Origin of the sequence: Aeromonas sp. FDAARGOS 1415 (assembly GCF_019048365.1) — a bacterium.
In the GTDB taxonomy this organism is placed as follows: domain Bacteria; phylum Pseudomonadota; class Gammaproteobacteria; order Enterobacterales; family Aeromonadaceae; genus Aeromonas; species Aeromonas taiwanensis.
The window spans coordinates 2,310,978-2,368,648 of the sequence record NZ_CP077363.1 but is presented as its reverse complement, the minus strand read 5'-3'; the positions used below and the strand labels follow the sequence as shown (position 1 = coordinate 2,368,648).

At 63.8% G+C, this 57,671-nt stretch carries 49 protein-coding genes (2 of these 49 cut by a window edge); 26 read left to right on the top strand and 23 right to left on the bottom strand.

What is annotated here, in order from left to right; translation table 11 throughout:
- The 13 genes from I6L45_RS11290 to glyA all read right to left on the bottom strand — a co-directional run.
- Positions 1–236, bottom strand: the 5' portion of a protein-coding gene (locus tag I6L45_RS11290) for an ABC transporter permease (RefSeq protein WP_043762252.1). It extends 706 nt beyond the left edge of the window; the window shows 236 of its 942 coding nt (coding positions 1–236); it begins with the start codon at positions 234–236; the stop codon falls past the left edge of the window.
- Positions 237–240: 4 nt separating this feature from the next.
- Positions 241–1,215, bottom strand: a complete 975-nt coding sequence (locus I6L45_RS11285; RefSeq protein ID WP_043762253.1) for an ABC transporter permease — start codon at positions 1,213–1,215, stop codon at positions 241–243.
- Between the two features lie 227 nt (positions 1,216–1,442).
- Positions 1,443–2,999: an ABC transporter substrate-binding protein gene (locus I6L45_RS11280; protein WP_043762254.1), complete on the bottom strand. Its 1,557-nt coding sequence runs from the start codon at positions 2,997–2,999 to the stop codon at positions 1,443–1,445.
- Between the two features lie 58 nt (positions 3,000–3,057).
- Positions 3,058–4,782, bottom strand: a complete 1,725-nt coding sequence (locus I6L45_RS11275) for an ABC transporter ATP-binding protein (protein WP_043762255.1) — start codon at positions 4,780–4,782, stop codon at positions 3,058–3,060.
- Between the two features lie 725 nt (positions 4,783–5,507).
- Entirely contained in the window at positions 5,508–5,996 is a 489-nt protein-coding gene (locus tag I6L45_RS11270) for a phosphatidylglycerophosphatase A (protein ID WP_216982107.1), read from the bottom strand.
- Entirely contained in the window at positions 5,993–6,952 is a 960-nt protein-coding gene (gene thiL / locus I6L45_RS11265; RefSeq protein WP_043762258.1) for a thiamine-phosphate kinase, read from the bottom strand. The genes I6L45_RS11270 and thiL overlap by 4 nt, the downstream gene beginning before the upstream one ends.
- 57 nt (positions 6,953–7,009) lie before the next feature.
- Positions 7,010–7,423: a transcription antitermination factor NusB gene (gene nusB / locus I6L45_RS11260; protein WP_010675390.1), complete on the bottom strand. Its 414-nt coding sequence runs from the start codon at positions 7,421–7,423 to the stop codon at positions 7,010–7,012.
- A 14-nt stretch (positions 7,424–7,437) separates the two neighbouring features.
- Positions 7,438–7,908 (bottom strand): 6,7-dimethyl-8-ribityllumazine synthase, encoded by a 471-nt coding sequence (gene ribE, locus I6L45_RS11255; RefSeq protein ID WP_010675391.1) that lies wholly within the window; start codon positions 7,906–7,908, stop codon positions 7,438–7,440.
- A gap of 143 nt (positions 7,909–8,051) precedes the next feature.
- Positions 8,052–9,161 carry a bifunctional 3,4-dihydroxy-2-butanone-4-phosphate synthase/GTP cyclohydrolase II gene (gene ribBA / locus I6L45_RS11250; protein ID WP_043762260.1) on the bottom strand — a complete coding sequence of 370 codons (1,110 nt, stop codon included), beginning with the start codon at positions 9,159–9,161 and terminating at the stop codon, positions 8,052–8,054.
- A 135-nt stretch (positions 9,162–9,296) separates the two neighbouring features.
- Complete coding sequence (locus I6L45_RS11245) at positions 9,297–9,950, bottom strand: riboflavin synthase (RefSeq protein WP_216982106.1); 654 nt, start codon at positions 9,948–9,950, stop codon at positions 9,297–9,299.
- A gap of 100 nt (positions 9,951–10,050) precedes the next feature.
- Positions 10,051–11,160, bottom strand: coding sequence for a bifunctional diaminohydroxyphosphoribosylaminopyrimidine deaminase/5-amino-6-(5-phosphoribosylamino)uracil reductase RibD (gene ribD, locus I6L45_RS11240; protein WP_216982105.1), 1,110 nt, complete (start codon positions 11,158–11,160; stop codon positions 10,051–10,053).
- 57 nt (positions 11,161–11,217) lie between these two features.
- A complete protein-coding gene (gene nrdR / locus I6L45_RS11235; protein ID WP_005298086.1) occupies positions 11,218–11,667 on the bottom strand; it encodes a transcriptional regulator NrdR in 450 nt (149 codons plus the stop codon).
- 154 nt (positions 11,668–11,821) lie between these two features.
- Positions 11,822–13,075: a serine hydroxymethyltransferase gene (gene glyA, locus I6L45_RS11230; protein ID WP_216982104.1), complete on the bottom strand. Its 1,254-nt coding sequence runs from the start codon at positions 13,073–13,075 to the stop codon at positions 11,822–11,824.
- A gap of 339 nt (positions 13,076–13,414) precedes the next feature.
- Here glyA and I6L45_RS11225 point away from each other — a divergent pair, with 339 nt between their 5' ends.
- A complete protein-coding gene (locus I6L45_RS11225; RefSeq protein ID WP_210549144.1) occupies positions 13,415–13,702 on the top strand; it encodes a hypothetical protein in 288 nt (95 codons plus the stop codon).
- 28 nt (positions 13,703–13,730) lie between these two features.
- Here the strand turns inward: I6L45_RS11225 and torS are convergent, their stop codons facing one another.
- Entirely contained in the window at positions 13,731–16,550 is a 2,820-nt protein-coding gene (torS, locus tag I6L45_RS11220) for a TMAO reductase system sensor histidine kinase/response regulator TorS (protein ID WP_216982103.1), read from the bottom strand.
- A 70-nt stretch (positions 16,551–16,620) separates the two neighbouring features.
- On the opposite strand from torS, the gene torT reads away from it, so the two are divergent.
- The gene (gene torT / locus I6L45_RS11215; RefSeq protein ID WP_216982102.1) at positions 16,621–17,673 is read left to right on the top strand and encodes a TMAO reductase system periplasmic protein TorT; all 1,053 of its coding nucleotides are present in this window, start codon (positions 16,621–16,623) and stop codon (positions 17,671–17,673) included.
- Positions 17,674–17,695: 22 nt separating this feature from the next.
- Positions 17,696–18,100 (top strand): GFA family protein, encoded by a 405-nt coding sequence (locus I6L45_RS11210; RefSeq protein WP_216982101.1) that lies wholly within the window; start codon positions 17,696–17,698, stop codon positions 18,098–18,100.
- A gap of 20 nt (positions 18,101–18,120) precedes the next feature.
- On the opposite strand, the gene torR is transcribed toward I6L45_RS11210, so the two are convergent.
- On the bottom strand, positions 18,121–18,834 hold the full coding sequence (gene torR, locus I6L45_RS11205) for a two-component system response regulator TorR (RefSeq protein WP_017783749.1): 714 nt from the start codon (positions 18,832–18,834) through the stop codon (positions 18,121–18,123).
- A 155-nt stretch (positions 18,835–18,989) separates the two neighbouring features.
- Here torR and torC point away from each other — a divergent pair, with 155 nt between their 5' ends.
- From torC to I6L45_RS11145, 12 genes are all read left to right on the top strand, one after another.
- On the top strand, positions 18,990–20,156 hold the full coding sequence (torC, locus tag I6L45_RS11200; RefSeq protein ID WP_160838480.1) for a pentaheme c-type cytochrome TorC: 1,167 nt from the start codon (positions 18,990–18,992) through the stop codon (positions 20,154–20,156).
- 27 nt (positions 20,157–20,183) lie between these two features.
- Positions 20,184–22,676: a trimethylamine-N-oxide reductase TorA gene (gene torA / locus I6L45_RS11195; protein ID WP_216982100.1), complete on the top strand. Its 2,493-nt coding sequence runs from the start codon at positions 20,184–20,186 to the stop codon at positions 22,674–22,676.
- 101 nt (positions 22,677–22,777) lie between these two features.
- Complete coding sequence (torD, locus tag I6L45_RS11190) at positions 22,778–23,446, top strand: molecular chaperone TorD (RefSeq protein ID WP_216982099.1); 669 nt, start codon at positions 22,778–22,780, stop codon at positions 23,444–23,446.
- 4 nt (positions 23,447–23,450) lie between these two features.
- Entirely contained in the window at positions 23,451–23,819 is a 369-nt protein-coding gene (locus tag I6L45_RS11185) for a hypothetical protein (RefSeq protein ID WP_216982098.1), read from the top strand.
- A gap of 106 nt (positions 23,820–23,925) precedes the next feature.
- On the top strand, positions 23,926–25,713 hold the full coding sequence (locus tag I6L45_RS11180; RefSeq protein ID WP_216982097.1) for a bifunctional diguanylate cyclase/phosphodiesterase: 1,788 nt from the start codon (positions 23,926–23,928) through the stop codon (positions 25,711–25,713).
- A gap of 168 nt (positions 25,714–25,881) precedes the next feature.
- A complete protein-coding gene (acs, locus tag I6L45_RS11175) occupies positions 25,882–27,828 on the top strand; it encodes an acetate--CoA ligase (protein ID WP_216982096.1) in 1,947 nt (648 codons plus the stop codon).
- A 284-nt stretch (positions 27,829–28,112) separates the two neighbouring features.
- Positions 28,113–28,562, top strand: coding sequence for a type II 3-dehydroquinate dehydratase (gene aroQ / locus I6L45_RS11170; protein ID WP_216982095.1), 450 nt, complete (start codon positions 28,113–28,115; stop codon positions 28,560–28,562).
- Positions 28,563–28,598: 36 nt separating this feature from the next.
- Entirely contained in the window at positions 28,599–29,060 is a 462-nt protein-coding gene (accB, locus tag I6L45_RS11165; protein ID WP_043762281.1) for an acetyl-CoA carboxylase biotin carboxyl carrier protein, read from the top strand.
- A 15-nt stretch (positions 29,061–29,075) separates the two neighbouring features.
- On the top strand, positions 29,076–30,416 hold the full coding sequence (accC, locus tag I6L45_RS11160; RefSeq protein WP_043762282.1) for an acetyl-CoA carboxylase biotin carboxylase subunit: 1,341 nt from the start codon (positions 29,076–29,078) through the stop codon (positions 30,414–30,416).
- Between the two features lie 117 nt (positions 30,417–30,533).
- Positions 30,534–30,797, top strand: a complete 264-nt coding sequence (locus I6L45_RS11155; protein ID WP_043762296.1) for a YhdT family protein — start codon at positions 30,534–30,536, stop codon at positions 30,795–30,797.
- Positions 30,787–32,244, top strand: coding sequence for a sodium/pantothenate symporter (panF, locus tag I6L45_RS11150; protein WP_216982094.1), 1,458 nt, complete (start codon positions 30,787–30,789; stop codon positions 32,242–32,244). Before I6L45_RS11155 ends, panF begins: the two co-directional genes overlap by 11 nt.
- 87 nt (positions 32,245–32,331) lie before the next feature.
- The gene (locus I6L45_RS11145; RefSeq protein ID WP_134696846.1) at positions 32,332–33,756 is read left to right on the top strand and encodes a PTS transporter subunit EIIC; all 1,425 of its coding nucleotides are present in this window, start codon (positions 32,332–32,334) and stop codon (positions 33,754–33,756) included.
- On the opposite strand, the gene I6L45_RS11140 is transcribed toward I6L45_RS11145, so the two are convergent.
- Complete coding sequence (locus tag I6L45_RS11140) at positions 33,757–34,629, bottom strand: LysR family transcriptional regulator (RefSeq protein ID WP_043762285.1); 873 nt, start codon at positions 34,627–34,629, stop codon at positions 33,757–33,759.
- 99 nt (positions 34,630–34,728) lie between these two features.
- Between I6L45_RS11140 and I6L45_RS11135 the strand changes: the two genes are divergently transcribed.
- From I6L45_RS11135 to I6L45_RS11105, 7 genes are all read left to right on the top strand, one after another.
- Complete coding sequence (locus tag I6L45_RS11135) at positions 34,729–35,745, top strand: zinc-binding alcohol dehydrogenase family protein (RefSeq protein ID WP_216982093.1); 1,017 nt, start codon at positions 34,729–34,731, stop codon at positions 35,743–35,745.
- A gap of 528 nt (positions 35,746–36,273) precedes the next feature.
- Positions 36,274–37,152, top strand: a complete 879-nt coding sequence (gene prmA / locus I6L45_RS11130; RefSeq protein WP_216982092.1) for a 50S ribosomal protein L11 methyltransferase — start codon at positions 36,274–36,276, stop codon at positions 37,150–37,152.
- Positions 37,153–37,484: 332 nt separating this feature from the next.
- The gene (gene eat / locus I6L45_RS11125; protein ID WP_216982091.1) at positions 37,485–38,870 is read left to right on the top strand and encodes an ethanolamine permease; all 1,386 of its coding nucleotides are present in this window, start codon (positions 37,485–37,487) and stop codon (positions 38,868–38,870) included.
- A gap of 83 nt (positions 38,871–38,953) precedes the next feature.
- A complete protein-coding gene (locus I6L45_RS11120) occupies positions 38,954–40,345 on the top strand; it encodes an ethanolamine ammonia-lyase subunit EutB (protein ID WP_216982090.1) in 1,392 nt (463 codons plus the stop codon).
- On the top strand, positions 40,346–41,161 hold the full coding sequence (eutC, locus tag I6L45_RS11115; RefSeq protein WP_216982089.1) for an ethanolamine ammonia-lyase subunit EutC: 816 nt from the start codon (positions 40,346–40,348) through the stop codon (positions 41,159–41,161).
- Between the two features lie 155 nt (positions 41,162–41,316).
- Positions 41,317–42,294 (top strand): D-2-hydroxyacid dehydrogenase family protein, encoded by a 978-nt coding sequence (locus I6L45_RS11110; RefSeq protein ID WP_216982088.1) that lies wholly within the window; start codon positions 41,317–41,319, stop codon positions 42,292–42,294.
- 58 nt (positions 42,295–42,352) lie between these two features.
- Complete coding sequence (locus I6L45_RS11105) at positions 42,353–42,907, top strand: sugar O-acetyltransferase (RefSeq protein ID WP_216982087.1); 555 nt, start codon at positions 42,353–42,355, stop codon at positions 42,905–42,907.
- A gap of 630 nt (positions 42,908–43,537) precedes the next feature.
- Here the strand turns inward: I6L45_RS11105 and I6L45_RS11100 are convergent.
- The 3 genes from I6L45_RS11100 to I6L45_RS11090 form a co-directional block, all read right to left on the bottom strand.
- Positions 43,538–44,086: an NAD(P)H nitroreductase gene (locus tag I6L45_RS11100; RefSeq protein WP_134696838.1), complete on the bottom strand. Its 549-nt coding sequence runs from the start codon at positions 44,084–44,086 to the stop codon at positions 43,538–43,540.
- 50 nt (positions 44,087–44,136) lie between these two features.
- Positions 44,137–46,383, bottom strand: a complete 2,247-nt coding sequence (locus I6L45_RS20095) for an autotransporter outer membrane beta-barrel domain-containing protein (RefSeq protein ID WP_254204317.1) — start codon at positions 46,381–46,383, stop codon at positions 44,137–44,139.
- A gap of 252 nt (positions 46,384–46,635) precedes the next feature.
- Positions 46,636–48,663, bottom strand: coding sequence for an NADPH-dependent 2,4-dienoyl-CoA reductase (locus tag I6L45_RS11090; RefSeq protein ID WP_134696123.1), 2,028 nt, complete (start codon positions 48,661–48,663; stop codon positions 46,636–46,638).
- Between the two features lie 318 nt (positions 48,664–48,981).
- On the opposite strand from I6L45_RS11090, the gene sppA reads away from it, so the two are divergent.
- Positions 48,982–50,826, top strand: coding sequence for a signal peptide peptidase SppA (sppA, locus tag I6L45_RS11085; RefSeq protein WP_216982086.1), 1,845 nt, complete (start codon positions 48,982–48,984; stop codon positions 50,824–50,826).
- Positions 50,827–50,888: 62 nt separating this feature from the next.
- Here the strand turns inward: sppA and I6L45_RS11080 are convergent, their stop codons facing one another.
- A complete protein-coding gene (locus I6L45_RS11080; RefSeq protein ID WP_216982085.1) occupies positions 50,889–51,446 on the bottom strand; it encodes an NUDIX domain-containing protein in 558 nt (185 codons plus the stop codon).
- Positions 51,443–52,246 (bottom strand): DUF2989 domain-containing protein, encoded by an 804-nt coding sequence (locus I6L45_RS11075; RefSeq protein WP_216982084.1) that lies wholly within the window; start codon positions 52,244–52,246, stop codon positions 51,443–51,445. The genes I6L45_RS11080 and I6L45_RS11075 overlap by 4 nt, the downstream gene beginning before the upstream one ends.
- Before the next feature lie 211 nt (positions 52,247–52,457).
- On the opposite strand from I6L45_RS11075, the gene I6L45_RS11070 reads away from it, so the two are divergent.
- Together I6L45_RS11070 and I6L45_RS11065 are read left to right on the top strand one after the other, a co-directional pair.
- Positions 52,458–53,888 (top strand): glyceraldehyde-3-phosphate dehydrogenase, encoded by a 1,431-nt coding sequence (locus I6L45_RS11070; protein ID WP_210549099.1) that lies wholly within the window; start codon positions 52,458–52,460, stop codon positions 53,886–53,888.
- Between the two features lie 37 nt (positions 53,889–53,925).
- Complete coding sequence (locus I6L45_RS11065) at positions 53,926–54,219, top strand: YeaC family protein (RefSeq protein WP_043762311.1); 294 nt, start codon at positions 53,926–53,928, stop codon at positions 54,217–54,219.
- A 257-nt stretch (positions 54,220–54,476) separates the two neighbouring features.
- Here the strand turns inward: I6L45_RS11065 and ansA are convergent, their stop codons facing one another.
- Positions 54,477–55,484 carry an asparaginase gene (gene ansA, locus I6L45_RS11060; protein WP_043762313.1) on the bottom strand — a complete coding sequence of 336 codons (1,008 nt, stop codon included), beginning with the start codon at positions 55,482–55,484 and terminating at the stop codon, positions 54,477–54,479.
- Positions 55,485–55,974: 490 nt separating this feature from the next.
- Between ansA and gltS the strand changes: the two genes are divergently transcribed.
- Entirely contained in the window at positions 55,975–57,174 is a 1,200-nt protein-coding gene (gene gltS, locus I6L45_RS11055) for a sodium/glutamate symporter (protein ID WP_043808655.1), read from the top strand.
- Between the two features lie 229 nt (positions 57,175–57,403).
- Here gltS and I6L45_RS11050 read toward each other — a convergent pair whose 3' ends face one another.
- Positions 57,404–57,671 carry the end of a methyl-accepting chemotaxis protein gene (locus I6L45_RS11050; RefSeq protein WP_210549094.1) on the bottom strand. 1,604 nt of this gene lie beyond the right edge of the window, so the window shows 268 of its 1,872 coding nt (coding positions 1,605–1,872); its start codon lies off the right edge, out of view; it ends in the stop codon at positions 57,404–57,406.

Sequence of the window (57,671 nt, the reverse complement as noted above, 5' to 3'; positions counted from 1 at the left end):
CGCTCCTCGCCCCCTTCCAGCCAGGAGGGGGGCAGCTCCGCATCCATCAGATCGAAGCTGGTCTGGTCATAGACGTTGTGCGGCGCGAGCCAGGGTGCCAGCATCGCCGCCAGCACGAAGACCACGAAGACCGCAAAGCTGAACATGGCTACCTTGTCCCGCAGGAAGTAGTAGACGATGTCGGAGTTCTTGAAGCGTGCCCAGCGGCTCGGGCTCGCAGTTACTGCATTACTCATGTGCTTACCCCTTGGCGGTCAAGTTGACGGTCGGGTTGATCAACCCGTAGAGCAGGTCGACCAGGGTATTGGTCACCACGAAGATCAGGCCCACGAAGATGACGTAGGCGGTGATGAGGGGGGTATCGACCCGGTGGATCGCCTCGAGGAACAGGAAACCGGTCCCCGGCCACTGGAACACGCTCTCGGTCAGTATGGTGTAGGCCACCATGGTGCCGATCTGCACGCCGCCGACGGTGATGACCGGCAGCATGGTGTTCTTAAGGGCGTGCTGGTAGTAGACCTTGTTGTTGTCCAGCCCCTTGGCACGGGCAAACTTGACGTACTCGGAGGAGAGCTGCTCCAGCATCTCGGAGCGCACCAGCCGGATGAACAGCGGCAGCATGATGGAGGAGAGCGACACTGCCGGCAGGATCAGGTGCAGTATGCCGTCCCAGGTGAAGAAGCCGGACTCCCAGCCCAGCACGTTGGCGGTCTCGCCGCGGCCATAGGCCGGCAGCCAGCCCAGCTGGATGGAGAAGAGGTACATCAGCATGATGGCGGTCAGGAAGACCGGGATCGAGATGCCGATGCTGCTCACCGCCATGATGACCTTGGTGAGGATGCTGCGAGGCCTGATCGCCGAATAAACCCCCAGCGGAATGGAGACCACGACGATGATGAGCGCAGCAGCAAACACCAGCTCAAGAGTAGCCACCAGCTTGTCGAGGATCACCTCGAGGGCCGGTCGCTTGAAGAAATAGGAGGTGCCCAGATCCCCTTGCACTGCGTTTTGCAGGAAGCGGCTGTATTTCACCAAAAAGGGGTCGTTAAGGCCCATCTTGTCGCGCAGCTCCTGGCGCACGGACTCGGAGACGGATTGTCCCACCAGCTCGCGCAGCGGATCCCCCAGATTGTCCTGGATGGAGAAGGCGACCAGGCTGATGACGAACATCACTATCACGGCCTGATAGAACCGTTTCAGCAGGAATGTAAACATGCTTGTCCTTCTACGTGGCCTGTGTCTTGGCACAGGCTTCTGTTAATGGCGGGGCACCTGAGGCGCCCCGCCGGGTCCTTCCTTCATAACCTGTTCACGGTCTGTGACGAGGGGCCGTCAGCAAGGTGAAGAGCAGTACAGGAACCGGAGTGTGTAATGACACATGAGGATTCCGAGCAGCACATGAGCCTTGATCACGGCGTCGCAGCAAGAACGTGAGCAGGTTCTTACTTGTTGACCACCAGGTCACCCAGGTAAGGGAAGTTCATCACGTTGACCACCGGCTTGATGTCGACGTTCTTCTTGGCACCGTAGGCCAGGTCTTCCCAGTGCAGCGGCACATAGGCGGCGTCGTCGATCAGCATGGCTTCCACCTTCTGCAGGATGGCGGCGCGCTTGGCCGGATCGGTCTCGGTGTTCGCTTCCATCACCATCTTGTCAGCTTCCGCGTTGGCATAGCCGCCACAGTTGTACTGACCCATGCCGGTCTTGGCATCCTTGGTGAAGGTCAGGAACTCGAAGAAGTTCGCACTGTCTTCGGTGTCGGAGTGCCAGCCGATCAGCTGCATGTCAGCGGCGCACTTGTCAAACTCCGGCCAGTACTGGGCCACCGGCATGGTCTTCAGATCCACCTTGATGTTGATCTTGGACAGCATGGCGGAGACGGCCTGGGCGATCTTCACGTCGTTGACGTAGCGGGCAGCCGGGGAGATGAAGCTCATCTTGAAGCCCTTCTCGTAACCGGCTTCCTTCATCAGCTCCTTGGCCTTGGCCAGATCATACTGGGGCTTGAGCGCCTCGTTGTAGCCTGCGTAGCCCTTCGGGCTCAGCTGACCGGCCGGGGTACCGAAGCCCTTGTTGATCTTGTCGACGATACCCACCTGGTTGATGGCGTAGTTGATCGCCTGACGCACGCGCTTGTCTTTCAGCGCCGGGTTGGTGTTCTGGTTCAGCTCGATGATGATGGCACGGGTACCGGACAGGGTGACCAGCTGGGAATCCTTGCCGTTCTTCACGCGCTCCAGATCGTTCGGGGCAACCGGGTAGATCATGTCCACGTCGCCACCCAGCAGGGCAGCCACACGGGTGGCGTCTTCCTTGATCGGCACCACGGTCAGATTCTCGACGTTGCCCTTGGAGGCCTTGTCCCAGTAGTTGGCGTTGCGCACGTATTCCAGCTTCACGCCCTGCTCGCGGAACTTGACGCTGAACGGACCGGTACCGGAGACATTGGTGGAGGCGAAGGAGTCACCGTTCTTGACGATCTCGGCCTTGTCCTTGCCCGCTTCGGTCTTGCCGGTATAGAACTTGGAGTCCATCGGGAAGATGTAGGTCACGGTCTGCAGCACCAGCGGGAACGGCTTGGCGGTGACGAGATCCACGGTGAAATCATCCACCTTCTTGGCTTCGGCGATGGGGTCGAAGATCGCCTTGAAGTCCGGGGAAGCCTTCAGACGGTTGACGGTCCAGACCACGTCGTCGGCGGTGAAGTCGTTGCCGGAGTGGAACTTGACACCCTTGCGCAGGTGGAAGCGGACGGTCTTGTCGTCGATACGCTCATACTTCTCGGCCAGACGCGGCTCGAACTGCAGGTCCTGGGTGTAGCGCATCAGGGGGTCGAATACCAGGTGAGACATCTCCAGAGTCTGACCGGACAGCTGCTCCTGCGGGTCCAGCGAGGTGGCGTCGGAGGCGACGGCGACCTTGATGTCGGCAGCGGAAACGTTGAACGCGAGACCAGCGGCGAACAGCGCCATGGCGATCTTGGATAATCCTTTCTTCATGTCTTTCTCCATGCTTTTGGCTTTTTATTGACAGACAAACCGGCGAACCGGTGCTTTCCTAGCTTGCGATTTCCAGCCCCTCGCGGGACATTCCCTTAAATTCCGGCATGAGGGAGATCAGCTTGCGGCTGTACTCATGCTCGGCATTGGTAAACAGTTTCTCGGTCTCGGCCACCTCCACCAGGTTGCCGTGCTGCATCACCCCGATGCGATCGCACATCTGGCGGATGACCGGCAGATCGTGGCTGATGAACAGCATGGTGAGGCCAAGTTCCTGCTGCAAATCCTTGAGCAGGTTCAGGATCTGGGCCTGCACCGACACATCCAGCGCCGAGGTGGGCTCGTCGCAGATGAGGAAGCGCGGCCGGGTCGCCAGGGCGCGGGCGATGGAAATGCGCTGGCGCTGACCACCGGAGAACTCGTGGGGATACTTGACCCCTGCTCCGCTGCCCAGACCGACGTGGTCGAGGAGGTCCGCCACGATCTGCTCAATCTGCCGCTCGCTCTCGGCGAGGCGGTGGAAGCGGATCGGCTCGGCGATGATGTCACGTACCTTCATGCGCGGGTTCATGGACGAATAGGGGTTCTGGAACACCATCTGCATCTGGCGGCGCAGCGGGCGACGCTCGTGCTCTCCCTTCAGGGCAGTGAGATCGATCCCCTCGAACACTATCTTGCCGGCATCGGGCGGATAGAGGCCGGTGATGGCCCGGGCGATGGTGGACTTGCCGGAGCCGGACTCCCCCACCAGACCGAAGGTTTCCCCTTCGAAGATCTCGAAGCTGATGTTGTTGCAGGCGCGCACGTACTGGCGGCGGCTCGGGAAGAAGGAATCCTTGGTGACGAACTTCAGATCCACGTTCTCCACTCGCAGCAGGGCCCCTTCATAGCTGCGCTCGTCCTGGCTCTGACCGAGCCAGTGGGTCTTCAGATCGATGCTGGTATCCGCCGCGCCGGCATCCTCGATATAGGAGACCAGGGGGAAGCGCACCAGCTTGACATCGGAGCGGGGCACCGCCGAGATGAGGCTGCGAGTATAGGGATGGTTGGGGCGGCCCAGCACCTGTTCCGTGGTGCCGAACTCCACCAGATCGCCGCGATACATGACCGCCACCTTGTCGGTGACGTTGGAGACCACGCCCATGTCGTGGGTCACCAGCATGCAGCCTACCTGACGCTCCTTGCACAGGGTGCGGATGAGCTGGAGGATCTGATCCTGGATGGAAACGTCCAGCGCCGTGGTCGGCTCGTCGGCGATGATGAGCTCGGGATCGCCGGAGAGGGCGATGGCGATGACCACCCGCTGACGCATGCCGCCGGAGAACTGGTGCGGATACTGCTTGATGCGCAGTTCCGGGTTCGGGATCCCCACCGCCCCCATCAGCTCGAGGGCCTTGGCAAAGGCCGCCTCGCGGTCGAGATCGGTGTTGGCGAGTATGGTCTCCACCAGCTGCCGCTCCACGGTGAACAGCGGGTTGAGGGAGGTCATGGGATCCTGGAAGATGAAACCGATGCGTGAGCCGCGAATGGCCCGCATCTCGTTCTGACTCTTGCCGGAGATGAGTTCACCGTTGAGGTAGATGTCGCCGCGGGCGATGCGACCGGGCGGGCTCAACAGATCGATGACGGCGTTGCCGATGGTGGACTTGCCGGCGCCGGATTCACCGACAACGCCGACGATCTCGCCCTTTTCCACGGAAAAAGAGAGATCCTTGACCGCGGCCAGCACCCCGTAGCGGGAGGGGTACTCGATCCGCAAGTTTTTGACTTCAAGCAAGGACATGGTTACCTCTGCGGGGGACATCCGTCCCAAATAATTCGTCCGTAAATCAGCCGCAGATGCTGGTTGTGCCTTGGGTACTGCTCGAGAGCCTTTGTTGTGTCATAAACGCTCAATCCATGAGGCAGCCAAACCAGCGATCCGGGCGGGTTTTTTGCATTTTTTTGGAATAACCCGCGAGTAAGTTAGTCGGTTTGCCCGCAGGTGTAAATGATCCAGTTATACAATTTCGCAATACTTTGCCGAGTTCATGCCGGCTTTGCGGGCTAAATATGTCGCCAAAAGTCACATTACCAGAGATTAAGATGGCAATGCGAGACTTCTTTCCATTTATGTTTCAACAAAATGATAACAAGCCGCTATTTCCACTACAGGGAACAAACTAGCAAGCCTCGAATGAGTAGTGAATATTTATGTGAAATGTTTTTTTGACGAGAGCATATCTGGTGGAAGGAAAACTAAGCAGAGATAAATAGTGATAATCCAGGATCTTCAACCAGCGCCCGGCACAGGGTCACGGCGCCAGCCGGGGGAGATTGCATACAAAACGGTTCGGGGTCTGATGAGGTATTCAGGAGCCACCCTCCCGCCCAAGGGCCGACAGGCCATCAGGCCCGGGCAGAGACACCAGAGAGGCAACATCTGAGCGCGCCTGCCGCCCACTTGGGGGCGACAGGCGCGGTGACAGCAGAACAGGGCAGAGAGCTGGCGCCCCCTCACCCGCAGCGTTACCAGCGTGCCAGCAGCTGCATGCACAGCAGGGCAAACAGGCCGGCGATGAGATCGTCCAGCATGATGCCAAGGCCGCCGTGGATGCGGCGATCGAACCAGGAGATGGGCCAGGGTTTGAGCACGTCGAACAGCCGGAACAGCACGAAGCCGGCCAGGACCCACTCCCAGCCGGCCGGCGCCGCTATCATGGTGACGCCGAAGCCGATCACCTCGTCCCAGACGATGGCCCCGTGATCCGGCATGCCGAGGGCGTCGGTGGCGCTCTGGCAGATGCGTATCCCCGCCACGAAGCCCACCACCAGCAGGGCGATGAACCAGGGCGTAGGAAGGCCGCTCACCAGCAGGTAGAGCGGGATGGCCGCCAGGGTCCCCATGGTGCCAGGCGCCTTGGGGGAGAGGCCGGAGCCGAAGCCCACCGCCAGGAAATGGAGCGGGTTGCGGAGGTTCAGCCGTTTGAGCTCGGGCTTTATCTTGAGAAACGTCATGCGAAGTGGTCCCAGCCCTTGAGGTGGAGTTCGACCGGCTGCTCGTCCTGCAGGTAGTCGATGCCGGGCTCCCCTGCCAGGATGCGACCGATGCGGGTGAACCTGACGCCGCAGTTGGCGAGCGCCGTGTCCAGGGCGCCGTGATGCTCCTGCGGGACGGTGAAGCAGAGCTCGTAGTCGTCGCCACCGGCCAGGGCCAGCTGCCAGGCATCCATGGCGGGCACCGCATCCTGCAGCACCGGCGAGAGGGGCAGCAGATTGAGATCGATCTGTGCCCGCACGCCGGAGGCCTTGAGGATGTGACCAAGATCCGAGGCCAGACCGTCGGAGAGATCCAGGGCGCTGCTGGCCAGCCCGCGCAGGGCCTGGCCGGCCAGGATGCGGGGATGGGGATGGTCGAGCCTCGGCAGCACCGCCGCCAGCTGGTTCTCGTTGAGGGTCCGCTTGCCCAGAAGGTGGGAGAGCGCCAGGGCGGCATCCCCCAGGGTACCGGTCACATAGACGCCGTCCCCGGCCTTGGCGCCGCTGCGCATCAGGGCGCGGCCGGCCGGCACCGACCCCTTCACCGAAACGGTGATGGAGAGCGGCCCCCGGGTCATGTCCCCCCCCACCAGGGCCACGTTGTAATACTCCGCCAGCTCGAGGAACCCCTCGGCGAAGCCGGCGACCCAGGCCTCGTTGACGGCGGGCAGGGTCAGGGCCAGGGAGACCCAGCGCGGCTCGGCCCCCATGGCGGCGAGATCGGACAGGTTGACCGCCAGCGCCTTGTAGCCGAGATCCACCGGATCCATGTCGGGGAAGAAGTGCACGCCGCTCACCAGGGTGTCCGTGCTCACCGCCAACTGGGTGTCGGGGGGCAGGGTCAGCAGGGCACAGTCATCTCCAGGGCCCATCACCACGTCCTTGCGGGCGTGGGGGACCTTGAAGTACTTCTCAATCAGCTCGAATTCACCCATACAGTAAAAAGCCAGCAATAAGCTGGCTCCTCTCTTAAATGCTGACGGACAGCGGGATCAACGCTTGGGCAGCGTCTTGATCACCTTGTCCAGTACGCCGTTGACAAACTTGTGGCTGTCATCGGCGGCGAAGGCTTTGGCCAGCTCGATCGCTTCGTTGATCACCACACGGGGCGGCACATCTTCACGACGGGTCAGCTCGTAGGTCGCCAGACGCAGGATCGCCTTGTCCACCATGTCCACTTCTTCCAGCGGACGGGAGAGGAAAGGCGCGAACACCTTGTCCAGCTCGTTGCAGTGGACCGCAACCCCGAACAGCAGATCGCGGAAATAGTTCAGGTCCACACCCTTGGTGTCCTGATCGATCTTGAACTGCTCTTCGATGTCGCCCACATTGGCCTGGGTCATCTGCCACTGGTAGATGGCCTGGGTGGCGCAATGGCGGGCCTTACGGCGCTCGGACGGTTTCAATGCATTTCTCCTCGTTACACGTCCAGTTGTTTCAGGACGTTGATCATTTCGAGCGCGCTCAGTGCAGCCTCTGCACCCTTGTTACCCGCCTTGGTACCGGCGCGCTCGATGGCTTGTTCGATGTTTTCTGTGGTCAGCACGCCGAAGGCAACGGGAATGTCGTATTCCATCATTACCTGGGCCAGACCCTTGCCGTTCTCGCTCGCCACCAGTTCGAAGTGGTAGGTACCGCCACGGATGACGGTGCCGAGCGCGACGATGGCGTCGTATTGACCGCTCTTGGCCAGCTTCTTGGCCGCCAGGGGGATTTCAACGGCACCCGGTACGCGTACCAGGGTCAGATTGCTCTCCTGGACCTGACCTTGACGCTTCAGCACGTCCAGTGCACCGTTCACCAGGCTGTCATTGATGAAGCTGTTGAAACGGGCAACGACAATAGCAACACGCGCCTCGGGAGCGGCGATATTTCCTTCGATAATCTTCATTGGAAATCCTGTCTCTGTGCAATCAGTAGGGCCGTCAATGGGGCCGCGGCCAAAAGTGCGCACATTCTAGCACAACAGACCCGCGACAAAAAACCATGGCCGCTACGGGCGGCCATGATCGGGATGTCAGCCTGACGGGGCGCTTATTCGCCGACGTATTCCACGACCTCAAGGCCGAAGCCACCGAGGGCATGGTACTTCTTGGGGGAGCTCAGCAGACGCATCTTGCCCACACCCAGCGCCTTGAGGATCTGGGAGCCCACGCCGACCCGGCGCGAGGTGCCCTGCCACTTGGCCCCTTCCGGTGCCAGCCCCTTGTCCGCAGCCTCGAAGCCCTTGACCCTGGCCAGCAGCTCGGCGCCATGGGCTTCCGCCCCCAGGATCACCAGCACACCGCCCTCGTCGGCGATGCGGGCCATGGACTTGGGCAGCGGCCAGCTGCGGGCGCTGTGACGGTCGGTCAGCAGCAGATCGCTCAGCACGTCGTGCAGGTGCACCCGTACCAGGGTCGGCTGATCGGCCTTCACCTCGCCCTTCTTCAGGGCAAAATGGATCTGGTTGTCGATGGTGTCACGGAAGGTGACGAGGTCGAACTCGCCGTATTCGGTGGGCAGCTTGCACTCGGCCACCTTCTCCACCGTGGTCTCGTGCTGGTTGCGGTACTCGATAAGATCCGCGATGGTGCCGAGCTTGATGCCGTGCTGCTCGGCGAAAAGCTCGAGATCCGGGCGGCGCGCCATGGTGCCATCTTCGTTGAGGATCTCGACGATGACGGACGCAGGCTCATACCCGGCCAGCCGTGCCAGATCGCAGCCGGCTTCGGTGTGGCCTGCGCGAGTCAGCACACCGCCATCCTGGGCCATCAGCGGGAAGATGTGACCAGGCTGCACCAGATCGGCGGCCTTGGCATTGGGGGCAACGGCGGCCTGCACCGTGACGGCGCGATCGGCGGCGGAGATGCCGGTGGTCACCCCCTCGGCCGCCTCGATGGAGACGGTGAAGGCGGTAGAGAACTGGGCATTGTTGCGGTCGACCATCAGCGGCAGCGCCAGCTGCTTGCAGCGATCCCGGGTCAGGGTCAGGCAGATGAGCCCCCGGCCGTAGCGGGCCATGAAGTTGATATCTTCCGGGCGGACACAGGAGGCGGCCATGATCAGGTCCCCTTCGTTCTCCCTGTCTTCGTCGTCCATCAGGATCACCATCTTGCCAGCCTTGATATCGGCAATGATTTCCTGGGTTGTACTCAGCGCCATGGGCTACTCCATCAATGTGCGTGGGGAGCGAGCCTGAGGCTCGACTCGACCTGGGTTTATGTGGCTCTAGATGGGGGCACTGGGCCCGCTTTCAATCCGAGCAGGATCACAGAACCGCGTTTTTCTGCCGCGTCCTCACAGGAAACCGGACTGGGCCAGCTTCTCCAGGGTCAGGGTGGAGGTCGTGCTCTCCTGGCCCTTGCCCATCATCAGCCGCTCCAGATAGCGGGCTATCTGATCCACCTCGAGGTTGACGCGATACCCCGGCTTCCAACGGGCAATGGTGGTCTCCTGGGCGGTGTGGGGCACTATGGTCAGCCGGAACAAATCCCCCTGCACGGCGTTGACCGTGAGGCTGATGCCATCCACCGCGATGGACCCCTTCTCGGCAATGTAGCGGGAGAGTTCCGCCGGCGCCTCTATCCAGTATTCGATGGCGCGCCCGCTGGATGACTTGCTCTTCACCTCGCCGATGCCATCCACATGGCCGGAGACCAGGTGGCCGCCGAGGCGGGAGGTGGGCATCAGCGCCTTCTCCAGGTTGACCGGATCCCCCACCCTGGCGGCGGAAAATCCGGTGCGGGAGAGGGTTTCCAGGGAGACGTCGGCGGTGTAGCGCTGGTCACCCAGGGCGACCACGGTGAGACAGACGCCGTTGGTGGCGATGGAATCCCCCAGTTTGACGTCGCTAAAGTCCAGGGTGGGCGCGTGCACGGTGAGGGCCATGTCCTCCCCCTGGCGGCGCAGCTCGGCCAGGGTTCCCACCGCTTCGATAATTCCGGTAAACATGCAGATCACCTTGCTGATGAGGGGGACTCGCCCCCTTGAACGTTGAAAGATCGGGCCAGCTGGCGACGACGAGGCTCCCCGCCGGCCGGGCCCGGGCGCCTCACGCCACCTTGGCGCTGATGCGAATATCCTGCCCCACCAGCCGCACATCTTTGATGGTGAGCTTGGGTGCCTGGAACAGCCGGGTCAGCCCGGGCAGATGGAACAGGCCCCGTCCCTCGTCCCCCATCAGCTTGGGCGCCTGATAGAGCACCAGATCGTCCACCAGCCCCTTCTCCAGCAGGGCGCCGCACAGGCGGGGCCCCGCCTCCACCAGCACCGAATTGATGTTCTGTTTGGCCAGCAGCATGAACAGGCTGACCAGATCCAGCTTGCCGTCCAGGAGCGGCACTTCCAGCTGTTGCACCCAGGCAGGCCAGTCGCCAGCGGCCTTGTGGCGGGCCAGCAGTACAGGGCTCTCGCTCTGGAACAGGGGCAGGTCGGGGGTGAGCCGGTTTTGGGAATCGACGATGACCCGCAGCGGCTGGCGCAGGGCCTCCTTGGGATAGGCGGCCTTGACCGAGGGGGGCAGCTCGTCCCAGCGCACGGTCAGGGAGGCGTTGTCCGCCAGCACGGTCTCGGCGCTGGAAAGCACCGCATCGTGGCGGGCCCGCAGCCGCTGTACGTCGCGGCGCGCCTCCGGGGAGGTGATCCACTGGCTCTCGCCGCTCGCCATGGCGGTGCGGCCATCCAGGCTGGCGCCGAGCTTGACCGTCACCTGCGGGAAGGCGGTGCGCATCCGCTTGAAAAAGCCCGGGTTGAGGGCCTCGGCCTCGGCGGCCAGCAGGCCGAAGTCGGTCTTGATCCCCGCCTCGGAGAGCATGCGCAGCCCGCGGCCCCCCACCTGGGGATTGGGATCCACCATGGCGGCGACCACCCGGGTCACCCCGGCCTTGATCAACGCCTCGGCACAGGGGGGCGTGCGCCCGTGGTGGGAGCAGGGCTCCAGGGTCACATAGGCGGTGGCGCCGCGGGCCTCTTCGCCGGCTGCGTGCAGGGCATAGACCTCGGCATGGGGTTCGCCGGCACGCTGGTGCCAGCCCTCCCCCACCACCACGCCCGCCTTCACCAGCACGGCACCGACGCAAGGGTTGGGGGCCGTGGTGTAGCGGCCACGGCGGGCCAGTTCGAGGGCCCGGCTCATCCATTGGTAATCGTCTTGACTAAACATCTGGGCTCCCGTTACAGGCGAGAAAAGAGGGTCATATACACAGAGCCTGACGCAGGCTTACTTCTCCAGCTTGGCGATCTCTTCGCCGAACTCACGTATGTCTTCAAAGCTGCGGTAGACGGAGGCAAAGCGGATATAGGCCACCTTGTCGAGTCCCTTGAGCTCGTCCATCACCAGGTTGCCCACCAGCTCGGAGGCGACTTCGCGCTCGCCGGTGGCCCGCAGGCGGGACTTGATGTGGTTGACCGCCTTCTCGATGGCCTCCATGCTCACCGGCCGCTTCTCCAGCGCCCGCAGAATGCCGGCGCGCAGCTTGTCTTCGTTGAAGGGTTCGCGGGAGCCATTGGACTTGATGACCCGTGGCATCACCAGCTCGGCCATCTCGAAGGTCGTGAAGCGCTCATGGCAGAGCAGGCACTCACGACGGCGGCGCACCTGATGGCCTTCGGCCACCAGACGGGAATCGATCACCTTGGTATCAACGGCACTACAGAAAGGGCAATGCATCGGACCTCCGGCGTTGACGGAAAAGGGCGCCGGCCCCACAGGGCCAGGATAATTGGCCCGCCAGTGTAGCACGGCCATGGAAAACCGGTAAAAGCCCAGAAAAAACAATGCCACCCGAAGGTGGCATTGGTCTCAAACCGGGCGTAAGCCGTTATCAGGCATAGACCGGGAAGCGGCGGCAGATGTCCAGCACCTTCTCGCGCACGGTGGCCAGCACTTCGTCGTTGTCGTGGTTGTCCAGCACGTCGCAGATCCAGTTGGTCAGCTGGATGGACTCGGCTTCCTTGAAGCCGCGGCGGGTGATGGCCGGGGTGCCGATACGCACGCCGGAGGTCACGAACGGAGAACGCGGGTCGTTCGGTACGGAGTTCTTGTTGACGGTGATGTTGGCCTTGCCCAGCGCAGCGTCGGCATCCTTACCGGTCAGCTCGCGGCCGATCAGGTCAACCAGCATCAGGTGGTTGTCGGTACCGCCGGAGACGATCTTGTAGCCGCGCTCGATGAAGGTGGCGGCCATGGCCTTGGCGTTCTTCACGACCTGGGCCTGATAGGTCTTGAACTCGGGCTCCAGCGCCTCTTTGAAGGCAACTGCTTTACCGGCGATGACGTGCATCAGCGGGCCGCCCTGGCCGCCCGGGAAGACGGCGGAGTTCAGCTTCTTGTACAGATCTTCGTCGTCAGCGGCGGAGAGGATCAGACCACCGCGCGGACCGGCCAGGGTCTTGTGGGTGGTGGAGGTGACCACGTGGGCGTGGGGCACCGGGTTCGGGTAGACGCCGGCGGCGATCAGACCCGCCACGTGGGCCATGTCCACGAACAGGTAGGCACCGATCTTGTCTGCGATTTCGCGCATGCGGGCCCAGTCGACGATGCCGGAGTAGGCGGAGAAGCCACCGATCATCATCTTCGGCTTGTGCTCAACGGCCAGGCGCTCCATCTCGTCGTAGTCGATCTTGCCAGACTCGTCGATGCCGTAGGGAATGATGTTGTACAGCTTGCCGGAGAAGTTGACGGGGGAGCCGTGGGTCAGGTGACCGCCGTGGGCCAGGTTCATGCCCAGCACGGTGTCGCCCGGCTGCAGCAGAGCCATGTAGACGGCGCTGTTGGCCTGGGAGCCGGAGTGCGGCTGCACGTTGGCGTAGGTGGCACCGAACAGCTCCTTGGCGCGCTCGATGGCCAGGGTTTCAACCACATCCACATACTCGCAACCACCGTAGTAGCGCTTGGCCGGGTAACCTTCGGCGTACTTGTTGGTCAGCTGGGAGCCCTGGGCCTCCATGACGCGGGGGCTGGTGTAGTTCTCAGACGCAATCAGCTCGATGTGCTCTTCCTGACGACGGGTCTCGTCTGTGATGGCCTGCCACAGCTCTGGATCATAGCCGGCGATGGTCATGTCACGTTTCAACATCCGTTTATCTCCTGAAAATCGTTTGCGCGATAGGTGAAGTGGGCCCGCGCATTGTAACGTGAGCTGGATCAAAGAGACAGTCCGACCACCCAAAAAAATGTTTATAAAATGTAAAATACGTCGCAAATCTCGAAATCCGCATGGCCTCCAGGTTCGAGCCATCCGGCACTCACCCAGCGGTTCCCGATTCGCCCCTCTCCCCCGCGCAGGCCGCAAAACCGGGGCCAGATCAAGGTTGCAGCGGTTATTAACAGATAACATTTTATTGAGCGTCGCATCCGCCCGGCCCGATGCGGCACACGCCATGCGTTTTCATCCCGGACCACAAGGGGAAACACCATGATGGATCACCTGATGCTGTTCTTGATTGTCGCGGTCTTCGCTCTTTTCTACTGGGTCTATTACACCGGCAGCCGCAAGGGGGCCTGCGTCACCCGCTGGGAGTCACTGCCCACCCGGGAGCAATACCTAGCGGCCCACCCCGGCGCCGCCGATGGCGACATCGTCTTTTGCATTCATTGCGGTCACCACCAGCAGCTGGAGGTCGGCCTGGTGCACCAGCTGGATTACCGGCGCCAGCACATCTGCCCCCGCTGCAAGCAGGAGCTCTATCGCGAGGCGGAATAGCCCGCGGGAGCGGGCGCCACGGGATTGCTTATGCCGGCGGCAGGTGCCGCGCCTGCCACGCCTCTAGACCGGCCATCGCCTCGTCAAAGTACATGGGCAGCCGTGCCGGGTCACCGCCCCCCTCCTCCACGGCGGCGCACTGCGCCGCGAAGGTGCCCAGCCCGAGCGCCAGGGCGCTCCCCTTGAGCTTGTGGGCCAGCGCCCGCCGCGCTTTCCCCTTGCTGCTTGCCAGCTCGGCCACCAGGGCCGCCCCCTGGGAGGCAAACAGTCCGATCAGCTGGCGGATGCGCGGGCCGCCCAGCAGGGCCAGATCCGCCTCCAGTATCGGGTTCGCCGTCTCCGGATCACTCCCGGAGTCGCCCGGCACGTCCGGCATCTCCCCCCCTTCTTCCCCCTGATACAGCCGGTCGATGGCCGCGGCCAGCGCCGCCAGCCGTACCGGCTTGCCGACGAAGTCGGCGAACCCGGCGGCGAGGCAGGCGCGCACATCCTCCGGGTACATCTGGGCGGAAATGGCGATGGCGGGCAGGTCGCGACCATGCTCCTCCTCGCTGATGGCCACCAGATCCTCGCGCAGGGTCATGCCATCCATGTCCGGCAGGTTGATGTCGAGCAGAGCCAGCTCGAAGGGGCGCTCGGTCACCCGTGCCAGCGCACTGCGCCCATCCTCGGCCAGGGTGACCCTGTGACCGAGGCGCGTCAGCATGCCCTGGGCCACCAGCCGGTTGATCTCGTTGTCCTCCACCAGCAGGATCTCCCGCGGCTGGCCAAGGCGCACCGGCTGGGCGCTGGCCGGCAGCTGGGCTGCCGAGCGCTGCAGCGGCAGGCTGAAGCTGAATTCACACCCCTGCCCCGACTCGCTGGAGAGCGTGAGCTCTCCCCCCATGGCGGCCACCAGCCGGCGGCTGATGGCAAGCCCGAGCCCCGTCCCCCCCTGATGCCCCATGTCCCGCTTGCGCTGGTGGAAGGCCTCGAACACCGCCTCCTGCTCCCCGGACGGGATGCCGGGGCCCGTGTCTTTCACCACGAAACGGATGCAGGGCTCGGCGCAGGGACCCGCACAGGCGAGCGGCGCCACCACCAGGGTGATGCGCCCCTTGACGGTGAACTTGACCGCATTGCCAAGAAGGTTTGCGAGCACCTGGCGCAGCTTGCCCAGATCCCCCTCCACCACGGGGGGGAGCGAGGGGGCGAACTCCAGCGCCAGCGTCACCCCTTTCGCGTCGGCCCTCGGCCCGAACAGGGCGATCAGCTCCTCGGCCAGCGGGCGCAGGGAAAAGGGCTCGCGGCGCGCCTCCACGTGGCCCGCCTCGATCTTGGAGTAGTCGAGAATGTCGTTGAGGATCTCCAGCAGGGATTCACCGCTCTGCTCGATGGCGGCCAGGTAGCGCTGCTGGGTCTCGCTGAGATGGGTATCCTCCAGCAGGGTGAGACCGCCCAGGATGCCGTTCATGGGAGTGCGGATTTCGTGGCTCATGGTGGCGAGGAACACCGACTTGGCCCGGTTGGCCTGCTCCGCCTCGGCGCGGGCCAGCCGCTGCTTCTCCACCTCTTCGTTGAGGCGCGCATTGGCATGGCTGAGCTGTTCCGTGCGCTCCTCGACCCGCGACTCCAGCTCCCGCTGGTAGCGGCCAAGCTCGAGTGCGTTGTCGCGAAACACCTGCAATGCCCGCGCCAGCTCCGCCAGCTCGTCGCGCCCCGCCTCCCCGACCGGCGTCAGGGGCGCCAGATCCCCCCTGGCCAACCGGCTCATCCCGGCAACCGCTCGCTGCAGCGGCCAGACGATGCGGCCATAAACCATGCGCCACATCAGCAGGATGAGCAGCACCAGGGTGAGCAGGCCGATCACCATCAGGGCCTGCTCCAGCAGCTTGAGGCGCTGGCTCAGAGCCTGCTGGCTCTCTCCCAGGGAGTCCCGGGCCTGGTTCACCAGGGTGCCGACCTCGCGGTTGAGGCTCTCCATCAGGGCCTCGTTGGCGGCGGCCAGCACCCGCAGCGCCTCCCCCTTGCCGAGCCAGTCGCTGCGCAGCTGTACCAGCCGATCGCTCTGCTCCAGCACGGTCAGCGCCTGCTCCACCGCCTGGCGGCGAGCCGGATCGGTCACCGCTCCGGCGCGCAGCCGCAGGATGGCCAGCTCACGACGCACCTCCTGCAGCAGGGTCAGCAGCCCGGCCTGCCGGTCGCTGCGCCAGATCTCCTCGATGCGCTGCTGCTGCATCAGGGTGCGGTGGCGCAGCTCCGTCATCTGCTCCAGCCAGTCGAGATCCTGCTCCAGCAGCCGGTCGATCGCCCCATCTGCTGGGCGCCCCTGCAGCGAATAGAGAGAGCCGAGCCCCGCCACCATCACGGTTTCGGCGTTCTCCATCTGGCTGCGGGCCAGCTCCGCCACCTGACCGGCGGCCGTCACCAGCCGGGAGCGCAACGCGCCTCCTTCGGCCATCAGCGTGAGCCGCTCTCCCACCAGCCAGCCCTGCTGGCCCAGGTTGCCGATGATGGTCTGGCTGAGGCGATGCAGCTCGTCGGACGCCGCCTTGCCGCCACCATGGCCCAGTTGCTCCAGCACATGCTGCATCTGCTGCCCCTGCAGGGTGAGCAGCCGCCCCTGATGCTCCCGCTCCTCCTCGCTGGTCGCGGAGGCCAACAGGTGGGAGGAGCTCTGGATCTCGCCGCCGAGCCGCGCCAGGGTGCGGGCCAGCTCCTGATCCGCCAGGGTCTGCTGCACCCCCTGCTCCAGCTGGCGCAGGTGGCTGAGGCCGAACCACCCCAGCAGGGAGGCCCCCAGGGTCAGCAGCGCCATCAGGGAGAAGGCCAGCAACAGCTTGCCGCCCAGGCCGGAAAAGATTCTCACGGGAAGTACCTTGGTTGTGGTCGACTTTGACCGGATAATATGGCCCCACACTTTAACAAAACCTCCGGCCATGCGAAGCGTCTGTCTCTCCCTGTTGCTCATCCTGCTCCCGGCCTGCGCCCTCGCCTTCGAGGTGGATCACTGGCCGGACGGTGCCTTCGGCGGCAAGCCGGCCCGTTTGAACTGGCAAGGGCCCGTCCCCATCACGCGCCCACTGACCCTGTGCGCCCTCTATCCCCACCTGCGCGACGCCTACTGGCTGTCGGTCAATCAGGGCATGGTGGAGGAGGCAAAACGGCTTCGCGTGACGCTGCGCATCCACGAGGCGGGGGGCTACGGCGCCCTTGCCGAACAGCGCCAGCAGTTGCAGCAGTGCGTGAGCGAGGGGAGCGATGCCATCCTGCTCGGCGCAGTGAGCTACGACGGGCTGGACGAGGCGATCAGCGCCAGCCCGCTGCCGGTGTTCGGCCTGGTCAACGATCTGCCCGCCGGACTGGTCAAGGCCAAGGTGGGGGTCTCCTGGTATCAGATGGGCTGGCAGATGGGCCACTGGCTGGCCAAGCGCCACCCTGCCGGCAGCCCGCCGGTGACGGTGGCGCTCTTCCCCGGCCCGCAGGCGAGCGGTGGCAACAATTTCGTCGAGCCGGGCTTTGCCAACGGCATCGAGGGGAGCGCCATCAGGCTGGTGAGCACGGCGCGCGGTGACAACAGCCGCGAGATCCAGCGCACCCTGGTGCAGCAGACCCTGGCCCGCCACCCCGACCTCGACTATCTGGTGGGGGGCGCCATCGCCGCCGAAGTGGCGGTCAACGAGCTGGCCCAGCGCCAACTCACAAAACCCCAAGTATTGAGCACCTACTTCAGCCACGGGGTGCAACGCGGCCTGCGCCGGGGCAAGGTCCTGGCCGCCAACAGCGATCAGATGCGCCAGCAGGGGCGCCTTGCAGTGGCCCAGGCGGTCTGCCTGCTGCAAAGACCCGAGGCCGGCGAGCAGCAGTGCCCGCGGGTGATGGGCCCCCCCATCCTGACCCTGGAGGCCCCCCCGGCCAATCCCGCCAACTCTCTGTCCGATGGCATCTTTCGCCCAGTCTACCGGGTCGGCGTCGACGCCAGCGGCAACTAACCAAGCACTCAAGGAGATAGAGATGAACACATTGCATGCGAGCTGCCTGTGCGGCGCCGTGGCCCTGACCCTGCCGGATCAGTTCGACTACATGGGCAACTGCCATTGCAGCGAGTGCCGCAAGTTTTCCGGGGCGGACTACGCCTCCGTCGGCGGGCTGGATGGTGACAAGGTGGCCATCGTGAAGGGGAGCGAGGCCATCAGCCGCTACCAGAAATCGGACGAGACCAGCCTCGCCTTCTGCCGCCACTGCGGCTCCAGCCTGTTCAGCCAGAAGCGCAGCACGGGCAAGATCAATCTGCGGCTGGGGATACTGGACGAGGCGCCGAGCCAGAAGCCCGCGTTTCACATCTTCGTCGGCTCCAAGGCCCCCTGGCACCAGATAGGGGACGACTGCCCGCAGTTCGACACCCGGCCATCGGCCTGAGTGCCTAGCAAAGCTGAGGATCAGGCGGCCAGCTCGCCGGCGAACAGATAGCCTTCCCCGTGCACGGTGACGAACAGTTGCGGGTCACGGGGATCCTGCTCCATCTTGCCCCGCAGACGGCGGATCAGCACGTCTATGGTGCGATCGCTCGGGCCATCGCCCCGGTGGCTGGTGAGGGCCAGGATCCGCTCCCGGCTCAGTACCCGCCCGGCGTTGGCGATAAAGGCCACCAGCACCTCGTACTCTGCCTTGGTCAGGCGCACCGGCACCCCGTCACGGCTGAGCTGGCGGCGGGGAATATCGAAGCGCCAGGGGCCGAAGCGCACCGCATCGTCGGCCACCGCCGGCTCACTCGGCTGGGCTGCGGCCAATGAGATTCGCCACAGCAGGTTCTTGACCCGCACCAGCAACTCCCTCAGCTCAAACGGCTTGGTGACATAGTCGTCGGCCCCCATCTCGAGGCCCACTATCCGGTCCACCGCATCGCTGCGGCCGGTCACCAGGATGATCCCCACCGTGCTGCGGGCGCGCAGCTCGCGGGTCAGCAGCAGGCCATCCTCCCCCGGCAGGTTGATGTCCAGCATCACCAGGGCCACCTCCTGCTCTGCCAGCACGGCCCGCATCTCCTGGCCGTTCTCGACCGCGGTCACCCGATAGCCCTCCCGCTCGAAATAGCCGGTCAGCTTCTCGCGGGTCACGGCATCGTCTTCAACAACCAGAATGTGGTGGCTCATGGGCAGGGTCCGCAGGGTTAGACAGAGTTCAACATGGGGGGATTATTCTATTCATAATTTTTCATAAATACCCCTATTTCGTTAATTTTCGGCGGCAGCCCTGTTCACAACGCCTCCCTATCATGGCCTCCATCAAAAAAGTGATGTGAGAGAACATGATGAAAAAACTGTGGCATTTCCTGCGCACCCCCAGCCGCCGCTGGTCGGTACTGGCGCTGGTGCTGGCGGGCGTCGGGGTCACCCTGGCCGGCAGCGTCGGCCTGCACTACGGCTTCGAGAAGACCAGTACCCTCGAGTTCTGCATCTCCTGCCATACCATGAAGGACACCGTCTACCCCGAGTACAAGGAGTCCATCCACTTCAAGAATGCCTCCGGCGTCCAGGCCATCTGTACCGACTGCCATCAGCCGAAGGACTTCGTCGGCAAGGTCGCCCGCAAGATGGAGGCGGCCAACGACCTCTATCAGCAGTACATAGGCCACAGCATCGACACCCAGGAGAAGTTTGAAGACAGGCGTCTGCACCTGGCCGAGAAGGTGTGGGCCCGCATGAGCAGCCAGAACTCCAAGACCTGCAAGTCCTGCCACAGCTACGACAACATGGACCACGCCAAACAGTCCCCCGCCGCCGCCCTGGCGATGAAGGATGCCGCCGCCAAGAACATGAACTGCATCGAGTGCCACAAGGGCATTGCCCACGAGCTGCCGAACATGGCGGGCGGCTTCCGTGCCACCTACGCCACCCTGGCAAGCGATGCGCAAGAGGCACCGGCCGCCGAGACCCTCTACACCCTGGGCGAGAAGGATCTCTACGAAAGCGAAGAGAGTACCGAGCCAGTCGGCAAGCTGCTGCCCGCCTCCCGCATCGATGTCGTGGCCCGCAGCGGTGATCGCCTCAAGGTGACCATCGAAGGCTGGCGCGAAACCGAAGGCAAGGGCCGCGTGCTGAGCGAGTACATGGGCAAGCGGGTCTTCGTGGCCACCATCCGTGACGAGCTCAGGGCCAACGAGCAGATCCTGAAACAGGAGACCGACAGCGCCACCCATATCAAGTGGGAACAGGTGCAGGTGCAGGCCTGGGTCGATGGCAAGGGCCTCGAATCCTCCCTCAAACCGATCTGGGATTATGCCGGCGAGATGTACAAGTCCACCTGCAACTCCTGCCACGCGGCGCCGGATCCGGCTCACTTCACCGCCAACGGCTGGATCTCGGGTCTCAAGGCCATGTCCGCCTACTACCGCCTGAGCAAGGAAGAGGAGCGCACCCTGCTCAAGTACCTGCAAAACCATGCCGCCGATACCGGTGGTCAGGGCAGCCACTAATTCCGGATTCGAGAAAGGAATAACAAGATGATCAATATTTCCCGTCGTGGTTTTCTGGGTGGCTTGCTGGCCAGCGGTGCCAGCGCCCTGATCGGCCCCTCCCTGCTCGGTCGCGCCGTGATGGCCGCCGAGTCTGGCGACAAACTGGTGCAGTCCGGCTCCCACTGGGGTGCCTTCCGCGCCCGTGTGGTGGGCGGCCGCTGGGTCGAGACCCTGCCGTTCGAGCATGACAAGCATCCGACCGAGATGCTCAAGGCCCTGAGTGAAGTGGTCTACAACCCCTCCCGCATCCGCTACCCCATGGTGCGTCTGGACTGGCTGCGCAAGGGCCACCAGTCCGACACCAGCGAGCGCGGCCAGAACCGCTTCGTGCGGGTAACCTGGTCCCAGGCGCTGGACTTCTTCTATCACGAGCTGGAGCGGGTGCAGAAGACCCATGGCCCGAGCGCCCTCTACGCCGGTCACTCAGGCTGGCAGTCGGTCGGCAAGCTGCACTCCGCCGGCGCCATGCTGGGCCGCGCCATGAACCTGCACGGCACCTATCTGGCTAAGGCCGGTGACTACTCCACCGGCGCCGCCCAGGTGATCTTGCCCCACGTGGCGGGCGCCATGGAGGTGTACGAGCAGCAGACTTCCTGGCCCCTGGTGCTGGAGCACAGCAAGACCATCGTCATCTGGGGTTCCGATCCCATCAAGAACCTGCAGGTGGGCTGGCTGGTGCCGGATCACAGCGTCTACGAATACTGGGCACAGCTGAAAGAGAAAGTGGCCAAGGGCGAGATCAGGGTCATCAGCGTCGACCCGGTCAAGTCCAAGACCCAGAAGTACCTCAATTGCGATCAGGTGACCCTGAACCCACAGACCGACGTGCCCCTGATGCTGGGTATCGCCCATACCCTCTACAGCGAGAAGCGTCACGACGAGGCGTTCCTGAAGAACTACACCACCGGCTTTGACAAGTTCCTGCCCTACCTGCTGGGCACCAAGGATGGTCAGGTGAAAGATGCCGAGTGGGCTTCCGCCATCTGTGGCGTACCTGCCGAAACCATCCGCGAACTGGCGCGCACCATGGCCAGCGGCCGCACCCAGCTCATCGGCGGCTGGTGCGTGCAGCGTATGCACCACGGCGAACAGTACGCCTGGATGCTGGTGGTCCTGGCCTCCATGCTGGGCCAGATCGGTCTGCCGGGTGGCGGCTACGGTTTTGGCTGGCACTACAACGGCGCCGGTACCATCACCAGCACAGGCCCCATCATGTCCGGCTTCAGCTCCGTCATTCCCGGGGTCAAGCCGCTGCACAACGGCGACTGGAAGGGCTACTCCAGGTTCATCCCGGTGGCCCGTTTCGTCGACTGCATCCTGAACCCGGGCAAGCAGATTGCCTTCAACGGCCAGACCATCACCTATCCGGAGATGAAGATGGCGGTGTTCTGCGGCAACAACCCGTTCCACCACCAGCAGGATCGCAACAAGATGATCGCCGCCTGGCGCAAGCTGGAAACCGTGGTGAGCGTGGATCACCAGTGGACCGCCAGCTGCCGCTTCGCCGATATCGTGCTGCCGGCCACCACCACCTATGAGCGGGATGACATTGAGCAGTGGGGTTCCCACTCCAACGCCGGCATCCTGGCCATGCACAAGGTGGTCGAGCCGCTGTTCGAGGCGCGCGACGACTACGACATCTTCGCCGATCTGTGCCGTCGCTTCGACCGCGAGGCCGAGTTTACCGGTGGCAAGACCAAGCTGGAGTGGATCCAGAGCATCTATGACGACGCCCGCCTGCAGGGCCGCGGCATCGGCATCCGCCTGCCCCGCTTCAGCCAGTTCTGGCACGGTGAAGGTTTCGTTACCTTCCCGGCGGGCAAGCCCTGGGTGCGGCACGAGTCGTTCCGTCAGGAGCCGGATCTGGAGCCGCTGGGCACCCCGTCCGGTCTCATCGAGATCTACTCCAAGACCATCGCCGACTACGGTTACGCGGATTGCCCGGGCCACCCGGTCTGGATCGAGCCTTACGAGCGCTCCCACGGCGGCCATGGCAGCAAGCAGTTCCCGCTGCACCTGCAATCCTGCCACCCGGACAAGCGCCTGCACAGCCAGCTCTGCTCCTCCGACAACTACCGTGCCACCTACACGGTGCAGGGTCGCGAGCCTGTCTACATGAACCCGCAGGACGCCAAGGCGCGCGGGCTCAAGGACGGGGATCTGGTGCGGGTCTTCAACGGCCGCGGTCAGGTGCTGGCCGGTCTGGTGGTGAGCGAAGACTACGCCCCCGGTGTGGTGCGCATCCAGGAAGGTGCCTGGTACGGCCCGCAGGAAGGCGGTAAGGTGGGGACTCTCTGTACCTATGGCGATCCCAACGTGCTGACCGCGGACATCGGCTCCTCCAGCCTGGCGCAGGCCACCACGGCCCACACCGCCCTGGTGGAGATCGAGAAGTTCCATGGCGAAGTCCCGGCCGTCACCGCCTTCGGGGCACCGGAATCCGCCAAGGGCATCGATCCCATGTTCCCGGCACTGTGAACCAGGGGGACGAAAGTCCCCCCCCCTTGAGTTTCCTTTATTTTTAAAGTCGTTAGAATCGGGAGCCTCTATGGCTCCCGATTGTCATCCACGGAGGAAAAATGCAGGAATTTATGGCTACCAGCGAACGCCGGGCCGAGCTTTACTGGTGGTTCTCCACCCTGTTCGCTGCCGAACTCAGTGATGCACAGATTGCTGAATACGACACCTACGACGTGCGCAGCTTCTTGAAGAGCCTCTCCACCCTTGACCCGATGCGCGAGGCCGTGGCCGAACTGAACGATGCCATCGCCCGTCTGCTGGTGCGTCCCGATCGCCAGCTGGAGCTCGCTGCCGACTTCGCCGGCCTGTTTCTGGTCGATCCCAAGCAGGGTGCCCTGCCCTATGAGTCGCTCTACCGCGGCGAGGGCAAGCTGCTGATGCAGGCCCCCATGGCCGAGATGCAGGCTCGCCTCGATCGCCTGGGCATCAATGTCAGCGACAAATACAAGGAGCCCGCCGATCACCTGGCCATCGAGCTGGACCTGATGGGCAACCTCATCATCCGCGCCGCCGAAGCGACCACGGCCGCCCAGCGCGAGGAGTGGCTCAAGGAGCAGGAAGCGCTGCTGCACCATCACTTGCTGGGGTGGTTCGAGCAGTTCGAGAGCGCCTGTCGCGCCGCCGACGAATTCGGCTTCTACGGGGCGAGTGCCCGTCTGCTGGGGGTATTCCTCAAGATGGATGCCAACTACCTGAGCCTGATCAAACCGGCCCAAAGCGCCGGCTAAGCCGATGAAGACAGCCCTGCTCCTGATCGCATGCTGGCTGCTGGCCCTGATCCCGCTGGATCAGGGCATTACTCCCCTCGCCGTGCTGCTGTTCAACCCGGACAGGGAACTCTACGGCACCGCCCAGCTCACTGGCTTTGCCGGCATACTGCTGACGCTCTACCTTGCCAACCTGGGCGTCGAGGTGGTGCTGCGCCGCCGCTTCCAGATAGCGGGTATGCTGGCCTTGCTGGCTTCCTGGATCGACTTCATCAACAGCAGCGGCACGGAGAGTCACTGGTTGCTGCTCTACGCCATGGCCCTGCCTTTTCACCTGGTAGGCTGGCTGGTCTTCGTGCGAGGCCTTCAGGCATTTGGTCGCCAGAAAGGCTGATATCCTGTTGATTTCACAACATTCCCCCACTTTCTTTCCCTCCTGAAACTTCATGCCATACTGACACAGTCGCGCAAATGATAAAAAAATCAATTCAGGAGCCTATATGGAAAGAGTGCTACCCGAATCGGTTCAGACACTGCATCTGTCAGGCCCGCTCACCATCCACGAATTGCAGCAGTTGTTCGATCAGGCTCCTTTTGGCATTGCCATGTTCGATCGTGAATTCAGATGCCGCGAGGTCAACGCAAGCTTTGCCCAGCTGAGCGGGCTCGCCAGGTCGGAGCACCCCGGCAAGACCCTGTTTGAGATCAGCCCGGCCCGTGCCCCCATGCTGGCTCCCCTGCTACAGCAGCTGCTTCATGGAGCACAGCGGGTCGAGCTGGAGCTGGATGACACGGGCGCCCCCCATCCCGCGTCCTCGACACGCTGGCACCTGAGCTGCGGCCCGGTGCTGGATGACGACGGCATCTTCAACGGCCTCTTCCTCATCACCCGGGATCTGCCCCTGATGCCTGCCGCCCACCCCACACTGGCGGTATCAGCCCCGGAGCTGTCCGGCCATCAGGTGCGGCAGCTGTCCCAGATGGAGGCACGGCTGCAGCACCTCTCCTATCACGATCCCCTCACCGATCTTGGCAATCGCAGCCTGCTGCAGGAGCGCCTCACCCTGGAGATCGAGATGGCCCGCCTGAACCGGCACACTCTGGCGCTGCTGTTCATCGATCTCGACGGTTTCAAACTCATCAACGACAACCTGGGGCAGAGCGCCGGTGATCAGCTGCTCAAGCTGTCGGCGGATCGCATCCGCCACTGCCTGCGCACCGGGGACGTCGCCATCCGGTTGGGGGCCGACGAGTTTCTGGTACTGCTCCCCGACATGGGGAAACGGGAAGAGCTGGTGTGGTTGATCGAGCGGTTGCAGCAAAGGCTGCACGAGCCGGCCGACATCGGGCAGGAGCGGGTGAGACTCTCCGCCAGCATCGGCATCTCCCTCTATCCGGAACATGGCTATACCCCGGACAGCCTCATCAGTGCGGCAGACAATGCCATGCACGAGGCCAAGCGCCGTGGTCGCAACGGCTATCTGTTCTACTCCCCGGACATGACGATACAGACCAGGGAACGCATGGCCCTGGAGCAGGGGCTGCTCAAGGCCATGGAGCAGCAGCAGTTTCGTCTGCTGTACCAGCCCATGACGGATCTCGCCGATGGCAGCCTCAGCGGTCTCGAGGCCCTGGTGCGCTGGCAGCACCCCTGCATGGGCATCATCTCACCGGCTCGCTTCATCCCGGTGGCCGAAGAGTGCGGCCTCATCGAGCAGCTCGGTGCCTGGGTGATGCGCACCGCCTGCCAGCAAGGCCAGAAGTGGCTGGCAGAAGGCTTCGCGGTCCCTCGGCTCTCCGTCAACGTGTCGGTCAGGGAGATGCGCTCCCCCGACTACGTGGAGAGGGTCACCGCCATCCTGGCCGAGACCGGCTTCCCCGCCGAAAGGCTGGAGATAGAGGTCACCGAGAGCATCATCCAGAGCGTGGATCACAGCCTGCGCCTCTTTACCCGCCTCAAGGCGCTGGGGGTGCAGATCGCCATCGACGACTTTGGAACCGGCTTTTCCTCCTTGAGCCTGCTCAAGAGCCTGCCCATCGATCGCATCAAGATAGACAGGGCCTTCGTGCAGGCGCTGCCCGATGACAAGCACAGTCGCGAGCTGTGCCGCACCATAGTCCAGCTGGCCAGCTCCCTCGGCATGGCGGTCACGGCGGAGGGCATCGAAACCCAGCCCCAGCGTCAGTTTCTGCAATCCCTGCACTGCGAGGAGGGCCAGGGCTATCTGTTCAGCCACCCCCTGGCCGAACCCCACATGGCCGCCATGCTCCCCCATGGACACGGATGAACCAGGGGTGAGTCACGGATAAAAGAGAAGGGAGCACCGGGCTCCCTTCTCTTTTTGCTGCTGGCACTCTTCTTCCTTTGTCGCTATCCAAAAGTCTAATTGCCCTCGGGAACCAAAGGTATAAGTTGTTACTCAATCATTAAGAAAATGTATTCACAGGAGTGAAAGATGAGCGAGAGCAAGGTCTATCCGGTCAAGGCCCACATCGGCAACGGCGCCCTGCTGGACAAGGATGGTTATGAAGCCATGTATCAGGCGTCGGTGCAGAACCCTGACGCCTTCTGGGGGGAGCAGGGCAAGATCCTCGACTGGATGACGCCCTACACCCGCGTCAAGAACACCTCCTATGATCCGGGCCACGTCTCCATCAAGTGGTACGAGGATGGTCTGCTCAACGTCTCGGCCAACTGCCTGGATCGCCATCTGAACGAACGCGGTGACAAGGTCGCCATCATCTGGGAAGGGGACAACCCGGCCGAGGATCGCAAGATCACCTACCGTGAGCTGCACGGCGAGGTGTGCAAGTTTGCCAATGTGCTCAAGGCCCAGGGGGTGAAACGCGGCGATATGGTGTGCCTCTACATGCCCATGGTGCCTGAAGCCGCCATCGCCATGCTGGCCTGTACCCGCATCGGCGCCGTCCACAGCATCGTCTTCGGCGGTTTCTCGCCGGAAGCCCTCTCCGGCCGCATCATCGACTCCGGGGCCACCATCGTCATCACCGCCGACGAAGGCCTGCGTGGCGGTCGTCCCATCCCCCTCAAGAAAAACGTCGATGAGGCGCTCACCCACCCGGATACCCGGGTCAACAAGGTGATCGTACTCAAGCGCACCGGCGGCAACGTGGCCTGGCACGGCCACAGGGACATCTGGTGGCACGATGCCGTCGCCACCGTCAGCGCCGAATGCCCGCCCGAAGCCATGGGGGCCGAAGATCCCCTGTTCGTGCTCTACACCTCGGGCTCCACCGGCAAGCCCAAGGGCGTGCTGCACACCACCGGTGGTTACCTGGTCTATGCCGCGCTCACCTTCAAGTACGTGTTCGACTACCACGAGGAGGACATCTACTGGTGTACCGCCGACGTGGGCTGGGTCACCGGTCACTCCTACCTGGTCTACGGGCCGCTCGCCAACGGCGCCACCACCCTGATGTTCGAAGGGGTGCCCAACTACCCGGCCACCAATCGCATGAGCCAGGTGGTGGACAAGCACCAGGTCACCATCCTTTACACCGCCCCCACCGCGATCCGCGCGCTGATGGCCAAGGGCAAGGAGGCCATCGAAGGCACCTCCCGTACCAGCCTGCGCATCATGGGATCCGTGGGTGAACCCATCAACCCGGAAGCCTGGGAGTGGTACTACCGCACCATAGGCGACGAGCGCTGCCCCATCGTCGATACCTGGTGGCAGACCGAGACCGGCGGCATCCTGATCACGCCGCTGCCCGGCGTCACCGCACTGAAACCCGGCTCCGCCACCCGCCCCTTCTTCGGGGTGCAGCCGGCCCTGGTGGACAATCTGGGCGAGCCGCTGGAAGGCGCCACCGAGGGCAACCTGGTCATCACCGACTCCTGGCCCGGCCAGATGCGCACCGTGTTCGGCGATCACGATCGCTTCGAGCAGACCTACTTCTCCACCTTCCCCGGCCGCTACTTTACCGGCGACGGTGCCCGTCGCGACGAGGATGGCTACTACTGGATCACCGGTCGGGTGGATGATGTACTGAACGTCTCCGGCCACCGCATGGGCACGGCGGAGATAGAGTCGGCCCTGGTGGCCCATCCGAAGATCGCCGAAGCGGCCGTGGTCGGCGTCCCCCACGAGATCAAGGGCCAGGGCATCTATGCCTATGTCACCCTGATCGCCGGGGAAGAGCCGAGCCGCGAGCTGCATAAAGAGGTCAAAGAGTGGGTGCGCAAGGAGATCGGCGCCATCGCCACCCCGGACGTGATCCACTGGGCCGAGGGGCTGCCCAAGACCCGCTCCGGCAAGATCATGCGCCGCATCCTTCGCAAGATCGCCACCGGCGAGACCGACAGCCTGGGGGATATCTCCACCCTGGCGGATCCGGGTGTCGTGGACAAGCTGATCCGCGAGAAGTCAGAAGCGGCTTGAGTCCCCTTCAGCTTCCACAGCAGAGCCGGCCCAGTGCCGGCTTTGTTGCGTCTGGGGCTCATGCAGCAGAGGGAACGACGGTGCGGCAGGGAGCAGAGGCGAAAGGCCAATAAATAGCCAGATGTAGAGATTAGACCAGTAAAATGCTGCTAATTTTCACGAAATCAATATAATTGCGAAATCTGTGTGCCAGGGCACACCGAATTGTGCAAAAATTGGCTAGATTTCTGGTTGTCCACAGATAGCTGATAGATAGCAGCATAATCATCGAGGATGTACTCAATATGTCGCAACATCACCGAATCCTTCTGCTCAACGGTCCCAACCTGAATCTGCTGGGCAAGCGGGAGCCGGGAATCTACGGCAGCAAGACGCTCGATGAGATCGTCGCCGATCTGGTGCACAGCGCCAGCAAACTCGGTGTCACCCTGGAACATCTGCAATCCAATGCCGAGCACGAGCTGGTCGGGCGCATCCATCAGGCCATGGGTCAGGTGGATTTCATCATCATCAACCCGGCCGCCTTCACCCACACCAGCGTCGCCATTCGCGATGCCCTGCTGGGTGTGGCCATCCCCTTTATCGAGGTTCACCTGTCCAACGTCCATGCCAGGGAGCCCTTCCGTCATCACTCCTATCTGTCTGATGTCGCCAAAGGGGTGATCTGCGGGCTGGGTGCCGATGGCTACCAATTCGCTTTAACCGCGGCCGTGCATCAGTTGCGCGCGGCTTGATAATCACTTATCTGATAAAGAAGAAAGAGAATGCTAATGGATATCCGCAAAATCAAGAAGCTGATTGAACTGGTTGAAGAGTCCGGCATCGCCGAGCTGGAGATCTCCGAAGGGGAAGAGTCCGTTCGCATCAGCCGTAATTTCTCCGGCCAGGTTAGCGTTGCCCCGCAGATGATCATGCCGCAGGCCGCCGCTCCCGTTGCCGCCCCTGTTGCCGCTGCTCCGGCCGCTGCCGCAGCGCCCGCTGCCGATGCCGCCCCGAGCGGTCATCTGATGCGCTCCCCCATGGTGGGCTCCTTCTACCGCTCTTCCAGCCCGGAAGCCAAGCCGTTCGTGGAAGTCGGTCAGCACGTCAATGTCGGCGACACCCTGTGCATCGTCGAAGCCATGAAAATGATGAACCAAATCGAGTCTGACAAGGCCGGCGTGATCAAAGCGATCCTGGTTGAAAATGGTCAGGCAGTCGAATTCGACGAGCCGCTGTTCATCATCGAATAAGGGAAAATGCCACCCATGTTGGACAAAGTAGTCATCGCCAACCGCGGTGAAATTGCCCTGCGGATCCTGCGCGCCTGCAAAGAGCTCGGGATCAAGACAGTGGCCGTTCACTCCACTGCCGATCGGGAGCTCAAGCATGTGCTCCTGGCGGACGAAACCATCTGCATCGGCAAACCTGCCAGCGGTGAGTCCTACCTCAACGTGCCGGCCATCATTGCCGCCGCCGAGGTGACCGGTGCCGTCGCCATCCACCCGGGCTACGGCTTCCTCTCCGAGAACGCCGACTTTGCCGAAGTGGTCGAGAAATCCGGCTTCATCTTCATCGGCCCGCGCGCCGAGACCATTCGCCTGATGGGTGACAAGGTCTCCGCCATCGAGGCGATGAAGAAAGCGGGCGTGCCTTGCGTACCCGGCTCCGACGGTCCGGTGGACAACGATGCCAAGCGCAACGCCGCCATCGCCAAGCGCATCGGCTATCCGGTGATCATCAAGGCCGCCGGTGGCGGGGGTGGTCGCGGTATGCGCGTGGTGCGCAACGAGGCCGAGCTGGCTGCCGCCATCGCGCTGACCAAATCCGAAGCAGGCCAGTTCTTCAAGAACGACATGGTCTACATGGAGAAGTACCTGGAAAACCCGCGCCACATCGAGATCCAGGTGCTGGCTGACGGCCAGGGCACCGCCCTCTATCTGGGCGAGCGGGACTGCTCCATGCAGCGTCGCCACCAGAAGGTGGTGGAAGAGGCGCCGGCTCCCGGCATCACCGACGAGATGCGCAAGTTCATCGGCGAGCGCTGCGTGCGCGCCTGTCTCGAGATCGGCTACCGCGGTGCGGGTACCTTCGAGTTCCTGTACGAGAACGGCGAGTTCTATTTCATCGAGATGAACACCCGTATCCAGGTCGAGCACCCGGTCACCGAGATGGTCACCGGCGTCGACCTCATCAAGGAGCAGCTGCGCATCGCCGCCGGCCAGCCCCTGTCGATCACCCAGCAGGACATCCGTCTTCGTGGCCATGCCATCGAGTGCCGGATCAACGCCGAGGATCCGGCTACCTTCCTGCCCTCTCCTGGTCTCATCCAGCGCTTCCACGCGCCGGGCGGTCTGGGTGTGCGCTGGGAATCCCACATCTATGCGGGTTACAAGGTACCGCCTTACTACGACTCCATGATCGGCAAGCTGATCTGCTACGGCGAGAACCGTGACGTCGCCATCGCCCGCATGCGTCACGCCCTCGACGAGCTGGTGGTGGAAGGCATCAAGACCAACATCGCCCTGCAAAAAGAGATCATGAAGGACGAAAACTTCCAGCACGGTGGAACCAACATCCACTACCTGCACAAGAAGTTGGGTCTGTAAGGACGCCTTCGTCGCGAAAATGCGCGATCCCCACCGGATCGGCAACATGAAAAAGGGCCATGGCGACATGGCCCTTTTTTGTTATTCTTGCGCCCCGCTCACTTGTCGGAGGCCAAGGTGAACCGTTTTGCACTCGCCCGTCGTGAAGCAGCCCTCTGCCTGCTGCTCACCCTGCTTTATTTCATTGCCTGGTATGGCTCGGCCTATTTCATCCCGGAAGAGCTCGAGCTCTGGAACATGCCCCTCTGGTTTCTGCTCAGCTGCATCCTGATGCCACTGTTGTTCATCGGCCTCTGCGCCCTCATGGTGGACCGCCTGTTCGTGGATATCCCCCTCGACTCTCCCTCCCTCGATGACAAGGAGCCTCCCCGTGAATCTTGAGCTGTTGCTGCCGCTGGTGGTCTACCTGGTGCTGGTGCTGGGAGTGGGATTCTGGGCCAGCCGTCACCGGGTCGGTGGCGACTTCGTGCAGGAGTACTTCATCGGCAACCGCAGCATGGGCGGCCTGGTGCTGGCCATGACGCTGGTGGCCACTTACACCTCCGCTTCCTCCTTTATCGGCGGGCCCGGGGCGGCCTACAAGGTCGGTCTGGGCTGGGTGCTGCTGGCGATGATCCAGCTACCCACCGTCTGGCTCACCCTGGGGGTGCTTGGCAAGAAGTTCGCCATCATCGCCCGCCGGGTCAATGCGGTGACCATCAACGACATGCTGTGGGCCCGCTACCAGAGCCGGGCCGTGGTGATCCTGGGCTCCGTCACCATCATCCTCGCCTTCATCGCGACCATGGTGGTGCAGTTCATCGGCGGCGCCCGCCTGCTGGAGGCGGCGACCGGCCTCTCCTACCAGCAAGGGCTGCTGCTGTTTGCCAGCTGCGTGCTGCTCTATACCGTCATCGGCGGTTTTCGCGCCGTGGTGATGACGGATGCCCTCCAGGGCATCGTCATGCTCATCGGCACCGGGGCCCTGCTGGCGGGGATCCTGGTGGCCGGTGACGGATTGCCGAACCTCATCCACCAGCTCAGGGAGATAGACCCCAAGCTGGTGAGCCCCCAGGGGGCCGGCGACATGCTGACCCAACCCTTCATGCTGAGCTTCTGGATCCTGGTCTGCGTCGGGGTGGTGGGGCTGCCCCATTCCGCCCTGCGCTGCTTCGGCTATCGCGACAGCAAGGCGCTGCACCGCGGCATCCTCATCGGCACCATCGTCTGCGCCTTGCTGATGTTCGGCATGCACCTGGCCGGGGCCCTCGGTCGCGCCATCCTGCCCGGCATGGACAGCCCGGACAAGATCATGCCCTCCCTCATGATGGAGGTGCTCCCTCCCTGGCTGGCCGGGGTCTTCCTCGCGGCTCCCATGGCGGCCATCATGTCCACCATCGACTCCCAGCTGATCCAGGCCTCGGCCACCCTGGTCAAGGATCTCTACCTCAACTACCTCAACCCGAGGCAGGAGAAGCTGGAGGTGCGCATCCCCCGGCTCTCCCTGCTCTGCACCCTGATCCTGGGTTCCCTGGTGCTGGTGGCGGCGTTGCAGCCCCCCGAGATGATCATCTGGCTCAACCTGCTCGCCTTCGGCGGTCTGCAGGCAGTGTTCCTCTGGCCCCTGGTGCTCGGCCTCTACTGGTCCAGGGCCAACGGGCCCGGGGCCCTGGCCAGCATGGTCTGTGGCATCCTCTGCTACACCACCCTGAGCCAGTGGGGGATCAAGCTGGCCGGCCTGCACGCCATCGTCCCGAGCCTGGGGCTGGGTCTCGTCGCCTTCGTACTGGTCAGCCTGCTGACACCGGCCCCGGATCAGACGGTTCGCCGATTGTTTGATCAAAATTAAGAAAGGGGGCGATAAAGCCCCCTCACCTATTCCCAAATGGGGGCATGCGGGTAAAATGTGCGCCATGTCACAAAATCCAGCTCACCCATGCCCGCTACGAACGCCAGAAAGATCCTGACCCAGTCCTTGCAACGGCTCGGCTATGCCCTGCTGCTGCCCGTCTCCATCCTGCCTCTGGCCGCCCTGCTCCACCGCCTCGGCCAACCGGACGTGCTGGATCTGGCGGTGCTCTCTCTCGCAGGCCAGGCCCTCTTCAGCCAGATGCCCCTCATCTATGCGGTGGCCATCGCCTTCGGACTGAGCCGCCAGGGACAAGGGGCCCAGGCCCTGGCCGGTGCGGTCAATTTCCTGTTGCTCGGTTCGGCGCTCAACACCCTGGTGCCAGGGCTCCATGCAGACATGATCTGCGGCCTGCTGGCCGGCCTCACTACGGCGGTGGTCTGCTCATGGGCTCGCGGCCTGCGCCTGCCGGGCTGGCTGCGCCCCCTGCAGGAGGATTTGCCGGGCATGCTGCTCTCGGCCCTGGCCTGCCTGCTGCTGGTGATCCCCCTCTCCATCCTCTGGCCGTTGCTGGAGCAGGGCATCACCCTGCTCGCCTCCGACCTGCTTACCACCCCGATCGGCGCCTTCTGTTACGGCGTGCTGAACCGGCTGCTGATCCCCCTGGGCCTGCACCAGGTACTGGGCAGCCTCATGGGCCTGGGGGAGAGCAACCTGCAGGCCCTCTCCACCGCCCAGCCACTCCATGAGGGCTATGTGGCCGGCCTCTACCCCGTCATCATGTTCGGCCTGCCCGGTGCCTGCTTCGCCATCTGGCTTCATCGCCAGCGGATGCGGCAGGTGCCGCAGGGAGGCCTGCTGCTCACCCTGGCGCTCACCTCGGCGCTGGTGGGCATCACCGAGCCCATCGAGTTCCTGTTCGCCTTCACCGCCCCCTGGCTGTTCCTGGCCCACGCCCTGCTGACCGGGCTGTCGCTGGCCATCTGCAGCGCCCTCGGCATCCAGGTGGGCACTTACTTCTCGGCGGGCCTGCTGGACATGGTGCTGAGCTACTCCAGCGGCCAGCACAGCTTCTGGCTCATCCCCCTCGGCATCCTCTTCTTCGTCCTCTATGCCCTGCTCTTCTCCCGTCTGCTGGAGCACACGCCCCTCAGCCTGCCGGGCAAGCCCATCGCCGAGGATCTACCCCAGCTCGCCACCGTGGCTCCCACGGATCCCCAGATGCTGGCCATCCAGTACCTCAAGACGCTGGGGGGCATGGACAACCTGCAGGCCATGAACGTCTGTCTGACCCGCCTCAGCCTGCGGGTGCGGGAGATGGCGCTGGTGGATCAGTCCTGTCTGGCCAGGCTCGGCTGCCTCTCCTGGATCGTCCTGAACGAACACCAGCTGGTGCTGGTCCTCGGCCCCAATGCCGGCCTCATCGAGGGGCAGATCCGCATGCTGGCGGAGCGCCAGTCTGTGCCCCTCGGCCTCGAACCCGGTCAGGCCCCCCTCGGCCAGCACCAGTGATCAGGCGAAGGGCAGGCGCTCGGCGACGAAGTCCATCAGGCTGCGCAAGGCGGGAGCCAGGTGCTCCCGGCTCGGGTAGATGAGATAGAAGGGATTGGGAGGAATGGGGTGGTCCGGCAGCACCTTGTGCAGCAGCCCCGCCGCCAGCGCCTCCCGGCAGACGTGGGCCGGCAACAGGGCGATACCCCCTTCGTGAAGCGCCAGCTCCCGCAGCGCCAGCAGGCTGTTGCTGAGGCAAGCCCCACGGGGCCGCCATCCCCCCTCCTGCAGCGGCCACACCGGCAGCGATCCGTGCACCAGGCAGGCGTGCCCACCCAGATCCGCCACCTGCTGCGGCGTGCCGTGGCGCGCCAGATAACCCGGGGCGGCCACCAGATGGCGCGCCACCTGGCCGATGCGCCGACAGATGAGGCTGGAGTCTTTCAGGGGCGCCGCCCGCAGCGCCAGATCGTACCCCTCCCCCACCAGATCCAGCTGCTCGTCGCACAAGGTCAGCTCCAGCACCACCTCGGGATAGAGGGCGCGAAACTCCGCCAGGATCCGGCCGAGCAGCAGGGTGCCGGTGGCCTCGGGGGCGGTGATCCGCACCCGGCCTGCCGGGGCGGATCTCAGCCTGGCCATCGCCAGATTGGCGCTGCGGGCCAGGGTCAGCAGCCCCTGACAATGCTCCACATAGACCTCTCCCTGGGGCGTCAGGCTGAGCCTGCGGGTGGTGCGCTGCAGCAGCCGCACCCCCAGCCTGGACTCGAGGCGCGAGATCTTCTGGCTCACCGAGGACTTGGGCATGCCGAGCACCTCGGCCGCCCGGGTGAAGCTGCCCTGCTCCACCACGGTAGCGAACAGCCCCATCAACTCCAGTTCGATATTGTTCATCTATTCAAACAGTCTTTACCAATTACCCACCTTAATACGAATAATCAACCAGACTAGACTGGCTGGCAATCCTCCCTGTTCCATTTGAAAGGAAGTGCCATGAAAGCCATTGCCCTGACCCACTATCTGCCAAGCGATCACCCCCACTGCTTCATCGAGGCCGAACTGCCCGACCCGACCCCAGGCCCGCAGGATCTGCTGGTGCGCCTGAACGCCACCTCCGTCAACCCGGTCGACACCAAGGTGCGCGCCCCCAAGGAGAAGGTGGAGAGCAATCCCCGCGTGCTGGGCTGGGACGCCGTCGGTGACGTCGTTGCCGTTGGCAGCAAGGTGACCCTGTTCAAGGCGGGTGACAGGGTCTGGTACGCCGGCGACATCAGCCGCCCCGGCAGCAACAGCGCCCTGCAGCTGGTGGACGAGCGCATCGCCGCCCTCGCCCCCAAGACCCTGAGCGATGTGGAAGCCGCCGCCCTGCCGCTCACCGCCATCACCGCCTGGGAAACCCTGTTCGAGCGCCTTGGCCTCACCCGCGAGAGCACTGGCAGGCTGCTCATCATCGGCGGGGCCGGCGGCGTCGGCTCCATTGCCATCCAGCTGGCCCGCCGGCTCACCGCCATGGAGGTGATCGCCACCGCTTCGCGCCCCGAGACCCGGGAGTGGTGCCTGGCCATGGGGGCGCACCAGGTCGTGAGCCACCACGACCTGCAGGCGGAGCTGGCCGCCCTTGGCATCCACCAGCTCGACGCCATCTTCTGCACCAATGCAACCGAGCAGCACTGGGGGGCCATGGCGAGCCTCATTCGCCCCTTCGGCCACATCTGCACCATCGCCGAGTCCAGCGAGCCCTGGGATCTGGCCCTGCTCAAGCCCAAGAGCGCCACCTTCAGTCAGGAGTTCATGTTCACCCGCTCCCTGTTCCAGACCCCGGACATGATCGAGCAGCACCACCTGCTCGGCCGGGTCGCCACCCTGGTGGATGAAGGAGTGCTCAAGACCACCCTCACCAAGACGCTGCCCGCCCTGACCCCCGCAACCCTGGCAGAGGCCCATCGCGAGCTGGAGGCGGGCCGCATGGTAGGCAAGCTGGTGATCGACATGAAAAATTTCGATCGCTGAGGCAACTCGCCCACTGCCTTCACCCCTCCTATTCCCTAATGGGTAAGAAAATGCACCATCATGGGGTGAAATCACCAGTGACAAGCCCCAACAGTGCACAGCCGCAGCAGGCCCTGCCCCCAGATGACGGGGCTTTCCCGGCAAAAACCATAAAAAAAGGGGCCATCCCGTTGGGATGGCCCTAAAAACCTGAACGTTGGGGTAACAATCACACACACATCCTTATGCAGGACATTTCTATCTTTGCAGATAGCGTGCCAATTTCTGATTTTCCTCGCCTGATTGCCGATATTTACCGATTTTCCAAAAAAAATAGCCACCCGAGGGTGGCTGAAAAAGATGACGGAACTTCATAGAGCAAAGCATTCAGCGGGAACAAGTTGCTTCCCGTCACCCAGTAAGGAATACATTAACCGTGCCAACTTGGCAGCGTAGCCTTCCTCTCCCATACCGCCACGGGCAAACCACGACAGCACAGGCCCATGATGGTAGAATCCCGCGGTTTCACATTTATGAAGAGTCGACGCCATGCCCTGGATACAAATTCGAATCAACGCCACCGCCAAGACGGCGGACAAGGTGAGCAACATGCTGCTGGGGCGTGGAGCCCAGGCGGTGACCTTTATGGATGCCAAGGATGTGCCCGTCTATGAACCCATGCCCGGCGAGACCCCGCTCTGGGGTGAGACCGAGGTCATGGGCCTGTTCGATGCCGAGACAGATCCGGCCCCCACCATCGCCTTCTTCCAGCAGATCTTCGGGGAAGACGTGGGCTACAAGGTGGAGCAGCTGGAGGACAAGGACTGGGTGCGCGAGTGGATGGACCACTTCCACCCCATGCAGTTCGGCGAGCGGCTCTGGATCTGCCCGAGCTGGCGCGACGTGCCGGACCCCGAGGCGGTCAACGTCATGCTGGATCCGGGCCTGGCCTTCGGTACCGGCACCCACCCCACCACGGCCCTCTGCCTGCAGTGGCTGGACGGGCTGGATCTGGCCGGCAAGACAGTGGTCGACTTTGGTTGCGGCTCCGGCATCCTCGGCATCGCGGCGCTGAAACTGGGCGCTGCCCGGGTCATCGGCATCGACATCGATCCCCAGGCCATCCAGGCGAGCCGTGACAACGCCGAGCGCAACGGCGTCGCGGGCCAGATCGAACTCTATCTGCCGGCGGATCAGCCGCAAGACGTCGAAGCGGACGTGGTGGTGGCCAACATCCTGGCCGGCCCGCTGCGGGAACTCGCCCCGCTCATCGCAGGCCACGGCAAGGCGGGCAGCCTGATGGCGCTCTCCGGCGTGCTGGAGAGCCAGGCGCCGGAGCTGGAGACCATCTACGGCCAGTGGTTCGAGATGGACCCGACCGCGGTGAAAGAGGAGTGGTGCCGCCTCTCCGGTCGCAAGCACGGTTAAGCAGACATCTCCCGTCCCGCCACCAGCAGGGCGGATAACAACAAGGGCACCCCGGGGTGCCCTTGTTGTTTCTGCCTGTCCGTTTCCCCCATCTTCCTGTGTTCTCTCTCTGTGCTCCCCTCGCTGCGACCTCAGCCAGACACGCAGCCACCAGCCGGGCATAGTGGTACCGCTGCACCACAATGACGCAATGGCTGTGCGGTGGCCTTCAGCATGGATGCCATGCAACCACTTGAAAAGTAATGACATAGCGTGCCATGTGCTGAGTGGTACGCCCCTTGCAAACCCGCTCTTCAGAGACTTTCACCTTTGAATGTCATTTGGAGAAGCGTATGCAGCAACAGGATTGTGCAAAACCGGCACTGAAACGGACTCTGGGGGCTTTCCAGCTGTGGGGGATCGCCGTGGGGCTGGTGATCTCGGGGGAATATTTCGGCTGGAGCTACGGCTGGGCGCAGGCGGGCACCATGGGCTTTCTGGTCACCTCTTTGCTGGTGGCCGCCATGTACACGGCCTTCATCTTCAGCTTCACCGAGCTGACCACCTCCATCCCCCATGCAGGGGGGCCCTTTGCCTATGCCTACCGCGCCTTTGGCCCGGTCGGGGGATACATCGCAGGCTTTGCCACCCTGATCGAGTTCGTGTTCGCCCCGCCCGCCATCGCCATGGCGATCGGCGCCTACCTCAATGTGCAGTTCCCGGCCATCGATCCCAAGTGGGTGGCGGTGAGCGCCTATCTCGTCTTCATGACCCTCAATCTCATCGGAGTGGGTATCGCCGCCACCTTCGAGTTGCTGGTCACCCTGCTCGCCATCTTCGAGCTGCTGGTCTTCATGGGGGTGGTCAGCCCGGGCTTCAGCGCCAGCAACTTCATGCTCAACGGCTGGGCGGGTCAACAGGAGTTCAGCCTCGGCGCCGTCTCCGGCATCTTTGCCGCCATTCCATTCGCCATCTGGTTCTTCCTCGCCATTGAAGGAGCCGCCATGGCGGCCGAAGAGGCCAAGGAACCGAAGAAGACCATCCCCAAGGCGTTCATCGGGGGCATACTCACCCTGGTCGTGCTGGCCATGGGGGTCATGGTGTTTGCCGGGGGCGTCGGCGACTGGCGCCAGCTCGCCAACATCAACGATCCCCTGCCACAGGCCATGAAGATGATCGTGGGCGAGAGCAGCGGCTGGCTGCACATGCTGGTCTGGCTGGGGCTGTTCGGCCTCATCGCCTCCTTCCACGGCATCATCATGGGCTATTCCCGCCAGATCTTTGCCCTGGCCCGCGCCGGCTATCTGCCTGCCGCGCTGGCCTCGGTCAATCCGCGCTTCCAGACCCCGCACTGGGCCATCCTGGCCGGCGGCGTGGTGGGGATCCTGGCGATCTTCTCCGATTCGCTGATCGTCATCGGCGGGCTCTCCCTCACGGCCAACATAGTGACCATGGCGGTGTTTGGCGCCATCGTCATGTACATCATCTCGATGGCCGCCCTGTTCAAGCTGCGCCGCACCGAGCCTGCGCTGCAGCGCCCGTTCAAGGCTCCGCTCTATCCCTTTGCTCCGGCACTCGCGCTGGGACTGGCTATCCTCTGTCTGGTGGCCATGGTCTATTACAACGGCCTGCTGGCCCTGATCTTCGGCGGCCTGATGCTGGCGGGATACGCCTACTTCCGTCTGACCCATGACGAAGCGCTCGCCGCCAGCGATGGCGAGCTGGTCAAGGCTGGTTGATACCCGCCCCGTTTGCCCGAAGCGCACAGCGTCAGCGAAGGCACTGTGCGCTTCCGGTCCCCCATGAATCGACGAGAACGCCCATGTATCGCACCCACCTCTCTCACCACAGCTATCAGTTTCCCGATCTGCGCACCCTCATGGCCAAGGCCACACCGGCACGCTCCGGCGACTATCTGGCCGGCGTCGCCGCCGGCAGCGCCGAGGAGCGGATGGCCGCCAGGATGGCGCTGGCGGATCTCCCCCTCAAGACCTTCCTCAACGAGGCGCTGATCCCCTATGAACAGGACGAGGTGACCCGCCTCATCATCGACAACCATGACAGCGCCGCCTTTGCCCCCATCAGCCACCTGACGGTGGGGGATTTTCGCAACTGGCTGCTGTCGGAGGCGGCCAACAGCCAGACCCTGGCGCGCGTGGCCCCCGGCATCACGCCCGAGATGGCCGCCGCCGTCAGCAAGCTGATGCGCAATCAGGATCTGATCCTGGTCGCCAGAAAGTGCCGGGTCGTCACCGCCTTTCGCAACACCATAGGGTTGCCCGGCCGGCTCAGCGTGCGGCTGCAGCCGAACCACCCCACGGACGATCCCCAGGGCATTGCCGCCGCCATGCTCGATGGCCTCCTGTACGGTGCCGGGGATGCGGTGGTCGGCATCAACCCGGCCAGCGACAACCTGCCGGTCCTCGCCAGCCTGAACCAGATGCTCGACGAGGTGATCCAGCGTTTCGCTATCCCCACCCAATCCTGCATCCTGACCCATGTCACCAACACCCTGCAGCTCATCGAGCGCAATGTGCCCGTGGATCTGGTGTTCCAGTCCATCGCCGGCACCGAAGCGGCCAACCGGGGCTTCGGCATCGATCTGGCCCTGCTGCAGGAGGCCCATGACGCGGCCCTCGGCCTGGGACGGGGCACCCTGGGCAACAACGTCATGTACTTCGAGACGGGCCAGGGCAGCTGCCTCTCGGCCAATGCCCACCACGGGCTGGATCAGCAGACCTGCGAGGCGAGGGCCTACGGGGTGGCTCGCCACTTCAAGCCGCTGCTGTGCAATACCGTCGTGGGCTTCATCGGGCCGGAATACCTCTATGACGGCAAGCAGATCATCCGCGCCGGGCTGGAGGATCACTTCTGTGGCAAGCTGCTGGGGGTGCCGCTCGGCTGTGACGTCTGCTACACCAACCATGCCGAGGCGGATCAGGACGACATGGATACCCTGCTCACCCTGCTGGCCACCGCCGGCCTCACCTTCCTCATCGGTGTCCCCGGTGCCGACGACATCATGCTCAACTACCAGAGCACCTCGTTTCACGATGCCCTCTACATCCGCGAGCTGCTCGGCCTCAAGCACGCACCGGAATTTGCCGACTGGCTGGTGCGCATGCAGCTCACCAACCCGGATGGCCAGCTGCTCGATGCCGGCCTGCGCCACCCGCTGCTGACCACCTTCGGCCCCCGTGGCAAGGTGGCCTGAATGAGCAAGGAGCCCCATGACATGAGCGACATCGTGCACTTGAATCCCTGGCTTGAGCTCAAGCGCTACACCTCGGCCCGCATCGCCCTGGGGCGCACCGGCGTCAGCCTGCCCACGGAGGCGTTGCTGGCCTTTAGCCTGGCCCACGCCCAGGCCCGGGATGCGGTACACCAGCCACTGGACGTCGCCCGGCTGACTCATGCGCTCGAGTCCGCAGGACACCGGGTGCTGGCGGTGCACAGCGCCGCCAGCACCCGGGAGGAGTATCTGCGCCGCCCCGATCTGGGCCGGCGCCTGGACGACGCCAGTCGCTGCCTGTTGAGCCAGCCGCCGCAGAACGAGGTCGACCTCGCCATCGTGCTGGGGGATGGTCTCTCCTCCACCGCCCTGCACCAGAATGCCCTGCCCTTTGTCGAGTCCCTACAATCCCATCTCAGGCGTCTGGGGCTGACCTGCGCCCCGCTGGTCATGGCCAGCCAGGCCAGGGTGGCGCTGGGGGACGAGGTGGGCGAGCTGCTGGGGGCGCGCGCCGTGCTGGTGATGATTGGCGAGCGCCCCGGCCTCTCCTCACCCGACAGCCTGGGGCTCTATCTGACCTGGCAGCCCAGGGTCGGGCGCATGGATTCCGAGCGCAACTGCATCTCCAACGTGCGGCCGGCAGGCCTGGATGTTCCCCAGGCGGCGCACAAGCTGGCCTGGTTGCTGGAGCAGGCCTTTAGCCGCCGCCTGACCGGGGTCGCCCTCAAGGATGAGAGCGGCGAACTCTCCCGGCTGATCGAGCACGACGCGACCCTGCCCCCCTCTCGCCCCACCTGATGATCCGGACGGGCCCACCCGGGCTCGTCCACGGTGAGATTCCAATCTGAACCACTTGAATCTTGATACGGCTGCAGGCATCGTCATCCAGCCATCGGCGACACTCGCCTGCGCAGAGCCCAAGGGCACGCAATGACTGGAAACAGGAGGATAAAATGAAGATCGCCATTCTGGATGACTATCAGGATCAGGTGCGCCACCTCCCCTGCTTTGCCCTGCTGGCGGGGCACGACGTTCGCATTCTCAACCAGGGCGAGCCCGATGCCACGCGCCTCGCGGCTCACCTGGAAGGGGTGGAGGCCCTGGTGCTGATCCGCGAGCGCACCCGCATCGACGAAGCGCTGCTCAGGCTCCTCCCCTCCCTTCGCCTCATCAGCCAGACCGGCAAGGTCAGCCAGCATATCGACCCCCTCCTGTGCCAGCGCCACGGCGTTGCCGTCGCCGAGGGCGTCGGCAGCCCGGTGGCACCGGCCGAGCTCTGCTGGGCCCTCATCATGGCGGCCTCCCGCCACCTTCCGGCCTACAGCCATGCCCTCGCCCAGGGACAGTGGCAGCAATCCGGCGCGCTGGGTCTTGGTCGCACCCTGCAGGGGCTGACCCTGGGCATCTGGGGCTATGGCAAGATTGGCAGGCTGGTGGCCGGTTACGGCCGGGCCTTTGGCATGTCGGTGCTGGTATGGGGCAGTGACGCCTCCCGCCGGCAGGCCGAGCAGAATGGCCATGCCAGCGCCCCCGACAAGGAGACCTTCTTCCGCCAGGCCGATGTCCTCTCCCTGCACCTGCGCCTCGGTGAGGCGACCCGCGGCTGCGTGACCCGGGCCGATCTCGCGCGCATGAAGGGGGACTCCCTGCTGGTCAATGTGAGCCGGGCGGAGCTTATCGAGCCGGGCGCCCTGTATGCGGCGCTGAGCGCCAACCCGAGCCGGCGGGCGGCAGTCGACGTATTCGACATCGAGCCCGCCACGCCGGACAACGAGCCCCTGCTGGGGTTGCCCAACGTGGTGGCCACGCCGCACCTGGGCTATGTGGAGCGCAACAGCTACGAGCTCTATTTTCGTGCCGCCTTTGAAAACCTGGTTGCCTTTGCCGAGGGCAGACCGACCAACCTGGTGCTGCCCGTGACGGGCGGCTGAGCAGGTTATCCGGCGGCCCGGCCGCCAAGCTGCAGCGCCAGCCCGACAAGGAGCCCCCATGACCGAATACGAGAAGATGATCGCCAGCCAGCCTTACAACTGCATGGCGCCGGAGCTGGATCTCTTGCGCCGGGAGACGGCGCGCCTCTACCGCCGCTTCAACCGTAGCGACGAGGAGGATGAGCAGCTCGCGCTGCTGCGGGAGATCGTCGGCGAGCTGGCAGAGGGGGCCTTCATCTGCCCGCCCCTCTACTGCACCTATGGCCGCCACATCCACCTTGGCCAGGGCTCCTACATCAACATAGGGGCCACCCTGCTGGACAACGCACCGATCCGCATCGGCGCCGGGGTGATGATAGGGCCAAACGTGCAGATCTACACAGCCGCCCACGCCCTGGAGGCCGATGAGCGCCTGCAGGGGGTGGAGACAGCGCTGCCGGTCACCATCGAAGACAGGGTCTGGATCGGGGGCGGGGCCATACTGCTGCCGGGGGTAACCATAGGGCGGGAGGCGATCGTCGGCGCGGGGGCCGTGGTCAGCAAGGATGTGCCGGCCGGTGCCCGGGTGGTGGGCAACCCGGCCAGGATACTGCCAGCCAGGGCGGAAGGCTGAGCTCGGGCGCACTACCGAGCCGCACCAATAAAAATGAAGCCCAATGTCATCAAGACCATGATGGCCTGTAAAAAGGTGGGTTTGCCGATCCTGAAGAGTTGAGGGTGCCAATACCTGAGAAGCGCGGATAAAAATGAAGCCCAATCTCATCAAGACCATGATGGCCTGTAAAAAGGTGGGTTTGCCGACCCTGAAGAGTTGAGGGTGCCAATACCTGAGAAGCGCGGATAAAAATGAAGCCCAATGTCATCAAAACCATGATGACCTGTAAAAAGGTGGGTTTGCCGATCCTAAAGAGTTGAGGGTGCCAATACCTGAGAAGCGCGGATAAAAATGAAGCCCAATGTCATGAAGACGTTGGGCTGTAAAAAGGTGCTACGGAATTGCGACTCTCATCGCAGAAAATTAGAAGGGATCCCCTTCTAAACTGGCAGTGGGATAATAAAGGGGCGCAAACGTTTTACATAGCGTAATCCACCAGGATTGAGAAGAACCTCTCACTATTTAAAAAATGTCCGGCTAATCCCCGCTCCCCTCTTGGCAAGCGCCCATTTATCAGTACAGCCTGATGGAACTATCAGAAAACAAAAAAGCCCTGAATAATCAGGGCTTTCTTTTCATTTTTATGGCTCAGAAGCGGCGCACGAAGTCCGCCATCGGCAGCTCGCGCAGCTTGCGAGCCTCCAGCATGGGGGTACCGAGGTAGAGGAAGCCCACCAGCTGATCCTCCGGTGCCAGCCCCAGTCCGGCGTTGATCCCCGCATCGAAGATAAACCAGCCGGAGCGCCAGATGCCGTTGAAACCCTGGGCCTGGGCCGCCATCTGCATCGCCATCAGGGCACAACCGGCGGAGAGCTCCTGCTCCAGTTTCGGCACCTTGGGGTGCGCCTGATACCGGGTCGCGACCGCGATGACCAGAGGCGCGCGCAGGGGGGCAGTCCGGGACTTCTCGACGCTGTCCTCATCCTCCCCACGGGCACGGGCGGCGTCGGCCAGCAGGGTGCCCAGGCGCTCGCGCCCCTCCCCTTCAAACAGGATGAACTGCCAGGGGGTCAGGGTGCCGTGATCCGGCGCACGCAGCCCCGCCTTCAGTATATTGTCCAATACCTCGCCGCTCGGCGCCGGTTCGGTCAGGCGGCCACAGGAGTGGCGATTGAGCAGTAGCGTCAGTGCATCCATTCGATGCTCCTTCTTGGTCGTGAGGGGCGGTATCGCCCCTGTCTATAGGGTCAGAACGGTTTGGAGAGATTGATGCGCCACTCCCAGATGTTGAGCCCATCCTGCCCTATGCTGGTGTACCCGGCACTGGTGGTCAGGGTGGCCTCGCTGCCGATCAGGGTGCGCACGCCCAATCGCACCGTCCCGCTGAGGGGATCGGTACGCGCCGAGCTGAGATCGCCCGTCAGGATATAGCCATCGTTCGGCCGTTCAAAGCCATAATCCAGCCCCAGCTCACCGTAAGGCATCAGCGGCCGGCCCTGGCGGGTGTAATAGACGCGGCTGAATTCGACCGTACCCGTCAGGTTGCCCTGATTGTCACTGTCGCTGTCCCGCGCCAGCCGCACCGCCAGCCCCCGGTAATCCCCCTCCATCCGGTATCCGTCGCTGCGGTCATGGCTGTAATTGATGGCCAGTCGCGGGCGCACCGACGTCTCGGACCAGAAGTACTGGCCGGTGGCCCCCAGGCTGCCGCCAAGGGAGGTCGACCCATAATCGCCGGAGAGGAAGAGCAGATCCTGGGAATTGTCCATCCAGCCGTAGACCAGGCTGCCGTCCAGCATCCAGCTCTCCGACAGCGGGTACGCCAGATAGGGGCCTAGGTTGTAGCCCCCGGCCGCCAGCTGCATGCCGCCATTGAAAGCGTCCACCCTGCTGTCGACCCGGGAGACGCTGAAGCCGAGGATGAGGCGGTTATCCAGCCGGGTGTCCGCCCCCAGGCTGAACACATTGGTCGAACCCGAGATGTCGAGCCCGTGGCGGTGATCCGAGATGTCGTAATAGACCTCATCCGCCCAGAGGTTCCAGCGCCGCTCTGCCGGTTGCACGGCGGCAGGCGGCTCTTGGGCCGCTACCTGACCCGCTGCCAGTTCGGCCCGGCTGAAGGGGCAATCCGGATAGTGATCCCGCTGCTCTGCGGGCAGGCTATCCCGCTCGTCCGGCATCACGCACAGGGTGCGCTCGTCGAGAGCCCGCTCGCTCGCTTGCTGCCCTGCCGTCACCCGACCCGGCAAGACCGCCGGCGGCTCAACCCTGCCCGGCAGCCTGATAGCGGGCCTCTCCCCCAGGGGCGGCCTCGTCGGCATCATCCCCTGGGGCGGCACCGTGCCGATGGGTGGCTGTGTTCCCCCCGGTCGATCGGGCAACAGACTGCCCGGCCTCGTCGGCATCACCCCCTGGGGCGGCACGGCGCCGATGGGCGGCTGTGTTCCCCCCGGTCGATCGGGCAACAGACTGCCCGGCCTTGTCGGCATCATCCCCTGGGGCGGCACAGTGCCGATGGGCGGCTGTGTTCCCCCCGGTCGCTCGGGCAACAGACTGCCCGGCCTTGTCGGCATCATCCCCTGGGGCGGCACAGTGCCGATGGGCGGCTGTGTCCCCCCCGGTCGATCGGGTAGCAGACTGCCCGGCCTTGTCGGCATCGTCCCCTGGGGCGGCACGGCGCCGATGGGAGGCTGCACTCCACCCGGTCGGGTAGGCATCACCCCTTGAGGTGGCACTGTACCGATCGGCGGCTGCACTCCACCCGGCCTTGTCGGCATCATGCCCTGGGGCGGCACCGTGCCGATGGGAGGCTGCACTCCACCCGGTCGGGTAGGCATCACCCCTTGAGGTGGCACCGTACCGATCGGCGGCTGCACTCCACCCGGCCTTGTCGGCATCATCCCCTGGGGCGGCACGGCGCCGATGGGCGGCTGTGTTCCACCCGGTCGATTGGGTAACAACGTCCCCGGCCGGGTCGGCATCACCCCCTGGGGTGGCACGGCGCCGATTGGCGGCTGTGTTCCACCCGGCCGATCGGGCAACAGACTGCCCGGCCTCGTCGGCATCATCCCCTGGGGGGGCAGGATAGGCCCGGAGGGCGGGGTGAAGTGATCCGGGAAGGTGAAATGACCAGGCTGCTGGTTATCCGTATCGAGCAAGACCCGCTTGCCGCTCCCGTCATCATAGGCATACAGCTTGTGCGTCCCCCCGCTCTGGACCTCGGGGGAGAGGGTCAGGTGCAGCCCCCTTCTGTCTTGCTGCCAGCTGTCGTAGATCTGGCTCTGCTTGGCGGATTCGACCTCGAACTGGCCGGGAGAGATGGCGGACAGCCAGACGGAGTGCAGCTGATCGGCGGTCCAGCCGAGAAAGACGAGACGCCCCGTCGGATCGGCGGCGGCGTTGGTACCGTACAAGCTCATCGCCATGCTCCAGGCGACAAGGCTCAAGGGGCGACCCGGCCCCCGGGGCAGCATCCGTGATTTAGCTAGGCTCATGTGGTTTCCTTACCGAACAAGCATCTATCCAGCACCCGACCATGCGCCCCCATTGAGGGACAAGGATGGCCGATGCCCGAAACGCAGGGCCCCGTACACCCAAACCGGCTGGCCCCCCGACACCGCGGCCCACTCCTGGCCGACAAGGTGTTGATAACACAAATACAACCATAGGCTCCCCGGTGAAACCGCCTGCCAGGCGCAAGACAAGAAAAGGGACCCGAGGGTCCCTTCGTTGCACTATGCACCAGTCTAGATGACGGCAGCCAGCTCGGCCCCCTGGCGGATCGCCCGCTTGGCATCCAGCTCGGCGGCCACGTCCGCCCCGCCGATGATGTGCACCGGCTTGCCCGCCGCCTGCAGGCCGGCCTGCAACTCCTTGAGGGGCTCCTGCCCGGCACAGATGATCACCTGATCCACCGGCAGGCACTGTTTGGCCTCACCCACCTGGATGTGCAGCCCCTGGTCGTCGATACGCAGGTACTGCACGCCGGAGAGCATCTGCACCTTGCGGTTCTTCAGCACGGTGCGGTGGATCCAGCCTGTGGTCTTGCCAAGGCCGTCGCCCACCTTGCTCTCCTTGCGCTGCAGCAGCCAGATCTGGCGCTCGGGGGCGTCGATCTCGGGTGCCGTCAGGCCACCTCGCCCGGCAAGCTGCCGGTCGATGCCCCACTCCTTGAGCCAGTGGTCACGATGGTGTTCGGCATCCAGCGTCCCTCTCTTCTCCACCAGGTACTCTGCCACGTCGAAGCCGATGCCGCCGGCACCGATCACCGCCACCTTCTCCCCCACCGGCTTGTGATCTCTCAGCACGTCCAGGTAGCTCAGTACCTTGGGATGCTCGATGCCCGGAATGTTGGGGGTACGCGGGCGAATGCCGGTGGCGAGGATCACCTCGTCAAAGCCGCCGCCGAGCAGGCTCTCGGCGCTCTGGCGCTGGCCGAGATAAAGCTCGACGCCACACTTCTCCAGCCGCTTGGCAAAGTAGCGCAGGGTTTCGTGAAACTCCTCCTTGCCCGGGATCTGCTTGGCGAAGTTGAACTGGCCGCCTATCTCGCTCGCCTGATCGAACAGGCTCACCTGATGGCCGCGCTCGGCGGCGTAGCAGGCAAACGCCAGGCCCGCAGGGCCCGCCCCCACCACCGCCAGCTTCTTGGGCTGGGGCACCCGGCCGAAGGTGAGCTCGGTCTCGAAACAGGCTCGCGGATTGACCAGGCAGGAGGCGCGCTTCTGCTTGAAGATGTGGTCGAGGCAGGCCTGGTTACAGGCGATGCAGGTGTTGATCTCGTCCGCCCTGTCTTCGGCCGCCTTGATGACGAACTCGGGGTCCGCCAGGAAGGGGCGCGCCATGGAGACCATGTCCGCGTCCCCCTGCGCCAATATGCGCTCGGCGACCTCAGGGGTGTTGATGCGGTTGGTGGTGATAAGCGGCACCTTGAGGTGCTTTTTCAGCTCCGCCGTCACCCAGCTGAAGGCGCCGCGCGGCACGCTGGTGGCGATGGTGGGGACCCGCGCCTCGTGCCAGCCGATACCGGTGTTGATCAGGGTCACCCCTACCTCTTCCAGTGCCTTGCCGAGCGCAATCACCTCTTCCAGGGTGGAGCCCTGCTCCACCAGATCCAGCATGGAGAGGCGGAAGATGATGATGAAATCCGGGCCGACCCGTTCGCGGATGGCGCGCACGATTTCCACCGGGAAGCGCATGCGGTTGTCGGCACTGCCGCCCCAGCCATCGGTGCGCTTGTTGGTGCGCTCGCAGATGAACTGGTTGATGAGATAGCCTTCCGAGCCCATCACCTCGACCCCGTCATAACCTGCCGCCCTGGCGAGCGTTGCGGTGGCGGCGAAGTCGCGGATAGTGCCGCGGATCTGCCGCTCGCTCATGGCACGCGGCTTGAACGGGGAGATGGGTGCCTTGAGGGGGCTCGGCGCCAGGCTGAAGGGGTGATAGGCGTAACGACCTGCATGCAGGATCTGCAGCGCTATCTTACCCCCCTCCCGGTGCACGGCTTCGGTCACCTTCCTGTGCTTGGCGACCTGCCAGGGGAAGCTCAGTTGGGAACCGTGGGGCACCAGGCGCCCACGCAGGTTGGGAGCGATACCGCCGGTGACGATGAGGCCGACGCCACCGCGGGCCCGCTCACCATAGAAGGCGGCCAGCTTGTCAAAGCCCCCCTTCTCCTCTTCGAGGCCGGTGTGCATGGACCCCATCAATACCCGGTTCTTGAGCTGGGTAAAGCCGAGGTCGAGGGGGGCCAGCAGGCTCGGGTAACTGTTCATGATGAACTCCTTGTCGAAACCCGTGGGCACGGCGCCATCCATCTCTCACGACACAGGGGGAGGATCACACCCGGGTCGAGAAAAATCATTGGGATGGGGCAAGGGCTCACAGTGTCTCCAGTTAATTTTTTGTTATCAAATTGGAGCTAGAGTAAAGAATCAAAAATTCTTTTTCAAACAAATGTTTGGACATTTTTTCGGCGAACAGCCGTATTCCGAAGGCGCAGGGGGTGATAGTCCCCAAGGGGAAATGGCAATTGGCGCCGCAACTGGTTAATAATGCCTTTCTCTACCCATTAACAGGGCGACAACGCGGCTATGTCTATTTTCAAAGGTCTGGGGTGGCTCTTTCGCAGCCTCTGGCGCCTGCTCAACTTTACCCGATTGATGCTGGTCAACCTGCTGTTTCTGCTCATCGTGCTGGTCATCGTCGTCAGCATCAACCAGAACGAGGCCCCCAGTACGCCCATCGAGGGTGCCCTCACCCTCAATCTCGCTGGCGTGCTGGTGGAACAGCGCACCCAGGCCGACCCCACGGTGCAACTGCTCAAACAGATCGACAAGAGCGACGATCAGCCCAGCGAGATCGTCCTGTCCGATCTGCTGTGGGCCATCAGGAGCGCCGGGGATGACGATCGCATCAAGGCACTGGTGATCAAGCCCCAGGGCTTGCAGGGGGCCAGCCTCTCCAAGCTGCAGGAAGTGGCGAGCGCCATCGACGACTTCAAGGAGAGCGGCAAACCCGTCATCGCCATGGCCGACTACTACGGCCAGGGTGCCTACCTGCTCGCCGCCCACGCCGATCACGTGCTGCTCAACCAGAGTGGTGCCGTGCTGATCGAAGGGCTCGGCGTCTACCAGACCTACTTCAAGTCGGCGCTGGAGAAGCTCAACGTTACCCCCCACGTGTTCAAGGTCGGCACTTACAAATCCTTCGTCGAGCCCTACACCCGGGACGAGATGTCCCCCGAGAGCAAGGAGGCGAACCAGCGCTGGCTGGATCAGCTGTGGCAATCCTATGTGACCGACGTGGCCGAGCAGCGGGAGATCGAGCCCGATGCCGTCGCGCCGAACAAGGACCGCTTCCTCGAACTGCTGCGCAAGGCCGGTGGCAATGCCGCCAACTACGCCCTCGACAACGGCCTGGTGGACCAGCTCGCCACCCGTGACGAGATGACCCAGGCGGTGATCAAGGAAGTGGGCGAGGCCGAGGATCACGGCTGGAAAGGGGTGGGTCTGAAAGAGTATCTGGCCGCCATTCCGGAGCAATATCCCCAGAGCGGCAAGGATGAGGTGGGTCTGATCCTCGCCAGCGGAGCCATCATGGACGGGGTTCAGCCCGCCGGCACCATAGGCGGCGACAGCCTCTCCGATCTGCTGGCCGAGGCCCGCCGCGACGACCAGGTGAAGGCCGTGGTACTGCGAGTCGACAGCCCGGGGGGTAGCGCCTTCGCCGCCGAGCAGATCCGCGCCGAGCTGCTGGCCCTGAAGCAGGCGGGCAAGCCGGTGGTCATCTCCATGGGCAGCTACGCCGCCTCGGGGGGCTACTGGATCTCCGCCGACGCGGACAAGATCTTCGCCTCCCCCACCACCCTCACGGGCTCCATCGGGGTGTTCGGCATGTTCGCCACCATCGAGAAGGCGCTCTCCCAGTACGGGGTGCACACCGACGGCGTCGGCACCACGGACTTCGTGGGGGTCGGCCTGACCCGGGCCCTGCCGGAACACGTGGGCGAGGCCATCCAGCTCAGCGTGGAAGACACCTACCAGCGCTTCGTCGGCCTGGTGGGCAAGGGCCGTGGCCTGAGCCCGGAAGAGGCGGAGAAAGCCGCCGAAGGCCGGGTCTGGACCGGTCAGGATGCCAAGGAGCTGGGGCTGGTGGACGAGTTCGGCAACCTGGATGACGCCCTCAAGGCGGCCGCCGAGCTGGCCGATCTCAAGAGCTGGCAGGTCACCCCCATAGCACCGGAAGAGTCTGCCCGGGACAAGTTCCTGCGCGAGCTGTTCGACAGCAGTGCCCGCATTCTGGCCCCGCACCTGCAGAGCTGGCTGCCTGCCGGGCTCGGCAAGACGCTGCTGGAGATGAACCGCACGCTGGATCCCCTCACCCGTTTCAACGATCCGCAAGGCACCTATGCCTTCTGCCCGGTCTGTGTCCAGTGACGTGACTCCCCATAAAAAAACCGCCCTCGGGCGGTTTTTTTATGGGCGAAGAGAAGAAAGCCTCAGGCCAGCAGGCCGGATTCATGCCAGCGGTGCAGCTCGGCCAGCACCCTGGTCTCCCGCACCGTCCACTGGGGGCAGGGGCCGGCCAGCTGGGTCTTGTTGGTCTGCAGCGCCTCATCCAGCGCAAACCAGCCCGGCGAGAAGCCGAGGCGGATCTCATAAGGCTGGGGGCGCGGCTCGCTCCACCCCTCCCCCACCTGGCAGAGGTAATAGGAGGAGCGAATGCAGTAGGCGTCGTAGTCCGGCTCCCGGGCGGCGCGGTACTCCCGCGTCTGCCCGAGCAGGGGGCCCACCGCCAGCAGCTCGGCGCCACACTCCTCCAGCAGCTCCCGGGCCAGGGCGGTGCCATGGCACTCCCCCGCCTCGACGCCACCACCGGGGAACATGAGATCGCCGTTGACGCGGGAATGCACCAGCAGAAGCCGGTCACCGCGCAGCACCACGGCTCTCACCGTGCTGCGCTCAAGCACCCGCCCCTCGCAGTGGATCTGGCCGTGCACGAGACGAATGTCGAAGGGGTCGGCCCATTCGGGGGCCGCAGACAGGGACGGGATCATGGGGTGCGGTAGGTCCCTTGTTTGAGCGCGTCGACGATGACGGCAGCCTGCTCGTCCAGCCGTTCCTGCTCTTCCTTGCCGATGGCGTGGTAGATACCGAGCCGCACGGAGGAGACCTCTTGCTGCTCCTGGAAGGATTCGCTCACCTTGCCCCACAGGTAGGCCTGCTCAAACTCCTTCTGCCCCATGTAGAGGGTACTGAGGGCCGTGAGGATGCGGCTGTTCACCTGCTCCCCTTCCCGGTAGAGGGAGAGGGCGTGGTGCATCAGGGCGATGGCTTTTTGGGGCTCGTGCTTGGCGTAAATGCCCCCGAGCGCCAGCTGCAGCTCGGGCTCCTCGAGGGCCGGGGTCCCTTCCAGCGCCATGAAGCTGGCGCGGGCCTGGGGGTTGGTGTTGTTGGTCCAGTGCCACAGCAGCAGGTAGGGATCCCGGGAGCCACGGGTCTGGGCATCCAGCTGCTCCAGCTGGCTGCCGGCCGCCAGCATGCCCTCCACCCTGGGGCTCTTCTGCTCGCGAGCCCGCTTGTACTCGATGTTGGTGGAGTGTTCGGCACAGTGCAGGTAGCGCTCCAGGCCGCGCATCAGCTCGTACTTGCGCCTGTCCGTCTCCTCCGTCTGCAGGTAGTAGCGGGCGCGGATGACGTCGCTGCGCTCATAACGACACCAGCCGTCGTCCACCAGATCGGCGCACAACGCCGGATTCTGGCTGCAGATGTTGTGGATCCTGTCGTCTTCGCAGGCCGTCAGCATCAGGCAGCATGCGAGGGAGAGCAGTAACGGACGCTGTGGGAATAGGGTCATGGTTCACGTCTGGTTGGTAACAATCGCAACCCGCCCTGGCCACCGCCAACTAGCAAACAGGCTACATATCCATTACAATGCGCGCGCCGTATAAGGCCGCGACTGCAGAATAATATAACGAAACCATCAGCCCTACACTGATCTGCATTCGACGAATTTTCAATTTGCCCAGGCAATTTGCTTCAACAACGTGAAATAAAGGATCTGGTTAATGACCCACGAGCACTACTTGCAGGCGTGGCAGGAGAGCCAGGAGCTCGCCGAAGCCATGCAACCCCTGATTGGTCGCCTCTACCGGCAGCAGGGCATCGAGATCACCATCTTTGGACGCCCCCTGCAAAACGCCTCCACCATCGACATCCTCAAGGCCCACCGGGTCGTTCGCCGCCACCAGGGAGCCCCCCTCCCCATCCAGCAAAGCTTCCCCCTGCTGCAAGCCATCGTCGCCCTGAACCCGACCGCCGCCGAGATCGATCTGGGCAAGCTGGCCGTGGGCTACTGGCAGGATCATCAGGATGAGGCGGGCATCGACGACTACCTGCGCGCCAAGCTGGCACCGGCCCTGGGCCGTGACGTGCCGGCGGCTACCGACGTGGTGCTCTACGGCTTTGGCCGCATCGGTCGCCTGTTGGCCCGTCTGCTCATCGAGCGCACCGGGGCCGCCAACTCCCTGCGCCTGCGCGCCATCGTCGTGCGCGGCGGCCGTGACGGGGATCTGGAGAAGCGCGCCAGCCTGCTGCGCCGCGACTCGGTCCACGGCCCCTTCAACGGCTCCATCGAGGTGGATGTGGAGCGCAGCGCCATCATCGCCAACGGCACCTTCATCCAGGTGATCTACGCAAGCAGCCCGGCCGACATCGACTACACCGCCTACGGGATCGATAACGCGCTGATCGTCGACAACACCGGCGTCTGGCGTGACGAGGCGGGTCTGTCCGAGCACCTCAAGGCGCGCGGCGCCGCCCGGGTACTGCTGACCGCCCCCGGCAAGGGGGAGATGAAGAACGTGGTGTTCGGGGTCAACCACGAGGTGATAGGCCCGGATGACAAGATAGTCTCCGCCGCCTCCTGCACCACCAACGCCATCACCCCGGTGCTCAAGGTGATGCAGGACAAGTACGGCATCCGCCACGGCCACGTGGAGACGGTCCACTCCTACACCAACGATCAGAACCTGATCGACAACTATCACAAGGGCGAGCGCCGCGGTCGCAGCGCAGCCCTCAACATGGTGATGACCAGCACCGGCGCCGCCAAGGCGGTGGCCAAGGCGCTGCCCGAGCTCAAGGGCAAGCTGACCGGCAACGCCATCCGGGTGCCGACCCCCAACGTCTCCCTGGCCATCATCAACCTGTCCCTGGAGCAGGCCACCGATCGGGAGAGCCTCAACGCCTATCTGCAACAGATGGCGCTGAGCTCCGCCCTGCATCGCCAGATCGACTTCAGTGCCAGCACCGAGCTGGTCTCCTCCGACATGGTGGGTTCCCGCTTCGCGGGCATCGTGGACTCCCAGGCCACCATCGCCGAGGGGGATCACTGCGTGCTCTACGTGTGGTATGACAACGAGTTCGGATACAGTTGTCAGGTAGTACGGGTGATGGAGCAGATGGCCGGCGTAGTCCGCCAGGATCTGCCCGCCTGATCCCGGGTTCATGGCTCAATTTTCAAGGAGAGGCCGGATGTCGTCCCAACAAGTGACGTTTCAACAAGCGATAGCGCAGATGCCCGAAGAGGTGTACGAGCGGCTCAAGACCGCGGTCGAACTGGGCAAGTGGCCGGACGGCAAGCCCCTCACCGAGGAGCAGAAGGCCACCTCCCTGCAGGCCGTCATGGCCTGGCAGGCGATGCACCTTGAAAATCCGGAGCACATGAACATAGGACGCGACGGCGAGATCGTGATGAAGAGCAAGAGCGAGCTCAAGCGCCAGTATCGCGATGAGGAAGAGATAGTGCGGGTCGACCTCAGCCACTGAGGCAGGCCGCACGTCACCTATTATCACGGTAACAAAACGAAAGAGGGGAGCCATCATGGCTCCCCTCTTTTTATCTCTGCAGAGTGATGCCCTTCATCCCCGGCCCTTCTCCCGCAAGGGGAGAAGGGAGCAGGCTCGCAGCTGCGAACAGTAAGCGGGCCACCTGCCGGCAATCTTCATGGCAAGCCTCGCGGCCAACAGCACCTCGATCTATCCCCTCTCCCCTGGGGAGAGGGTTAGGGTGAGGGCCGCAACGCTCAGGGGGTCAGCTCCCCCCGCAGGGACTGCTGCATCAACTCGCGGATGCGCGGTGCTGGCAGATCCTGGCTCAGCAGGAAGTGCAGCTTGGTGAGCGCCGCCTCGGCAGTCATGTCGAAGCCCGAGATAACTCCGGCACGGGAGAGGGCGTTGCCGGTGGCATAACCGCCCATGTTGACCTTGCCGTGCAGGCACTGGCTCAGGTTGACGATGATGACGCCGCGGGCGGAAGCCTCGGAGAGCAGCGCCAGCATCGCCGGGTTTTGCGGTGCATTGCCCACACCGAAGGAGAGCAGGATCAGCGCACGCACCGGCTGCTGCAGGATGTTCGCAATCACCTCTGCCGAGATGCCCGGATAGAGGGTCACCACGCCGATGGGCTGGGGAGTGATGTCGTGCAGCACCAGCGGTCTATCGCACGGCACGCCCAGTTCACCCGCCTCCAGGGAGATGGCGATGCCGGCGTTGAGCAGCGGCGGGTAGTTCGGAGAGTCGAAGGCGTGGAAGCCGTCCGCGTGCACCTTCTTGCTGCGGTTGCCGCGATAGAGCTGGTTGTTGAAGAAGAGCGTCACCTCGTGGATCGGGTAGTTGGCCGCAATGTAGAGGGCGTTGAGCAAATTCTGCTGGCCGTCGGAGCGCAGCTCGGCGAGCGGGATCTGGGAGCCGGTGATGATGACCGGCTTGTGCAGATCCTCGAGCATGAAGGAGAGCGCAGAGGCGGTGAACGACATGGTGTCGGTGCCGTGCAGGATCACGAAACCGTCGTACTTCTCGTAGTTGTCACGAATGTCCTCGGCGATGCGCTGCCAGTCCGCCGGCGTCATGTCGGAGGAGTCGATGAGGGGGGCATATTCGTGGATATGGTAATCCGGCATTTCCGGTCGATGGAATTCGGGCATCCGTGCCAGACAGTCTTCCATGAAGCCCGCCATCGGCACATAGCCGTGGTCGGAACGCTGCATCCCTATGGTGCCGCCTGTGTAGGCGATGTAGATGGACTTCTTCACACCCTCTCCTCTCTGTGAACTGGAAACCGGCAAATCGTCTGGGGCTCAACCGGTACGCGCCCTCGTCTCACCGTCATGGGTGGCACGAGGCGCATATCGGGCCGCAACCGACCTCTTCACTTCCTGCTTCCCCCCGCGGGCTGGAAACGGGCGAATTATAAAGAGTGTCGCCCCAAATGACAGCCACGGCTGCGTTGCAGCGTCCCCCAGCCCCGCCCATCCACCAGAGTTAAACACCATGTTAATGATATGTTTTAAGTATTAATATGATGAACATGGATATAAACGATGCTTTCTGCTACTATCCGCCGGATTTTTCAAGAATCTCTTCTGAACGCCCGACGATGACGGGTTCGTACCGATCCCATTTTTGCGTGGGACGGGGCCCAGGCCCCCTCTGTAACCGGCACCCTCGCCGCTCTGTTTCATCCCGGCTGGATCCGTGGGTCTTTCTTGCCAAAGACACAGCCGTTCAACATGGGAGTACCGAATGCTACAACTTGATTCCTACACCACCCTGGTCGCCGCCACCCTGGTGCTGCTGCTCGGCCGTCTGCTGGTCAACCGGATCGGACCTCTGCGTACCTTCAACATTCCCAAGCCCGTGGCGGGTGGTCTGGTGGTCGCCCTGGTCCTGCTGTTGCTGCGCTCCACCCTGCAACTGGAGCTGCAGTTTGACACCAGCCTGCAGACCCCGCTGATGCTCGCCTTCTTCGCCTCCATCGGCCTCTCCGCCGATCTCGCCAGCCTCAAGCGCGGCGGCAAGGCGGTGATCACCTTCCTGATGGTGGTCACCGGCCTGCTGCTGATGCAAAACAGCCTGGGGGTGGGTCTGGCCACCCTGCTGGGGCTGGATCCCCACATGGGCCTGCTGGCCGGCTCCATCACCCTCTCCGGGGGGCACGGCACCGGGGCGGCATGGGGGTCCATCTTCAGCGCCAAGTACGGGGTACAATCCGCCGCCGAGCTCGCCATCGCCTGTGCCACCTTCGGCCTGGTGCTGGGGGGCGTGATCGGCGGCCCCGTGGCCCGTCACCTGGTGAAGAAGGTGCAGGTGCCCGGCGAGGAGCACAACCGGGACGGCGCCCCCCAGGGCTTCGAGATGCCGGACATGGAGCGCCCCCTCACCACCTTCAGCGTGATCGAGACCCTGGCACTCATCGCCATCAGCCTGAAGGGGGGCGAGATGCTCGCCGCCTACCTCAGGGGCGGCGCCTTCGAGCTGCCCGTCTTCGTCTGCGTGCTGTTCGTCGGTGTGCTGCTGCGCAACACCCTGACTCTGCTCAACTGGCATGAGGTGAGCGATCGCGAGGTCTCCCTGCTCGGCAACGTCAGTCTTTCGCTCTTCCTGGCTATGGCCCTGATGAGCCTCAAGCTGTGGGATCTGGCGAGCCTGGCCCTGCCCATCTTCGTGCTTCTGGCGGCCCAGACAGTGGCCATGGCGCTCTACGCCGTCTTCGTCACCTTCCGGGTCATGGGCAAGAACTATGACGCGGCCGTGCTGGCGGCGGGCCACTGCGGCTTCGGTCTGGGGGCCACCCCCACGGCGATTGCCAACATGCAGGCCATCACCCAGCGCTTCGGCCCCTCCCACATGGCGTTTCTGGTGGTGCCCATGGTGGGGGCCTTCTTCATCGACATCATCAACGCCGTGGTGATCAAGCTGTTCCTGGCGCTGCCCTTCCTGTAATTCCTTTTCCTGTCAGACGCATATGAACAGAGCCCACCTCAGGTGGGCTCTGTCGTTTGCACAGGCCGGCAATCCCGCCCCGCCGTCATCGCTTGCCCCGCCCGCACACAGGCACACAGGCACACAGGCACACAGGCACACAGGCAAGGGAACATACAAAGAAAAAGCCCCGCACTCGCCAGAGTGCAGGGCTTTTCTCATGACGGCCGTGATCGCCGCGCATCACCCCTTAGAGGATAAAGGTCGACACCTGCTGGTTCAGGTTGGTGGCACGTCCCTTGAGGTTGTGCGCCTGATCCAGGTCGCGCATGGCGGAGGCGGTGATCTCGTCGCTCACGTCCTTGATGGCGGTGGTGTTCTGGGTGATCTCACCGGTCACCTGGGTCTGCTCCTCGGCAGCTGTGGCGATCTGTCCCGCCATGTCGGAGATGAGGCTGACGGCCTGGGTGATCTCTTCGAGTGCTGCGGCGGCGGCATCGGCGTCCTTCACGCTGTTG

Excerpts from the sequence above, each read along its gene's own strand:
- I6L45_RS11225 (WP_210549144.1), top strand. The coding sequence starts at position 13,415 with ATGATGGATCACCTGATGCTGTTCTTGATTGTCGCGGTCTTCGCTCTT.
- I6L45_RS11065 (WP_043762311.1), top strand. The coding sequence starts at position 53,926 with ATGTCGTCCCAACAAGTGACGTTTCAACAAGCGATAGCGCAGATGCCC.
- I6L45_RS11110 (WP_216982088.1), top strand. The coding sequence starts at position 41,317 with ATGAAGATCGCCATTCTGGATGACTATCAGGATCAGGTGCGCCACCTC.
- eat (WP_216982091.1), top strand. The coding sequence starts at position 37,485 with ATGCAGCAACAGGATTGTGCAAAACCGGCACTGAAACGGACTCTGGGG.
- glyA (WP_216982104.1), bottom strand. The coding sequence starts at position 13,075 with ATGTTGAAACGTGACATGACCATCGCCGGCTATGATCCAGAGCTGTGG.
- I6L45_RS11100 (WP_134696838.1), bottom strand. The coding sequence starts at position 44,086 with ATGGATGCACTGACGCTACTGCTCAATCGCCACTCCTGTGGCCGCCTG.
- I6L45_RS11185 (WP_216982098.1), top strand. The coding sequence starts at position 23,451 with ATGAAGACAGCCCTGCTCCTGATCGCATGCTGGCTGCTGGCCCTGATC.
- I6L45_RS11275 (WP_043762255.1), bottom strand. The coding sequence starts at position 4,782 with ATGTCCTTGCTTGAAGTCAAAAACTTGCGGATCGAGTACCCCTCCCGC.
- I6L45_RS11280 (WP_043762254.1), bottom strand. The coding sequence starts at position 2,999 with ATGAAGAAAGGATTATCCAAGATCGCCATGGCGCTGTTCGCCGCTGGT.
- I6L45_RS11090 (WP_134696123.1), bottom strand. The coding sequence starts at position 48,663 with ATGAACAGTTACCCGAGCCTGCTGGCCCCCCTCGACCTCGGCTTTACC.
- nrdR (WP_005298086.1), bottom strand. The coding sequence starts at position 11,667 with ATGCATTGCCCTTTCTGTAGTGCCGTTGATACCAAGGTGATCGATTCC.
- I6L45_RS11070 (WP_210549099.1), top strand. The coding sequence starts at position 52,458 with ATGACCCACGAGCACTACTTGCAGGCGTGGCAGGAGAGCCAGGAGCTC.
- I6L45_RS11075 (WP_216982084.1), bottom strand. The coding sequence starts at position 52,246 with ATGACCCTATTCCCACAGCGTCCGTTACTGCTCTCCCTCGCATGCTGC.
- I6L45_RS11080 (WP_216982085.1), bottom strand. The coding sequence starts at position 51,446 with ATGATCCCGTCCCTGTCTGCGGCCCCCGAATGGGCCGACCCCTTCGAC.
- I6L45_RS11135 (WP_216982093.1), top strand. The coding sequence starts at position 34,729 with ATGAAAGCCATTGCCCTGACCCACTATCTGCCAAGCGATCACCCCCAC.
- I6L45_RS11140 (WP_043762285.1), bottom strand. The coding sequence starts at position 34,629 with ATGAACAATATCGAACTGGAGTTGATGGGGCTGTTCGCTACCGTGGTG.
- I6L45_RS11180 (WP_216982097.1), top strand. The coding sequence starts at position 23,926 with ATGGAAAGAGTGCTACCCGAATCGGTTCAGACACTGCATCTGTCAGGC.
- torC (WP_160838480.1), top strand. The coding sequence starts at position 18,990 with ATGATGAAAAAACTGTGGCATTTCCTGCGCACCCCCAGCCGCCGCTGG.
- I6L45_RS11285 (WP_043762253.1), bottom strand. The coding sequence starts at position 1,215 with ATGTTTACATTCCTGCTGAAACGGTTCTATCAGGCCGTGATAGTGATG.
- I6L45_RS11145 (WP_134696846.1), top strand. The coding sequence starts at position 32,332 with ATGCCCGCTACGAACGCCAGAAAGATCCTGACCCAGTCCTTGCAACGG.
- ribD (WP_216982105.1), bottom strand. The coding sequence starts at position 11,160 with ATGTTTAGTCAAGACGATTACCAATGGATGAGCCGGGCCCTCGAACTG.
- torA (WP_216982100.1), top strand. The coding sequence starts at position 20,184 with ATGATCAATATTTCCCGTCGTGGTTTTCTGGGTGGCTTGCTGGCCAGC.
- aroQ (WP_216982095.1), top strand. The coding sequence starts at position 28,113 with ATGTCGCAACATCACCGAATCCTTCTGCTCAACGGTCCCAACCTGAAT.
- torD (WP_216982099.1), top strand. The coding sequence starts at position 22,778 with ATGCAGGAATTTATGGCTACCAGCGAACGCCGGGCCGAGCTTTACTGG.
- I6L45_RS20095 (WP_254204317.1), bottom strand. The coding sequence starts at position 46,383 with ATGAGCCTAGCTAAATCACGGATGCTGCCCCGGGGGCCGGGTCGCCCC.
- torT (WP_216982102.1), top strand. The coding sequence starts at position 16,621 with ATGCGAAGCGTCTGTCTCTCCCTGTTGCTCATCCTGCTCCCGGCCTGC.
- sppA (WP_216982086.1), top strand. The coding sequence starts at position 48,982 with ATGTCTATTTTCAAAGGTCTGGGGTGGCTCTTTCGCAGCCTCTGGCGC.
- I6L45_RS11270 (WP_216982107.1), bottom strand. The coding sequence starts at position 5,996 with ATGACGTTTCTCAAGATAAAGCCCGAGCTCAAACGGCTGAACCTCCGC.
- ribBA (WP_043762260.1), bottom strand. The coding sequence starts at position 9,161 with ATGGCGCTGAGTACAACCCAGGAAATCATTGCCGATATCAAGGCTGGC.
- prmA (WP_216982092.1), top strand. The coding sequence starts at position 36,274 with ATGCCCTGGATACAAATTCGAATCAACGCCACCGCCAAGACGGCGGAC.
- I6L45_RS11105 (WP_216982087.1), top strand. The coding sequence starts at position 42,353 with ATGACCGAATACGAGAAGATGATCGCCAGCCAGCCTTACAACTGCATG.
- ribE (WP_010675391.1), bottom strand. The coding sequence starts at position 7,908 with ATGAAGATTATCGAAGGAAATATCGCCGCTCCCGAGGCGCGTGTTGCT.
- acs (WP_216982096.1), top strand. The coding sequence starts at position 25,882 with ATGAGCGAGAGCAAGGTCTATCCGGTCAAGGCCCACATCGGCAACGGC.
- I6L45_RS11245 (WP_216982106.1), bottom strand. The coding sequence starts at position 9,950 with ATGTTTACCGGAATTATCGAAGCGGTGGGAACCCTGGCCGAGCTGCGC.
- torR (WP_017783749.1), bottom strand. The coding sequence starts at position 18,834 with ATGAGCCACCACATTCTGGTTGTTGAAGACGATGCCGTGACCCGCGAG.
- eutC (WP_216982089.1), top strand. The coding sequence starts at position 40,346 with ATGAGCAAGGAGCCCCATGACATGAGCGACATCGTGCACTTGAATCCC.
- thiL (WP_043762258.1), bottom strand. The coding sequence starts at position 6,952 with ATGGGTGAATTCGAGCTGATTGAGAAGTACTTCAAGGTCCCCCACGCC.
- gltS (WP_043808655.1), top strand. The coding sequence starts at position 55,975 with ATGCTACAACTTGATTCCTACACCACCCTGGTCGCCGCCACCCTGGTG.
- I6L45_RS11210 (WP_216982101.1), top strand. The coding sequence starts at position 17,696 with ATGAACACATTGCATGCGAGCTGCCTGTGCGGCGCCGTGGCCCTGACC.
- I6L45_RS11120 (WP_216982090.1), top strand. The coding sequence starts at position 38,954 with ATGTATCGCACCCACCTCTCTCACCACAGCTATCAGTTTCCCGATCTG.
- accB (WP_043762281.1), top strand. The coding sequence starts at position 28,599 with ATGGATATCCGCAAAATCAAGAAGCTGATTGAACTGGTTGAAGAGTCC.
- accC (WP_043762282.1), top strand. The coding sequence starts at position 29,076 with ATGTTGGACAAAGTAGTCATCGCCAACCGCGGTGAAATTGCCCTGCGG.